41 protein-coding genes (1 of these 41 running past the window's edge) are annotated in these 43,911 nt (G+C 64.2%); 26 read left to right on the top strand and 15 right to left on the bottom strand.

All coding sequences use genetic code 11. The features are described 5' to 3' along the window. Positions 1-151 precede the first annotated feature (151 nt). The 3 genes from M4J39_RS05420 (at position 152) to M4J39_RS05410 (ending at position 2,849) form a co-directional block, all read left to right on the top strand. Positions 152-997, top strand: a complete 846-nt coding sequence (locus tag M4J39_RS05420; protein WP_251726755.1) for an ABC transporter permease — start codon at positions 152-154, stop codon at positions 995-997. Then, positions 994-1,824, top strand: a complete 831-nt coding sequence (locus tag M4J39_RS05415) for an ABC transporter permease (RefSeq protein ID WP_251726754.1) — start codon at positions 994-996, stop codon at positions 1,822-1,824. Before M4J39_RS05420 ends, M4J39_RS05415 begins: the two co-directional genes overlap by 4 nt. Before the next feature lie 116 nt (positions 1,825-1,940). Then, positions 1,941-2,849, top strand: coding sequence for a sugar phosphate isomerase/epimerase (locus M4J39_RS05410; protein ID WP_251726753.1), 909 nt, complete (start codon positions 1,941-1,943; stop codon positions 2,847-2,849). 168 nt (positions 2,850-3,017) lie between these two features. Here M4J39_RS05410 and M4J39_RS05405 read toward each other — a convergent pair whose 3' ends face one another. The 3 genes from M4J39_RS05405 to M4J39_RS05395 form a co-directional block, all read right to left on the bottom strand. Next, positions 3,018-3,413: a septal ring lytic transglycosylase RlpA family protein gene (locus M4J39_RS05405; RefSeq protein ID WP_371875387.1), complete on the bottom strand. Its 396-nt coding sequence runs from the start codon at positions 3,411-3,413 to the stop codon at positions 3,018-3,020. Between the two features lie 214 nt (positions 3,414-3,627). Then, on the bottom strand, positions 3,628-4,149 hold the full coding sequence (gene gpt / locus M4J39_RS05400) for a xanthine phosphoribosyltransferase (protein WP_251726752.1): 522 nt from the start codon (positions 4,147-4,149) through the stop codon (positions 3,628-3,630). 59 nt (positions 4,150-4,208) lie between these two features. Beyond that, entirely contained in the window at positions 4,209-4,976 is a 768-nt protein-coding gene (locus tag M4J39_RS05395; protein WP_251726751.1) for a molybdopterin-binding protein, read from the bottom strand. 179 nt (positions 4,977-5,155) lie between these two features. On the opposite strand from M4J39_RS05395, the gene mprF reads away from it, so the two are divergent. The 4 genes from mprF (at position 5,156) to map (ending at position 10,820) form a co-directional block, all read left to right on the top strand. Continuing rightward, positions 5,156-7,750, top strand: a complete 2,595-nt coding sequence (gene mprF / locus M4J39_RS05390) for a bifunctional lysylphosphatidylglycerol flippase/synthetase MprF (protein WP_251726750.1) — start codon at positions 5,156-5,158, stop codon at positions 7,748-7,750. Then, positions 7,747-9,165, top strand: a complete 1,419-nt coding sequence (locus tag M4J39_RS05385) for an AcvB/VirJ family lysyl-phosphatidylglycerol hydrolase (protein WP_251726749.1) — start codon at positions 7,747-7,749, stop codon at positions 9,163-9,165. Before mprF ends, M4J39_RS05385 begins: the two co-directional genes overlap by 4 nt. Positions 9,166-9,196: 31 nt before the next feature. Continuing rightward, a complete protein-coding gene (gene sfsA / locus M4J39_RS05380; protein ID WP_251726748.1) occupies positions 9,197-9,886 on the top strand; it encodes a DNA/RNA nuclease SfsA in 690 nt (229 codons plus the stop codon). Positions 9,887-9,989: 103 nt separating this feature from the next. Next, the gene (map, locus tag M4J39_RS05375; protein WP_251726747.1) at positions 9,990-10,820 is read left to right on the top strand and encodes a type I methionyl aminopeptidase; all 831 of its coding nucleotides are present in this window, start codon (positions 9,990-9,992) and stop codon (positions 10,818-10,820) included. A 6-nt stretch (positions 10,821-10,826) separates the two neighbouring features. Here map and M4J39_RS05370 read toward each other — a convergent pair whose 3' ends face one another. Further along, positions 10,827-11,069: a DUF1178 family protein gene (locus M4J39_RS05370; protein ID WP_251726746.1), complete on the bottom strand. Its 243-nt coding sequence runs from the start codon at positions 11,067-11,069 to the stop codon at positions 10,827-10,829. A gap of 191 nt (positions 11,070-11,260) precedes the next feature. On the opposite strand from M4J39_RS05370, the gene M4J39_RS05365 reads away from it, so the two are divergent. Beyond that, entirely contained in the window at positions 11,261-13,246 is a 1,986-nt protein-coding gene (locus tag M4J39_RS05365; protein ID WP_251726812.1) for a DUF4139 domain-containing protein, read from the top strand. Between the two features lie 57 nt (positions 13,247-13,303). Here the strand turns inward: M4J39_RS05365 and M4J39_RS05360 are convergent, their stop codons facing one another. Beyond that, positions 13,304-14,377, bottom strand: a complete 1,074-nt coding sequence (locus tag M4J39_RS05360; RefSeq protein WP_251726745.1) for a porin — start codon at positions 14,375-14,377, stop codon at positions 13,304-13,306. An 875-nt stretch (positions 14,378-15,252) separates the two neighbouring features. Between M4J39_RS05360 and radC the strand changes: the two genes are divergently transcribed. Then, positions 15,253-15,954 (top strand): DNA repair protein RadC, encoded by a 702-nt coding sequence (gene radC / locus M4J39_RS05355; RefSeq protein ID WP_251726744.1) that lies wholly within the window; start codon positions 15,253-15,255, stop codon positions 15,952-15,954. A 121-nt stretch (positions 15,955-16,075) separates the two neighbouring features. Here radC and M4J39_RS05350 read toward each other — a convergent pair whose 3' ends face one another. Next, positions 16,076-16,567 (bottom strand): PRC-barrel domain-containing protein, encoded by a 492-nt coding sequence (locus M4J39_RS05350; RefSeq protein ID WP_251726743.1) that lies wholly within the window; start codon positions 16,565-16,567, stop codon positions 16,076-16,078. A 55-nt stretch (positions 16,568-16,622) separates the two neighbouring features. On the opposite strand from M4J39_RS05350, the gene M4J39_RS05345 reads away from it, so the two are divergent. The 4 genes from M4J39_RS05345 (at position 16,623) to M4J39_RS05330 (ending at position 20,409) form a co-directional block, all read left to right on the top strand. Then, positions 16,623-16,853 carry a hypothetical protein gene (locus M4J39_RS05345; RefSeq protein WP_251726742.1) on the top strand — a complete coding sequence of 77 codons (231 nt, stop codon included), beginning with the start codon at positions 16,623-16,625 and terminating at the stop codon, positions 16,851-16,853. Positions 16,854-17,179: 326 nt separating this feature from the next. Continuing rightward, positions 17,180-18,631 (top strand): circularly permuted type 2 ATP-grasp protein, encoded by a 1,452-nt coding sequence (locus tag M4J39_RS05340; protein ID WP_251726811.1) that lies wholly within the window; start codon positions 17,180-17,182, stop codon positions 18,629-18,631. Positions 18,632-18,635: 4 nt separating this feature from the next. Further along, a complete protein-coding gene (locus tag M4J39_RS05335; RefSeq protein ID WP_251726741.1) occupies positions 18,636-19,577 on the top strand; it encodes an alpha-E domain-containing protein in 942 nt (313 codons plus the stop codon). A 4-nt stretch (positions 19,578-19,581) separates the two neighbouring features. Beyond that, positions 19,582-20,409, top strand: coding sequence for a transglutaminase family protein (locus M4J39_RS05330; RefSeq protein WP_251726740.1), 828 nt, complete (start codon positions 19,582-19,584; stop codon positions 20,407-20,409). A 31-nt stretch (positions 20,410-20,440) separates the two neighbouring features. Here the strand turns inward: M4J39_RS05330 and M4J39_RS05325 are convergent, their stop codons facing one another. Then, on the bottom strand, positions 20,441-21,472 hold the full coding sequence (locus M4J39_RS05325) for a substrate-binding domain-containing protein (protein WP_251726739.1): 1,032 nt from the start codon (positions 21,470-21,472) through the stop codon (positions 20,441-20,443). Positions 21,473-21,647: 175 nt separating this feature from the next. Between M4J39_RS05325 and M4J39_RS05320 the strand changes: the two genes are divergently transcribed. The 5 genes from M4J39_RS05320 (at position 21,648) to M4J39_RS05300 (ending at position 26,556) form a co-directional block, all read left to right on the top strand. Further along, positions 21,648-22,190: a TRAP transporter small permease gene (locus M4J39_RS05320; RefSeq protein ID WP_251726738.1), complete on the top strand. Its 543-nt coding sequence runs from the start codon at positions 21,648-21,650 to the stop codon at positions 22,188-22,190. A gap of 79 nt (positions 22,191-22,269) precedes the next feature. After that, a complete protein-coding gene (locus tag M4J39_RS05315) occupies positions 22,270-23,550 on the top strand; it encodes a TRAP transporter large permease subunit (RefSeq protein WP_251726737.1) in 1,281 nt (426 codons plus the stop codon). A 32-nt stretch (positions 23,551-23,582) separates the two neighbouring features. Further along, positions 23,583-24,596, top strand: coding sequence for a TRAP transporter substrate-binding protein (locus M4J39_RS05310; RefSeq protein ID WP_251726736.1), 1,014 nt, complete (start codon positions 23,583-23,585; stop codon positions 24,594-24,596). 114 nt (positions 24,597-24,710) lie between these two features. Beyond that, positions 24,711-25,535 (top strand): HpcH/HpaI aldolase/citrate lyase family protein, encoded by an 825-nt coding sequence (locus M4J39_RS05305; RefSeq protein ID WP_251726735.1) that lies wholly within the window; start codon positions 24,711-24,713, stop codon positions 25,533-25,535. Between the two features lie 91 nt (positions 25,536-25,626). Then, a complete protein-coding gene (locus tag M4J39_RS05300; protein ID WP_251726734.1) occupies positions 25,627-26,556 on the top strand; it encodes a ribokinase in 930 nt (309 codons plus the stop codon). 95 nt (positions 26,557-26,651) lie between these two features. Here M4J39_RS05300 and M4J39_RS05295 read toward each other — a convergent pair whose 3' ends face one another. From M4J39_RS05295 to M4J39_RS05265, 7 genes are all read right to left on the bottom strand, one after another. Next, positions 26,652-27,734, bottom strand: coding sequence for an ABC transporter ATP-binding protein (locus M4J39_RS05295; RefSeq protein ID WP_251726733.1), 1,083 nt, complete (start codon positions 27,732-27,734; stop codon positions 26,652-26,654). A 32-nt stretch (positions 27,735-27,766) separates the two neighbouring features. Beyond that, entirely contained in the window at positions 27,767-30,013 is a 2,247-nt protein-coding gene (locus M4J39_RS05290; RefSeq protein WP_251726732.1) for a glycoside hydrolase family 2 TIM barrel-domain containing protein, read from the bottom strand. Positions 30,014-30,023: 10 nt separating this feature from the next. Further along, a complete protein-coding gene (locus M4J39_RS05285) occupies positions 30,024-30,848 on the bottom strand; it encodes a carbohydrate ABC transporter permease (RefSeq protein WP_251726731.1) in 825 nt (274 codons plus the stop codon). After that, the gene (locus tag M4J39_RS05280; RefSeq protein ID WP_251726730.1) at positions 30,845-31,759 is read right to left on the bottom strand and encodes a carbohydrate ABC transporter permease; all 915 of its coding nucleotides are present in this window, start codon (positions 31,757-31,759) and stop codon (positions 30,845-30,847) included. The genes M4J39_RS05285 and M4J39_RS05280 overlap by 4 nt, the downstream gene beginning before the upstream one ends. Before the next feature lie 240 nt (positions 31,760-31,999). Continuing rightward, positions 32,000-33,253, bottom strand: coding sequence for an ABC transporter substrate-binding protein (locus M4J39_RS05275; protein ID WP_251726729.1), 1,254 nt, complete (start codon positions 33,251-33,253; stop codon positions 32,000-32,002). A 232-nt stretch (positions 33,254-33,485) separates the two neighbouring features. After that, positions 33,486-34,526: a LacI family DNA-binding transcriptional regulator gene (locus M4J39_RS05270; RefSeq protein WP_251726728.1), complete on the bottom strand. Its 1,041-nt coding sequence runs from the start codon at positions 34,524-34,526 to the stop codon at positions 33,486-33,488. A gap of 234 nt (positions 34,527-34,760) precedes the next feature. Beyond that, on the bottom strand, positions 34,761-35,195 hold the full coding sequence (locus tag M4J39_RS05265; RefSeq protein WP_251726727.1) for an EamA family transporter: 435 nt from the start codon (positions 35,193-35,195) through the stop codon (positions 34,761-34,763). A 141-nt stretch (positions 35,196-35,336) separates the two neighbouring features. Here M4J39_RS05265 and M4J39_RS05260 point away from each other — a divergent pair, with 141 nt between their 5' ends. From M4J39_RS05260 to M4J39_RS05235, 6 genes are all read left to right on the top strand, one after another. Further along, complete coding sequence (locus M4J39_RS05260; protein ID WP_251726726.1) at positions 35,337-35,990, top strand: glutathione S-transferase family protein; 654 nt, start codon at positions 35,337-35,339, stop codon at positions 35,988-35,990. 73 nt (positions 35,991-36,063) lie between these two features. Then, positions 36,064-36,888: a 3'(2'),5'-bisphosphate nucleotidase CysQ gene (gene cysQ / locus M4J39_RS05255; RefSeq protein ID WP_251726725.1), complete on the top strand. Its 825-nt coding sequence runs from the start codon at positions 36,064-36,066 to the stop codon at positions 36,886-36,888. Positions 36,889-36,909: 21 nt separating this feature from the next. Further along, on the top strand, positions 36,910-38,082 hold the full coding sequence (locus M4J39_RS05250) for an AGE family epimerase/isomerase (RefSeq protein ID WP_251726724.1): 1,173 nt from the start codon (positions 36,910-36,912) through the stop codon (positions 38,080-38,082). 224 nt (positions 38,083-38,306) lie between these two features. Continuing rightward, positions 38,307-39,896, top strand: a complete 1,590-nt coding sequence (locus tag M4J39_RS05245; protein WP_251726723.1) for an AMP-binding protein — start codon at positions 38,307-38,309, stop codon at positions 39,894-39,896. A 907-nt stretch (positions 39,897-40,803) separates the two neighbouring features. After that, positions 40,804-41,640, top strand: coding sequence for a serine O-acetyltransferase (gene cysE, locus M4J39_RS05240; protein ID WP_251726722.1), 837 nt, complete (start codon positions 40,804-40,806; stop codon positions 41,638-41,640). A 149-nt stretch (positions 41,641-41,789) separates the two neighbouring features. Then, a complete protein-coding gene (locus M4J39_RS05235) occupies positions 41,790-42,002 on the top strand; it encodes a DUF3126 family protein (protein ID WP_251726721.1) in 213 nt (70 codons plus the stop codon). A gap of 98 nt (positions 42,003-42,100) precedes the next feature. Here the strand turns inward: M4J39_RS05235 and M4J39_RS05230 are convergent, their stop codons facing one another. Beyond that, entirely contained in the window at positions 42,101-42,853 is a 753-nt protein-coding gene (locus tag M4J39_RS05230; protein ID WP_251726720.1) for a hypothetical protein, read from the bottom strand. Between the two features lie 204 nt (positions 42,854-43,057). Here M4J39_RS05230 and M4J39_RS05225 point away from each other — a divergent pair, with 204 nt between their 5' ends. Further along, on the top strand, positions 43,058-43,369 hold the full coding sequence (locus M4J39_RS05225; protein WP_251726719.1) for a hypothetical protein: 312 nt from the start codon (positions 43,058-43,060) through the stop codon (positions 43,367-43,369). A gap of 178 nt (positions 43,370-43,547) precedes the next feature. After that, positions 43,548-43,911: the 5' end (the start) of a bifunctional diguanylate cyclase/phosphodiesterase gene (locus M4J39_RS05220; protein WP_251726718.1), read on the top strand. Its footprint extends 1,688 nt past the window's final position; only the first 364 of its 2,052 coding nucleotides appear in the window; its start codon is at positions 43,548-43,550; the stop codon falls past the right edge of the window.

The raw sequence follows: 43,911 nt of genomic DNA, 5'->3' as shown, positions 1-43,911 counted from the left end.
CGCCGTCGCCAGAAAACTCATCACCATCCTCAACGCCCTCATCCGGGACAATCAACCATGGCGCGAACAAAACGCTTGACCGACAAGACAGTCGCTCTCTCCTCGCAACGGAACCGCCGGAGGCGACCGATGCGATCGTGGAGGCGCGGTGATGCGTGCCGTTCATCTCCTGCTGCTCCTGCTCCCCGGCATCGGCGTTCTGTTGGCAACCTTTGGCTTGCCGTTGTTCTGGGCCGTGTTGGGCGCCTTCGGTCTCGGCGCCGACGGAGCCGGATTCACGCTCACTCCCCTGACGGACATTTTCGCAGAGCCGAAATACCGCAAGGGGCTGATGATGTCGCTCTACTACGCCATCGCGCCAACCACGCTGACGCTGTTCGTCGCCATTCCCCTGGCGCTCATGCTGCAAAAGAGCTTCATTGGCCGCAAGCTTCTGAACGGTCTCTACAAACTGCCGCTTGCCGTGCCGGCGATCGTGGCCGCCTTCATGGTTCTGACGCTGTTCGAACAGGGCGGTTTCATCGACCGGCTTCTGATGCTGGGCGGCTGGAACATCGGCAAGATCGTCCGCGATCCCCTCGGCATCGGCGTCATCCTGGCAACGCTCTGGAAGGACGTGCCGTTCATGACGCTGATCATCGCCGGTGCCTTCGGCGCCATCCCGAGCGACACGGTGCATGCCGCGCGCAGCCTCGGAGCCACAAGGCTTCGCGCCTTCTGGGCGGTGCAGCTGCCGCTCGCCATGCCGGGCATCACGGCCGCGACCTTGCTTTGTTTCGTCAAGTCGCTGGGCAACTTCGCCGCCCCCAGCCTGCTGGGGCCTGCCTATCCGTTGCCGCTGTCGATCCTGATGTACGATTCCTATCGCGACGGTGACTGGATGGCGATCTACGCCATGGGAACCGTGCTGATCCTGGCGGCCTTCGTGGTGCTGGCCGCTTATTACATGCTGACGGCGGCGGCCTTCGGCACAGGCAAGGCGGCAAGTTCAAGATGAAACAGGTTGGCTCTTCCCGTTCGCGCGGCCTCCTCCTGTCGCTCGCGGCGCTGGTTTGCGTGCTGCTGATGCTCGGCCTGCCGTTCGGCATCATCGCGCTGTGGTCGGTGTCGGATGGCTGGTTTCCGCCGAGCCTTCTGCCGGACGGCTTTACCGCTCGCCACTGGCTCATGTTCCTGAACGACCCGTCGCTTCGGTCGGCGGTGGTCAACAGCCTGGTGATCACCTTTGTCGTCACCCTCGCCACGATGATCATCGCCATGCCGACGGCCTGGGCGTTGGCCCGCTACAGCTTCCCGCTGAAGAAGGTGGTCGAGGTGTTCGTTCTCGCGCCCCTCATCGTGCCGGGCATTGTCGTCGCGGTGGGGCTGGGGCGCGTGTTCCTCAAGCTGGATCTCGCCTACACCATGCTCGGCGTCATCATCATTCAGGTGGCCGGCGTGCTGCCGATGACCATCCGCATCCTTGCGAGCGGCTTCGAGGCTATTCCCTCCGATCTCATCGCCGCGGCGCGTACCTTGGGGGCGAACCGGATAGCGGTGGTTCGCCATATTCTTGTCCCGCTCAGCATTCCCGCCATGCTGGCCGCCGGCCTCCTGTCCTTCATCGGCAGTTTCGAGGAGTTCGAGCGCACCTTCATCGTCGGTGCTCCCATCGTCCACACGCTGACGACGCGGCTCTACATCAACCTCTCCGGCGCGGGGTTGGTGGTGCCGGTGGCCTCCGTGGTCTGCCTCATTCTGCTGCTGCCCGTCTTCCTGGTCTTCATGCTGACCAGCCGCATCATGCGCGACGACGTCATGGCGGCCGGCATGGGCAAGCTCTGAGGTCGCTCCGCCGTCCGCGACATTCATCCGGACTCTCTCTTATCAAAGAACGGCAAGGTCGGCGGGTTCCTCTCGCCGGCGCCGTTCCACGCAACCTCGCGAAATGGAACCAGACCATGCCAAATGCTTCAGCTGCCATCCGGGTGGGAGCCTCCGCCGAATCCGCCAACGGGCTGCCGTCGACGATCATTGAAAGCCTGGATCGTCTTGAAGAGGTGGGAACCGACACGGTCGAGCTGCCGCTTCTGTGGATGGAACTGGTCATCGACGGCCGCGTCATGCCGGCTCGCCTCGAGGAGCTGCGCCGGGCCATCAGCGGGCGACCGTTTGCCTACAGCGCCCATGCCGCCATCGGCATCAACTTCATGTGCGACCCGGTCTATCTCGCACTGCACCAGAACCTGGCAAGGGCGCACCTGACAATCGCGGCCGAACTCGGCTGCGAGCACATGGTGATGCACACCGGCTTCTGCGCGCCTGGTCTCGCCAAGCCGCAGATCGAACGGCTGCGCGCCCAGGAGTGCGAAACACTTCTGAAGTTGGGCGAGGAGGCTCAGGCGGCCGGCGTCATTCTATGCGTCGAGAACATCTTTGCCGAAAAGGGCAATCGCCTCACCGCTTCGGCGTCCGAGTTGGCGGCCGAGCTGCGCGAGCTCGATCACTCGCACCTGAGAGCCTGCCTCGATATCAGCCATGCCGCGCTTCACTGCGACAGCGTCGGCCTCGACCTGATGGAAGAGGTGGCGCCGCTCATCCCGCTGGCCAAGCATGTCCACGTTCACGACAGTTTCGGGCGCACCAACAACATCCCGGTCCATACCCAGCAGGAGGCGCTGGGGCTTGGCGTCGGCGACCTTCACCTGCCGGTCGGCTGGGGCAACCTGCCGTTCGACGATATCGTTACCCTCGGCGAGTTCCCCAGGGACACGATCTTCAACATCGAACTGAACAAGCACCGGTGGCACGCGCTTGACGAAACCGTCCGCGAGACCCGCCGCCTTGCTTCACGCGCGCGGGTGCGCTGAGGCCGCAGGGTTGCGATAGGCAGGGCGGCGCTCCGAGTCGCGGAAGCGCCGCCTCGGGAAGATGGAGCAGTTCCAGCAAAAGTGGGCACCGGTTTTGCACCCGGAACTGCGCTCAACGAGGGGATAGAGCTTTATCGGCGAACCGGAGTTCGCCGGAGAAGCTCTAGCTCAGCCGCACATCTTGGCGGGCGACTTGGTCTTGCCGTCGAGGACCGACAGGCGAACGTTGGCCGTACCGGAGCTCACCATGCCGAGATCGCTGGCCGCGCTGCGCGCGAGGTCGATCACCCGCCCCTTGATGAATGGACCGCGATCGTTGATGCGCACCACCACAGTGCGGCCGTTCCTGAGGTTTTCGACCTCGACGAGGGTACCGAAGGGCAGGGTGCGGTGGGCGGCGGTGCGGGCCCCCGGCTTCATGCGTTCGCCGCTCGCGGTGCGGCCATGCTCGGCGTACCAGGACGCCTTGCCGCATTGAGCCAGCGCTGGCGCTGCCTGGTGAAAAAACGCGACCGCCATGGCGGCCGTGAAAAAAGCGCATCTGGCGCTTGTTTTGAATGGCATGCAGTCAATCCTGTTTGAACCCGCGTTGGCAGCGCGGACGAGCCTCCTTAGGGACCACCGAAGGTTACCGGCGATCAGCGACGGAGGCTCAAAACAGGGAAGAATGCGGCGAGAATCAGGCCATGCCAGTTCGGACTGGACAACCGCAAATAGGCTTGTCCAGTCTAAACTTTGGCGAATCAGTTATTTACGTGGTGAATAAAAATCTAGCAGATCAGTCGTTGCCCTGACGGGAAATCGGCGGCTGGAAGGCAAAACCCAGGTCCCAGGGGAAGTAGATCCACGTATCCTGGCTGACCTCGGTGATGAAGGTGTCGACCAGCGGCCGGCCCTTGGGCTTGGCATAGACGGTGGCGAAGTGGGCCTTCGGCATCATGTCGCGAACCATGCGGGCCGTCTTCCCGGTATCGACGAGATCGTCGATGATCAGCACGCCCGCGCCTTCGCCGCCATCAAGGGCGACGATCTCGGGACTGACCTCCTTGATGATCTGCAGCTCACCTTGCGAGGTATAGTCGTGATAGGAGGCAATGCCGACCGTTTCGATGACGCGGATGTTGAGCTCGCGCGCCACGATGGCCGCTGGCACCAGGCCGCCGCGGGTGATGCAGACGATGGCTTTCCATTCGCCGAGGCCGGCGAGCCGCCAGGCGAGGGCGCGGGCATCGCGGTGGAACTGGTCCCAGGAGACCGGGAAAGCCTTGGGGGCGAGCGGCTGGGCGTCTTGCGGGGACATGTTGGCGATCCTCATGCGATCAGGCGAGGGGCTCTTCAAATGCCTGTTTTGCGTCGATTTCAATAGTCGGTGAGAGTGCTATCCCCGGCTTTGTCGCGGGTGATCGAGGCCAGCATCGCTTCCACCGCCACCGTGGCGGCCGCCAGGGCCTCCGGATCGCGCGAGCGGATCACCAGCTTGGTGGAGAAGTTGCGGGCCGCGAGGATCGGGTAGCTGCCGATGGAGACGCGCGGATTGGCCTTGGCCACCTCGCCGAGCGCCGAGCCGATCACCCCCTCGCCGAACGGACAGTCGACCGTGACCGATTGTACCGGCACGCCCCCGTTGAGTTTCTTTTCGACGTTGAGCAGCATCGCCTGCATGATCTTGGGCACGCCGGCCATGACGAAGACGTTGCCGATGTGGAAGCCCGGCGCCTTGGAAACCGGATTGTCGATCAGCGTCGCCCCCACCGGGATGCGCGCCATCCGGAGACGCGCCTCGGTGAGTTCCTCCGGCGTCACATAGTGCTGGCGCAGGATCTCTACGGCGTCGGGATGGTGCTCGATGGCGACGCCGAACGCCTTGGCCACGGCATCTGCGGTGATGTCGTCGTGGGTCGGTCCGATGCCGCCGGTGGTGAAGACGTAGGTATAGGCCGTGCGCAATGCATCAAGCGCCGCCACGATGCGGTCTTCCTCGTCGGGAACGACGCGAACCTCGCGGAGGTCGATACCGATTTCGGTGAGAAAGGCGGCGATATGGCCGGAGTTGGTGTCGCGGGTGCGGCCGGAAAGAATCTCGTCGCCGATGACGAGAACGGCGGCGGTAGGGGACTGAACTGTCATGCGTCTGCGCCTTTGGAATCGTTGTTCCGTTTGTCGGGGATTCCGGGTCCGGAGACAATCGCGAACATTACGCGGAATTAAAGTTTGGGCGCCCTAAACGCCGCCGGATTGACGCAATCGAGCAAGATAAGGCGCTGATTGCAGGGCGTCCGCCCGGCTTTGTTCCTTTCAGGTCGATCATGCCCGCCGCATTGCCCTCGGAGTCCGCCGTCGTTCCCGCCGCTCCTTCCCATCGCCTCGTCCGTCTGAAGCCTTTTCTCATCGCCGCCGTAGCGCTCCTCATCGTTGGGCTGTCGGTCCTGGCGCTGTCGCGCCTGCTGTCGAACGTCGTCTATGACGATCTCGTGGCCGCGATCGACGATACGTCGTGGACGCAGGTGGGGCTGGCCCTTCTGTTCACGGCCGGCAGCTTCCTGGCGCTGTCCATCTATGACGTGCATGCGCTGCGCTTTGCCGGCGTCCGACTTCCCTACCGGCTGGTGGCGCTGGCGAGCTTCTGCGCCTATGCCGTGGGCAACATCGCCGGCTTCGGCCCGCTGACCGGCGGCTCGGTCCGCTATCGCTTCTACTCGCCCTTCGGGCTGGAGCCGGAGGCGATCGCCAAGGTGGTGGCCTATGTCGCGGCGGCCTTCGGCTTCGGGCTCGCCTTCGTCGCCGGCCTGGGGCTTGCCATCTCCGGTCCGGATCTCGCATCGCTGATCGGCATGCCCGGCACCACGGTCCGCGGCATCGGCCTGCTGGCGTTGGCCGCCGTCGCGGCGGTGCTGCTGTTTGCCAGCCTGCGGCGCGGTTCGGTGACCGTGTTCGGCCGTGCCGTGGCACTGCCGGAAGCGCGGGATATTCTCGCCCAGCTGCTGGCCACGTCGGTGGACGTCACCTGTGCCGCCGCCGTCCTCTACGTCCTGCTTCCCGATGGCGACGTTTCGTTCCCGGTGGTGCTCGCAGTGTTCTCGGTGGCGGTCGGCGCCGGCGTGCTCAGCCACCTGCCGGGCGGCGTCGGCATTTTCGAGACCATCGTCGTCGGTGCTCTCGGCACGCGGTTGCCGATCGATGGCGTGATCTCGGCGTTGCTGATCTATCGCATCATCTACTATGTGGTGCCGCTGGTGGTGGCGGTGGCGGCGATGATCGTCAGCGAGGCGCGGCGGGCGACGATGGCCAGCCCGGCGCTCACCGCGGCGGTGTCAGGCATAGCGCCGGTCATCCTCGGCACGCTGGCGATCGTGCTCGGCGCCATGCTGGTGTTCTCCGGCGTGACGCCGCCGGCCGACACCCGGCTCGACCTGATGGCGTCCTTCGTTCCGCTGCCGCTTGTGGAGGGCGCCCATTTCGTCGGCTCGGTGATCGGCGTCTTCCTGCTGGTCTCAGGCCGCGGCCTCGTCCACCGGCTCGACGGGGCGTGGTGGCTGACGCTGACGCTGACGGCGCTATCGATTCCCCTGGCGCTTCTCAAGGCGCTGGCCATTGGCGAAGCCGTGTTGCTAGCAGTCCTGATCGTCGGGCTGGTGTCCAGCCGACATCTCTACAATCGCCCGGCATCGCTGCTGCATGACAGGCTCAGCCCGGCCTGGTGGCTCTGCATCGCCTCGATCCTGGCGCTCGCCCTGGGCATCCTATTCTTCGTCTACAAGGAAGTGCCCTACAGCCATGACCTTTGGTGGCAGTTCGAGATGTCCGCCTCCGCGCCGCGTTCATTGCGCGCCGCCGTGGGCATCGGGCTCGCCACCGCCGCCGTGGCGACCTGGCTTCTGATCCGTCCGCCGTCCGGCCGGATCGAGCCGGCCGAGCCCGGTGATCTGGCGCGTGCCGTCGCCATCCTGGCCGGCAGCGATCGTGCATCGGCCAACCTCGTCCGGATGGGCGACAAGAACCTGATGTTTTCGGACGATGGGTTCGCCTTCCTGATGTACGCCAAGCGCGGCCGCTCCTGGATATCGCTCGGCGATCCGGTCGGCGCGGAGGCGGGGCGGCGCGAACTTGCCTGGCGCTTCATTGAACTGGCCCGAGCCCACGGTGGCCGAGCCGTGTTCTACCAGGTGCCGGCGGAAAGCCTGTCGCTTTACGCGGATGCCGGTCTCTCCGCCTTCAAGCTCGGCGAGGAAGCCGTGGTCGATCTTGCCGCCTTCGACATCAAGGGTAGCCGGCGCGGCAACCTGCGCAATGCCATCAACAAAGCCGAGCGCGACGGCATCGTCTTCGAGGTTGTTCCGACGGAGGGCGTGCCGGCTATACTCGACGAACTCGCGGCGGTGTCGGCGAGTTGGCTGGAAGCGCGGAAGGCGCGCGAGAAGACCTTCTCGCTCGGCGCCTTCGAACCCGACTACGTGGCGTCGCAGCCGGTGGCGGTGCTGAAGCGGGAAGGGCGGATCTTCGCCTTCGCGACGTTGATGATCTCAGGCGATGGCCGCGAGGCGGCGATCGACCTGATGCGCTTTACGCCGAAGTCGCCCAACGGGACGATGGAGCTGCTGTTCACCCGGGTGTTGCTGCACTTCCAGGCGGCCGGCTTTGCGGATTTCAGCCTCGGCATGGCGCCGCTTGCCGGTCTGTCCGACAGCCCGATGGCGCCGCTCTGGCACAAGCTTGGCCGTGCCGCCTTCGAGCATGGCAACGCCTTCTACAACTTTCACGGCCTGCGCGCTTTCAAGACCAAGTTCGATCCGGTCTGGCAGCAGCGCTACATGGCGGTGGCCGGCGGTCTCAACCCGCTGCTGGCCCTCGCCGATGTGACCTTCATCATCTCCGGCGGCCTCAAGGGAGCCGTTTCCAAATGAAGCGACTGATATTGTTCGTCATGGTCGGCCTCCTCAGCGTTGCCGGCCTGTCGACGGGTGCCTTCCTGTATCTGTTTCCCCACCTGCCGCCCGAGCAGACGGACACGCTGGCCATCTCCGAAGTGATCGCGCCACGCGGCGAGCCGACCGGACTCGTCTACCTGTTGTCGGGCAGCGAGGGATATGGATTCTGGGATCGCGTGAAAGCGCGCCGCTATGCCGCGAGCGGCGCCGTCGTCGTCGGCATCGACACGCCGGCCACCTTCGCCAAGGCGGAAATGCTTGCCGACGACTGCGTCTACTTCGTGTCCGACGTCGAGCAGGTCAGCCAGAACATCCAGCGCGTACTGGACGTCCAGAGCTACCACTCCCCTGTTATCGCCGGTTCGGGCCTGGGCGGCACCTTTGCCTTGGCGCTGGCCGCCCAATCGCCGGACGCGACGATCGGCCGCACCATCGCCGTCGATCCGCCTGCCGCGCTGCCGCTTCGCAAGGAGCTGTGCAGCGAGGCCCGGCACGTTCGCTCCGCCCATGGCGCCGGCTGGATCTACGAGCTGCAGAAGGGACACCTTCCCGATCCGATCGACGTCTACATGACCCGCATCGCCGATCCGGCGGGCGCCGCCCATGTCGACGAAATGGTCGGCTCCGGATTTGCGATCGCCACCGCCAAGAGCATCAAGGGCGCCGGGCGGACGCTCGACGGTGCCGTACTGGAGCAACTCGACGCGACGAGCGATACCGGATCGCCGCTTGCCGGCATTCCCATCACCCTGGTGCCCGCCGTTCCCAAGCATGACACGCTGGCAATCATCTATTCCGGCGACGGTGGCTGGCGCGACATCGACGCCGAGATCGGCGGCTATCTCGCCAAGGCGGGTGTGCCGGTGGTCGGCATCGATTCGCTGCGCTATTTCTGGAACGAGGTGGACCCCGGCGACGCCGCTGGCGACCTTGCCAAGGTGATCGACACCTACGAGAAGAAGTGGGGCGTCCACAAGGTGGCGCTTATCGGCTACTCCTTCGGCGCCGATGCGCTGCCGGCGATCTATCAGGCGCTGCCGGAGGATCGGAAGGCCGGCGTCAAGCTGGTCTCCCTGCTGGCCTACACGGGCGCCCATCAGTTCGAGATTCAGGTTTCCGGCATTCTCGGCGGCAAGACCGACCCGAGCGGGCCGTCGACGCTGCCCGATCTCATGAAGGTCGAGCCGGTGAAAGTCCAATGCATCTACGGCAGTGAGGACGACGAGACCGCCTGCACGCGCCTGCCGAAGGACAAAGGCTTCAGTCTGCTGGTTCATCCCGGTGGGCATCACTTCAATGACGATTACAAGCCGGTGGCGAGGGACATCCTCAATCGCCTCGCGCCTTTGGCCTCAGCCATGACGGAAGTCGAGGCGCAGGCCACGCCTTGACGGCAGCCGTGGGAGCGGCGAACAAGGCGGAATGCTGTTTCCTGCTCCGCTGGTGCCTGCGCGCCTGGTTCGCCGCTACAAGCGCTTCCTCGCCGACTGTCGTCTCGACGACGGTGAGGAAGTGACGGCTCATGTCGCCAACTCCGGCTCGATGCTCGGGCTGGCGACGCCTGGCTCACGCGTTTATCTTTCCCGTTCGAATGATCCGAAGCGCAAGCTCGCCTGGAGCTGGCAACTGGTCGAGGTGAATGGCGTTCTCGTCGGCATCGACACCGGCCTTTCCAACCGCATCGTCGCCGAGGCGATTTCCAGCGGACGCATTCCCGCGCTGGCAGGCTACCAGACGCTGCGGCGAGAGGTGGCCTACGGTACGCGAAGCCGCGTCGACATGCTGCTCGAAGGCGAAGGGCGTCCGCGCTGCTATGTCGAGGTGAAATCGGTCACGTTGTCGCGCCGGCCGGGTATCGCCGAGTTTCCCGACGCCGTCACCGCGCGCGGCGCCAGGCATCTTGGCGAGCTCGCCGCCATGGTCGGCGCGGGCGCCCGGGCCGTTCTTCTCTATCTCACCCAGCGCGGCGACTGCGACCGTTTCGAGATCGCCGCCGATATCGACCCTGTCTATGCGGCGGCGGCCGCTATGGCGCGGGCCGCCGGCGTCGAGATGCTTGCGGTGCATGCCGACGTCACGCCTGGGGGAATCGAAATCCGGAGCGATTTCTGACAGAATGCGTGGCGAGCATGTACTTCTCGCGGCGCTTGGGTATATGACGACGAAAACGCGAAGCCGCACGGCTTCCAATGCCAGACTGAGGTTGGTTGATCCGATGATCAATTACGTCGACGCGGCGGTCGCTCCGCTGCGCAACACCGGAGACATTCGCCTTTACAACGCTGCCGACTTCGACGGCATGCGCAAGGCTTGCCAGTTGACGGCGTCCTGCCTCGACGAACTCGTCGATTTCGTCAAGCCCGGCGTCACCACCCAGGCGATCGACGACTTCGTCTATGGCTATGGTCGGGACCACGGCGCCCTGCCGGCCACTATCTACTATCGCGGCTATACCAAGTCGGTCTGCACCTCGATCAACCACGTGGTTTGTCACGGCATTCCCGACGAGAAGCCGCTGCGCGAAGGCGAGATCGTCAACATCGACGTGACCTTCATCGTCGACGGCTGGCACGGCGATTCCTCGCGCATGTATGGCGTCGGCGCCATCAAGCGCGCAGCCGAGCGGCTGATCGACGTGACGCACGAGTCGCTCATGCGCGGCATCGCGGCCGTTCGGCCGGGCAACACCACCGGTGACATCGGCGAGGCCATCCAGCGTTATGTCGAGGGCGAACGCTGCTCGGTGGTGCGCGACTTCTGCGGTCACGGCGTCGGCAAGCTGTTCCACGACACGCCGAACATCCTGCACTACGGCCGCAAGGGCGAAGGCCCCGTGCTGAAGCCGGGCATGATCTTCACCATCGAGCCGATGGTCAATCTCGGCCGGCCGCACGTGAAGGTGCTGTCCGACGGCTGGACCGCCGTCACGCGCGACCGCTCGCTGTCGGCCCAGTTCGAGCATGCCGTCGGCGTGACCGATACCGGCTGCGAGATCTTCACGCTGTCGCCGAAGGGCCTGTTCAAGCCGCCGCTGACGGTGGCCTGACCTGCCTCAGAACCCGGCGGCCATCGGGCAGCCGGGATTGGCGCAGGCCGAGGGGTTGCAGGCCGGCTCGGCCGCAAAGGTCGCCTTGGCGGCGCCGAGGCTGGGCGCCATCAGCGCCTTCTCCACCCGCGCGGTGCCGCAGGACGGGCAGGCATACTCGGCCTTCCTGGCCTCCCAGTCGGCATTGCCGCCGAACCAGTCGTCGAAGTCGTGGCCGCAGGCGGCGCAGTGCAGATTGTAGTGGATCATGGCTGGCCGTGATCTCCTCGTTGGGCAGGCGATAGGTCGCCGTGACGCGCGATCCTGTCAAGCGCAGAAGCCCGGACTCAGGCGAAAAGCCGCAAGGCCGCCACAGGTCGGTCTTCGCGCCATCGCATTCCTCGGGCAGGATCGCCGCCATCGGATGAAACCGTGTCTCGGGGGAGATCAACGTGAAATCGATGCCGCTTGCCGCAGCGCTGTTTTCCGGCGTATCGCCTTTCGTCTTCGCAACGACGGCGGTTTCCGCCGATAGGGTGGGGTCGGTGCTGTTGTCTTCGGGCGGTCTCGCCGAGATCGTTCGCACCGTTGACCTTGCGGACGGGGAAAGCCGTCTGGCCTTGGAGATCCCGGCCGATCAGGCCGATGACATCCTGAAAAGCCTTCTCGTCAGCGATCCCGGCGGCAGCATCGTTTCGGTGACTCTCGATGGCGCCAATGCCGTTACCGAGGCTTTCAAGCGTCTGCCACTGAAGCGTGAGGACCTTTCCTCCACCGCCGGCATCGCCGCTGCCATGATGGGGCAGGCCGCGACCATAGACGATGGCGCCGGCCATAAGGCGAGCGGTGTGATTCTCGGGACGAGCAAGGTGCCGCGCGCTACCGAGGGACAACCGATCGAACTGCCGGCGGTGACCTTGCGTCAGGACGATGGCAGTTTCGCGGAGGTACTGCTTGGTCCCGGCGCCAGTATTGTCTTTGCGGACAAGGATTTGCAGCAGAGGATCGACGCGGCGATCTCGGCCGTTGGCGCGGCGGCCGATGCGAACTTCCGGACGCTCTCCATTGAAACGACTGGGAAGCGTGCCCGCACGGTACGGCTTTCCTATGTGGTTGCGGCGCCGGTATGGAAGGCGGCCTATCGCATTGTCCCGGCGGAGGGGGGAAAATCACGCGTCCAGGGCTGGGCGGTGCTGGAGAACGGTAGCGGCGACGACTGGAGCGACGTGCAGTTGACGCTGTCCTCGGCCAATCCGGTGGCGCTCAGGCAACGGCTGGTCGACATGTACTGGCGCGAGCGGCGCGAAGCGCCGTTGCTGTTGCCCGGTGGGCCTGTCGATCTGCTGGTCGACGGCGCGGCGGCCGGTGGCGCTTTCGACGCCTCCATAGCGGAGGGCGAGGCGGATCTCCCCGCCGAAGCACCGCCGACTATGATGGCGATGCGGGCGCAGGCCATGCCGGCTCCGGCCGCGCCGTCGCGAGGGCCGGACATGGTGTCCGTAGAAGGCGATGTCGGCGTCTCGTTCACGCTGCCGCAGCCGGTGACGCTGAAGGCCGGGGCCACGCTGACCGTGCCGATCATCGATGCGGACCTCGACGCCGATCTGGTCTCTCTCTGGCGCGACGGCAGTGGCAGCGCGCCGCAGGCGGCCGTCTTCCTCTCCAACACCACCGGCAAGAGCGTACCGCCCGGCATCTTCACCGTCTATGGCAAGGACGGATATCTCGGCGACGCGCAGGTGGCCGGCATTCCTCCGGGCGAAAAGCGGTTCGCCGCCTTCGCTGCCGATCCGAAGGCGCGCATCACAAGCGAGCGGGATCATCGCGAGACGATCGTCGGTCTTTCCCCACGGGATGGCGTACTGAACGTGAAAAGATCGCAGGCCTGGACGACGGTCTACCATATCACCGCGCCCAAGGAGGAAGCACGCGCCGTGATGATCGACCACATGCGCATAGGCGGCACGGAGCTGACGAGCGATGGCGACGTGGTGTCCAGCGAGCCGGAGCGGCTGCGTTTGCGGACCGATGTCGTGGCCGGCGCGACGAAGGATATCCGGGTGACCGAGACTCGCGTCGATGGAGAGGCGGTCCATCTCTCCGATGCATCGTCGGATACGTTGCTGTTCTATGCCTCCACCCGTGGTACCGATCCCGAAGTCGTGGAGAAACTGAAGGCTATTGTTGCCATCAAGACGCGGGTTGCAGACGCCGAGCGCGCCATCGAACGAGCCGAGCGGACCATCCAACGTCAGTCCGATGAGCAGGAGCGCATCCGCGCCAACCTGGGCGCCCTGCCGGAGACGTCCGATAGCGCCAAGTCGTATATCGCCAAGCTCGTGCGCAGCGAGAAGGCGATTGAGGAGGCCGAGGGTGCGCGTGCCGAGGCACAGGCGAACGCCGACCGGGAAAGAGTGGCCCTCGACGCGGCGATCGCTGCCTTCTGAACAGCGAAAAGGCCCGGACGAACCGGGCCTTTCCCTCAATCCCCTAGGGGATCTGTCTTACCAGTTGCGGGTCAGCTTCAGCATGCCCGAGAAGGAGTCGTCGAAGGTGGAACCCGTGCCGTTGCCGAAGTCGGCACCGGAAACGCCGCCGTCGCTGGTGTAGTTCACTTCGGCCGTCAGGACGAGGTCCGGAGTGAAGGAGTAGTCGGCGCCGATCTGGGCCTTGTAGGCGGTGTCGGCCTTGTCCCAGAAAGCGGTGCCGATACCGGCGTAAACGGCCAGAGAGTCGGTCGCCTTGTACTTCAGAGCAGCGGCGACGCCGAAGTAGCTGTCGTCATAGCGGTCGTAGTCTTCGTAGACGCCGACCAGACGGGCACTCAGCTTGTCGACGAGCTTGAGGTCGGCGGTCGCCTTGACACCCCAGATGTCGTTGTCGGCGGTATCAATGGCCTGGTAGAAGGCCGACACGTCGACCTTGCCCCAGGACTGATCGGCGATGCCGAGGCGGCCGATGTACATCAGCTCGGCGCTGGAGCCCGTCGACCAAACGGTCGGGTTCCACTTGGTCTTGTCCGTGCCGAAGCTGCCGGTATCGGAAGCCATAACACCTGCACCAACGTAGAAACCGCCACCAAGCTTGTCGACCATGACGAGGGCGCCGGTCGAGCTCTGATCGAAGGCACCATAGATCGCGCTGGTGTCGCCGTAGAACACGTCGCCGTAGGCGTTGCCGAACTTACCGGCCGTCAGATAACCGACCTGAATGAAGGCGTCGTCGGCGGTGATGGTGCCGTCGGCGCTGTCGAGCTTGATGCGGAAGAACGAGCGGACGGTGCCGAGATCCGAAGCCGTGCGGGCGTCGAAGCCAACGCGGGCGTCCGTCTTGAAGCTGAGGCTATCGGCACCGGTCTTGGTCGCAGCCTCGGAGTAGGCGATGCGAGCACGAACGCGGCCGGACATCTGCAGGCAGGTCTCGGTGCCGGGGATGTAGAAGAAGCCGGCGCCATAGGCGTCGCAAACCTTCACGTAGTCGACGGCGGCCGGCGCGGCTTCGCCCGGCAGGTCGGCGGCGTAGGCGCCCGAGGCGACCATCAGGCCGGCGGCAGTGCCGAGCAGAGTCTTCATATTCATTTCGCGGTCTCCAAAAAGGATCGGGGAACCTTTTCCCGCCGGCGACGACAACGTGTCCGTCTTCGGCAGAGGCCGGTTCCCATGTGTTACCGCGGTGCCTCCGGCCACCCCAGCCCGATTGCATCCACGCGGCAGTGGGACCGTGTTTCGGCAAACCCACGGCGCCGTGATGGCTGACTCCGATATGACATTCAATGTCATAATTACGGACTCGTTTGGATAAAATCGGAATGAAAATCCATGTTGTAAAATTACAACTATTAAATAATAAACCGGCTAATTATTGATTTTTCTTAGCCGATTTTGAGTCTATAATATGCAAAAATACAGGAATTTGTCTAGAATGCATATATATATCATATATTGACATATATACGATTATTTATACTGTATAACTCGTATGAGTCACGGTTTTATTGATGGGTTACTCCATTAATTCGTAGAATCGTCCACGTTTGAATCTCGCCTGCGGGATGAGTTTATGCATGGATTATATTGCTGATTTTGGCGGTGTGTTCCGGCTCTTCAGACGGCGGCGGTTGCGGGGCCGAAGCGTGCATGTCACTGTCGGGTGGCCTCGGGGGACGGAGCCGCATGCCCGACTTTCGGGACATTCACCGCAGCGTGCCGCGATCCCGATTGAAAGGGATCTCCGGTCCGGCTGCGCCCGCCCACGCAGCTCTCAAGGAGCCGCGCCACCGGCGCTCGGGGTGTTTGCTGCTTGGGAACGCGGCCACCCCGTGGGTGGCGGCACACTGTCAGATCTACGTAACAGTTATGTTGCATCCGTCGACCTGGGCGATCTCACGGCGCGCTACCTGCTGCGCGCTTCGTCAAATCTGTTAGGCTGATCGCGCTTCACGACGGAATCGACCATGGGCGAGTTTCAGGACGGCAGAGTTACCCCGCCGCACTACACGGGGCACCGGGAACGGCTGCGCGAGCGCTTCCGTTCCGGCGGGGACGAAGCGGTGGCCGATTACGAGCTGTTGGAGCTCATCCTGTTCCGGTCCATCCCGCGCCAGGACGTCAAGCCGCTTGCCAAGGGGCTACTGGCCACGTTTGGTTCGTTTGCCGGCGTCATCGGGGCCTCGGAGGCTCGCCTCAAGACGGTGAAGGGCATCGGCGATGCCACCATTCTCGACTTCAAGGTGGTGCATGCCGCTTCACGCCGGATTGCCCGGTCGGGCGTGATGAATCGTCCCATCCTGTCGTCATGGTCGGCGGTGATCGACTATTGCCGCACGGCCATGGCCTATGAGGACCATGAGCAGTTTCGGGTGCTGTTTCTCGACAAGAAGAACCAGATGATCGCCGATGAGGTGCAGCAGACCGGCACCGTCGATCACACGCCGGTCTATCCGCGAGAGGTTGTGAAGAGGGCGCTTGAATTGGCCGCCACGGCGGTAATTCTCGTTCACAATCACCCGTCGGGCGACCCGACTCCCTCGCGCGCCGACGTCACCATGACCAGACAGGTGGTCGATGCTGCGACGCCGCTCGGGATCGCCGTGCACGATCACATCATCATCGGTCGCGACGGACATGCCAGCATGAAGGGGTTGCAGCTCATTTGAGCCCCGGTTCGGCGCGACCTGCCAAGGCCATCACGCCGTCCGCCTTTCGCGCGACGCTCGCGCGAAAACGGCCCCCGCGGGAGATCCCGCGAGGGCCGTCTTGTTGCGTCGTGCGTTCGCGTCAGGGCTGCGATGCCTCAACACCCTCGAACGCCGGCGCCTGCTCGAGCTGCTCGCGCGTCACGTTGAGGATGATGCGATCCGGAAGACCATCGTCGCCGATCGTCGCGCCGGTCCCGGCAGTGTTGGCGGCCATGTCGCCGGTTGCATTGGTCGTAACTCCGGGCGAATCCATGTCCGTCACGCCCTGACCGGGCATTGCGTCGCCGGATACCGCGCCGGTGGCGCCGGTCGGGTCGGGAAGGGCGCTGGACGCTGCGTTAGCCTGGGCCTGAGTGTCTCCAGGGCCGAGCTGAAGGGCGCTCATGTTGACGGCGACATCCTTCTCACCGATCCCCAGGAAACCGCCGACACCGATGATCACGGCGTTCACGCTGCCGTCCTGGCTGACGAGCACGTCGTTGATGTCACCGATGTTCGCTCCGTCCGAGCCGTAGACGGCCTTGCCTTCCAGGTCGCTGACGCGCCAGGCGCCGGTTTCGGGAACGGTCACGAAGGTCTCGTTCGAAGCCATCGAAGTATTGGTTCCCTGGCCGGGAGCGACCGCATTGCCGCTATCCATCGCGGAGGTGCCGCTATCCATGGTCGAGCTGCTGTCGTCCATGGTGGAGCTGCCGTCGCTCGGCGAACTCGGGGTTGTGGACGGCGTGGTCGCGTCCTGCTCCGTGGAAGAGGCGCCGCTGTTGTCATTGGTGCCCGTCGTGGAGTTCATCCCGTCGGCCGGCTGCGTCTGGGACGTTCCCGTGGCGCCGTCATCAGGGTTCGTGCCCGTGTCCTGAGCGACCGCAGCAAGCGGGAACGTGGCGCTGAGCAGAAGAACGGAGAGAAGACGTGTTTTCATAGTCGCATCCCTTTCTAGGCTGGTTAAGGGACCGTTCAACCTGTGGGATCGGCGAAAGTTCCAGACTTTTTCAAGACGGCCGCAGAAAGAAGCCTGCCGGGCAACCATCGCCGGAGGCGAAGGTGATGCCTAATCTATAGGCAAATGCTACCCGTCTTTGCTCCATGATGTTTCTTGCCCTTCCCGGCGGTTTGCCGCTTAATTCATCAATGGCAACGATGCCGAGGAAACGGCGGAGGAACGGGATTGCCGGCTTTCGACGAGATGAACGGGTTCGGACAAGGCGTCCGGCCCGCCTATAGGACCATCCAGGCCTGGCTCGACAGCTCCGACCCGGAAAACCTCAAACGCCTCCAGAAAGAAGCGGAGTTCCTGTTTCGCCGGATCGGCATCACCTTCGCCGTCTATGGCGACGCCGAGGCCGAGGAACGGATCATTCCCTTCGACATCGTGCCACGCGTCCTGACCGGCAGCGAGTGGACGGCGCTTTCCAAGGGGCTGACGCAGCGCGTGACTGCACTCAACCGCTTCCTTGCGGATGTCTATGGGGCAGGGGAGATCATCCGGGCCGGCGTCGTGCCGGCCGACCTCGTCTACCAGAACCCCGCCTTCCGCCCGGAGATGGTCGGTCTCAAGCTGCCGCATGATGTCTATGTGCAGATCGCCGGCATCGACGTCATCCGGACCGACGACAAGGATTTCTACGTTCTCGAGGATAATGCGCGTACGCCGTCCGGTGTCTCCTACATGCTGGAGAACCGCGACGTGCAGATGCGCCTGTTCCCGGACCTCTTTGCCGAGACCCGCATTCAACCCGTCGACAATTACCCGGACGAGTTGCTGGCGTCGCTGCGCTCGGTGGCGCCGATCTCCGCCCCCGCCGAGCCGACCGTCGTGCTGATGACGCCCGGGCCGCTCAATTCGGCCTATTACGAGCACTCCTTCCTGGCCGACAAGCTCGGCGTGGAGCTGGTGGAAGGGCGCGACCTTTTCGTGCTCGACGAGGTGGTCTACATGCGCACGACTCGCGGGCCGAAGCGCGTCGACGTCATCTACCGCCGGATCGACGACGATTTCCTCGATCCCATGGTGTTCCGGCCGGATTCAGTCCTCGGCATTCCCGGTCTCATCTCCGCCTATCGCGCCGGTAACGTGACGCTGGCCAATGCCGTCGGCACCGGTGTCGCCGACGACAAGGCCATCTACACCTACATGCCGGAGATCGTGCGCTTCTATCTCGGCGAAGAGCCGATCCTGAAGAACGTGCCGACCTGGCGGTGTCGGGAGCCAGACAGCCTTCGCTACGTGCTCGATCATCTGCCGGAACTGGTGGTCAAGGAAGTGCAGGGATCCGGTGGTTACGGCATGCTGGTCGGTCCCAAGTCGACCAGGGAGCAGATCGAAGCTTTCCGCGCCAAGCTGATGGCCGACCCTGACGGCTTCATCGCCCAGCCGACGCTGGCTCTCTCGACCTCGCCCACCTTCGTCGGCGACGGCATCGCCCCGCGCCATATCGATCTGCGCCCCTTCGTGCTGACCGGCGCCGACAAGGTTCGCATCGTGCCGGGTGGGCTGACCCGCGTGGCGCTCAAGGAGGGATCGCTGGTGGTCAACTCCAGCCAGGGCGGCGGCACCAAGGATACCTGGATCATCGAGGACCCGGCCGACCACGCATCATCCGGTATGTCGCAGTCGCAATCGCAGGCGGAGGGCTGACACCATGCTGAGCCGTCACGCCGACAGCCTTTACTGGCTCGCCCGCTACGTCGAACGCGCGGAGAACACCGCCCGGCTTCTGGAGGCCGCGACGCGCCTGTCCGCGACGCCGATTTTGGCCGAGGGCGGACGCAACGAATGGGAAATGGCCGTCGACGGGACCGGCACCCTCGACCTCTTCCACCAGCAGCATGCCGAGGCGACGCAGCGGACCGTCGTCGACTATCTCGCCTTCTCGCACGCCAATCCGTCGTCGATCCGTTGCTGTCTCGACATTGCCCGCGCCAACGCGCGCTCGGTCCGTACCGCGCTGACCATGGATATGTGGGAGACCATCAACTCCGGCTGGATGGAGACGCGCGGCGTCAACAGTCCCAACCTCACGCGGCAGGAGCTGTCGGACTTCCTGTCGCGGGTGAAGGAGCTGTCGCTGCGCTTCGACGGCTCGGCCTACCGGACGATGCTCAGGAACGACGCCTATTACTTCCTGCGCCTCGGCACCTTCATCGAACGCGCCGACTTCACCGCCCGCGTGCTGGCGCTGAAGGCCGACGTGCTCGATCCGAACCGGCCCTCAATCGGCGGCAGTTCTGATTATTTCCAGTGGTCGTGGATCCTGCGTTCGGTGTCGGCGCTGACGTCCTACCACTGGGTCTATCGCGACAATCTGAAGCCCAACCTCGTCGCCGAGTTCCTGATCCTCAAGGCCGAGATGCCGCGCTCGCTGGTGTCCTGCTACGAGAACGTCACGCTCAATCTCGACAGCCTGTCGCGCGACTACGGCCGGCAGGGCGCGAGCCAGCGCAAGGCGCGCATGCTGCTCAGCCAGTTGCAGGATACGACGCTGCCGGGCCTGTTCGCCATCGGCCTCAAGGAGTTCCTCGAGCGCTTCATTCTCGACAACGCCAACCTCGGCAACACTATCGCCGAGCAGTATCTGGGGTAAGCCGATGCGGCTGCGCATCCGTCACGACATCGTTGCCCGCTATGACGAGCCGGTCATTTTGGCCAGCCGTTCACTTCACCTCTGCCCGCGCACCTTCGACGGACAATATGTGCGGGCCTGGCATCTCGACATCACCGGCGACTGCCGGCAGGCCCGCTCTTCGGATGCCTTCGGCAACATCGTCTACGACTGCGCCGTCGAGGGGCCGCTTGACGAGATCGCCATTGCCGCCGAGGGAGAGGTGGAGGTCGACGATACCACCGGCGTCTTGCAGGGGGCGCCGCTCGACCGCATCCCGCCGGCCGTTTTCCTGCGCGAGACGCGCGTCACCATGCGTACGCCGGTCGTCCTGTCGTTTGCCGACAAGGCCAAGGGGCTGTCCGACGGCACGCCGCTCGATCTCTGCCACAAGCTGATGCACCTCATCCATGAAGAGGTGGAGGCGCTTGCCGCCGATCCGTCCGAGCTTTGCGGGGTGCGCGAGGTCTCCGCCGAGGACGTGCTGGCCGAAGCGCGCGGCACGCCCGCCGATCTCGCTCATCTGTTCATCGCCACCGCGCGCGGCCTGTCGCTGCCGGCGCGTTTCGTTTCCGGCTATCGCTGGCAGGAGGAAGAGACCGCGACCGGCGCGCTCGCCGCCTGGGCCGAAGCGCTGATCCCCGGCCTCGGCTGGGTGGGTTTCGATGCCGGGAACGATACCTGTCCCACCGACGCCTATGTGCGTGTCGCCTCGGCGCTCGACCAGTCGGGAGCGGCATGGATTCGCGCCGCAGACCGTGGCGGCGTTCCCGCCGTGGTGATGGTGACGGCCGCCGCCGACCGGCTTGGTTGAGGGCGCGGTAGGGTAAACTCTTGTCTCGCGTCTATGCTCCGGCCGGTCCCGTCGAACCGCGAACGATCAGCTCGGCGTCAAAGGCTTCTCGCGGCACGATGGGCTGCTGGCTGAGTCGGGTCAGCAGATAGTCGGCCGCCGCCCTTCCGATGGCGACATTGTCCACGCGCATTGTTGTCAGGGGAGGCGAGGTGAACTCGGCGATCGGCAGATCGTCGAACCCGGTGATGGAGAGGGTGCCGGGCACGTCGATGCCCATGGCGCGCGCTTCGATCAGCGTGCCGATGGCCAGTGTGTCGTTGCCGCAGATGATGGCGGTCGGGCGAGGGCCGGGGGTATCCAGGCACTTCCGAAGGCTTTCCCGGCCGAAATCGAACGTTGCCGGCCCCTCGAAGACATGCTGCGGGCGTAGCGCCAATCCCTCGCTTGCCAGGGCATCCCGTATGCCGGAGAGACGCGCCAGAACGCGGTCGTTATCGAGCGACGGTTGGTGGATGACGGCGAAGTTGCGATGCCCGAGATCCAGCAGATAGCGCGTCAGTTTTGAAAACGCCGCATGGTTGTCGAAGCCAACGCAGGGATGAACCGACTGTGGCGCGTGCGAGTACATCACCACATAGGGAACGCCGCGCGCCGATATCATCTCGAACAACTCGGGGCGTTGCAGTTCGCCGACCACGGCCAAGGCTTCGATGCCGCGCGCCAACATGACCCTTACCTGCTCGGCCGCCTCGTCGAGATCGTAGTTCGAGCAGCCGATCAGCACCGTGATGCCGCTGGCCGACAACCGGGCTTGCAAGGCGTTCACCTGCGCGGCAAAAACATCATGATCGAGCGTCGGTATCAGCACGCCGGCCAGCCAGGTTCTCCGGCTTGCCAGCGCGGCTCCGGCGGCGTTGGGTAGCCAGCCGAGCTCCGCCGCCACCGCGAATATCTTGTCGCGAACTTCCGGCAATACTTTCTCCGGTGCGTTGAAGGCACGAGAAACGGTCGCCGTCGAAACCCCGGCTGCTGCGGCTACATCGATGGCCCGCGGGGGGCGCGATGTTCTGGATTCTCGCATTCCACACCATGACTTGAGAGTACACGTATGCGCGTACATTCCATTCCGAAGCCAGGCAACCTAGTAAAACAGGTTAGTTGACAGCTTATGAAAGAGGTGTGATGTAAGCGCGTACATGCTGGCCTCGAACGTGCCTGGAGGGGTGTGTTTCGGAACGAGTCACCGGGAGGGCGCTATGGATACCGTTCGAAAATACCTCATTCGGCCGATCGAGATGATCATCGCCGCGATGCTGGCGGTCATGCTCGTTCTGGTCCTGCTCAACGTGGTGCTGCGCTACGCCTTCAACAGCGGCATCACGATCACCGAGGAGCTGTCTCGGCTGCTGTTCGTCTGGCTTGTGTTCCTTGGTGCGGCCGTGGCCCTGTTCGAGCGCGCCCATCTCGGCGTCGACACCCTGCTTCATATGCTGCCTCGCCCGGCCAAGATCGTCTGTTTCGTACTGTCGAACGCGTTCATGCTCTATCTCAGTTGGCTGGTCTTTTCGGGCAGCTGGACCCAGGCGGAGATCAACTACGGCTCCACCACGCCGGTGCTCGGCCTTTCGCAGTCGCTCTATTTCGTTCCAGTCCTGGTGTTCACGGCAGTGGCGATGCTCTGGTTCAGCGCCATGTTGCTGAAATCGCTGCGCGGCCGTTTGAGCGACAACGACCTCGTCGGCCGCAAGGATGAGGTCGCCGAAGCCATCGCCGAGGCGGGGGCCGTCGATCAGCGCTGACCCCATTGTCCGACCAGCTGCGTCTGGCGCCATCTTCTAGGGAATGCCGGCCTCAGGGCCGATGTCAGGACTTCAGCCCATGACCATCGTGATCTTCGTGGCAACCCTGTTTGCCGCCATGGCAATCGGCCTGCCGATCGCCTTTGCCCTCATCCTGTCGGCTGTGGCCCTGATGGTGCACCTCGACCTGTTCGATCCCCAGATCCTGGCACAGAATCTCGTGGGCGGCGCCGACAGCTTCACCTTGCTGGCCGTTCCCTTCTTCATGCTCGCCGGCGAGATCATGAACACCGGCGGCCTTTCGAAGCGCATCGTCAGCTTCGCCCTGGCGATGATGGGCCATATCCGGGGCGGCCTCGGCTACGTGACGATCATCGCAGCCTGCATCCTGGCGGCGCTGTCCGGTTCGGCCGCCGCCGATGCCGCCGCTCTCGGCGCGCTTCTCGTGCCAATGATGGTCAAGACCGGCCATGAGAAAGGGCGTTCGGTCGGCCTCGTCGCCGCCAGCTCTATCATTGGCCCGATCATTCCGCCGTCGATCGGGTTCATCCTGCTCGGCGTTGCCGCCAACCTCTCCATTTCCAAGCTGTTCCTGGCGGGCATCGCGCCCGGCCTGATGATCGGTTTCGCGCTGGCGGCCACCTGGTACTTCATTTCCGGCCGGGACAAGATCGAAGTCCGTCCGCGCGCCACCGGCGCGGAGAGGGTCAAGGCCCTGCGCGAGGGCGCCTGGGCGCTCGGTTTGCCGGTGATCATCATCTTCGGACTGAAGTTCGGCCTGTTCACGCCGACGGAAGCGGCGGTGGTCGCCGCCGCATATGCTCTCTTCGTGTCGTCGGTGATCTATCGCGAGATGACCCCGTCGCTGCTGCTGCGCGTGTTCGTCTCGTCGGCCAAGGTCACGTCGGCGGTGATCTTCATGGTGGCCTCCGCCCTTGTGGCCGCGTGGCTGATCACCATTGCCGATCTGCCCGGCCAGATGGTCGAGTTGCTCGGACCGTTCATGGAAAGCCCGCGCCTCTTGATGCTGATCATCATGCTGATCATCGTCGCCATCGGCATGGCCATGGACATGGCGCCGACCATCCTGATCCTCGGGCCGATCCTGGTGCCCGTGGTGCAGCAGGCCGGCATCGATCCGATCTACTTCGGCGTCATGCTGATCATCAACACCTCGATCGGGCTGATCACGCCGCCGGTCGGCACCGTCCTCAACGTCACGGCCGGCGTCACGCGATCGAGCATGGCGAGCGTGATCCGTGGCGTGTGGCCCTTCATAGCCGTCGAACTGCTCGTCTTGCTGGCCATGGTCGCTTTCCCGGAACTCATCACCATTCCGGCGGCCTGGCTCACCCGTTGACCCTTCGCATTGCAGACCAAAAGGAGGAGAATATGCGAAACCTTACGAAGATGCTGTTGGCCGGTGCCGTGGCGGCGCTGATGTTTCCCGCGGCCGCCCAGGCCGAGATCCACGAACAGACGCTCCGCTTTGCCAGCGCCGGGTCCGAGGGCTCGCCTCTGGTTGAGGGGCAGCGGAAGTTCGCCGAGATCGTCAAGGAGAAGAGCGGCGGCAAGATCGAGGTCAAGGTGTTCCCGGCCGGTCAGCTCGGCGGCGACATGCAGGCCGTATCGTCGTTGCAGGGCGGCGTCCTGCAGATGTCGGTGATGAACGCCGGCCTGATGGCATCGCTGGCGCCCGACTTCGCGCTGCTCGATCTGCCCTTCCTGTTCGAAAACCCGCAGGAAGCCGATGCGGTGATGGACGGCGAGGTCGGCAAGATCTTCGCCCAGCAGCTCGATGCCAAGAACCTCGTCGTGCTGTCCTATTGGGAGCTCGGCTTCCGCCAGCTGACCAACAGCCGCCGCGCGGTCGAAAAGGTCGATGATATCGCCGGGCTCAAGATCCGCGTGGTCCAGTCGCCCATCTACCTCGACATGTTCAACGCGCTTGGCGCCAACGCCGTGCCGATGCCGTTCCCCGAAGTCTACACGGCTCTCGAGACCGGCACCGTGGATGGCCAGGAAAACCCGGCTCCCAGCATCCTGACCGCCAAGCTCAACGAAGTGCAGAAGTACATGACGCTGACGCGGCATACCTACAACCCGATGGTGATGCTGTATTCGAAGCCGCTGTGGAACAAGCTCGATGCCGATGAACAGCAGCTGCTGAGCGAAGCAGCGCTGGAAGCGGCCCAGTTCCAGCGGCAGCTGTCGCGCGACTCCGACGCCAAGGCGATCGAGGAGATCGCCGCCGCCGGCACCACCGTCACCACGCTGGCGCCGGAGGAAGTGGCCCGCTTCCGCGAGAAGACCAAGGGCGTCGCCGACGCCTACGCGGCCAAGGCCGATCCGGCCATCGTCAAGCTGCTCAACGAAACCATCGCGAAGGCACGCGAAGCCAAGTGATCCTGGCGGGGTCGGTGCCGATGGTCCCTTGCAGGATCATCGGCATCGGTTCCGCTTCGATGAAAGCGCCGGTCCGGCGCGTAAAACTCTCATGTTCCTGAAGGTCATTTTCCGATGTTCAAGCCCAACCGTCTGAAGTCACATCTCTTGTCCGGCAAGACCGCGTTCGGTTGCTGGATCGGTGGCGGTTCGCCCACCAACGCCGAGATACTCGGGCATATCGGGTTCGACTATCTGCTGGTCGACCACGAACACGGCATCGGCGAGACGCGGGAAATCATGGAGACGCTGCGGGCCGTCGAAACGACGCCGACCCCGGCGCTCGTGCGCGTACCCTGGAACGACCATGTCTTCCTCAAGCGGGTTCTCGACGCGGGCGTCCAGTCGGTCATGATCCCCTCGGTCGATACGCCTGAAGCGGCCGAGGCGGCGGTTCGCGCCTGTCTCTATCCGCCGCAGGGCATTCGCGGTTATGCCGCCGGTGTGGTGCGGGCGTCGACCTTCGGCCTCGAGCCCGACTATATCGTCAAGGCCAACCGGGAAATGCTGATCGTCGTGCAGCTCGAGTCCCACGTCGCCGTCGACAATGCGGCGGCCATCGCCGCCATTCCCGGCGTCGATGTGGTGTTCATCGGCGTCAACGATCTCGCGGGATCGATCGGTCGTCTCGAGCAGACCGGCCACGCTGAAGTCCAGGCTCTGGTCCGCCGCGCCGAGAAGGCTATCCTTGACGCCGGCAAGGTGCTGGGCACCGTGCCGAATGGTGGCGCCTCGGTCGCCGACCTCATCGACCGGGGTTACCGCGTCATTGCCGGCCCGCACGATGTCGCGCTGTTGCGTGATGCCGGCAAGCTCGCCCTGGCCGAATACCAGGCCATCGCCTCGGCAAAGGCCAGCGGCGCCACGCCGGTGACGTCCGGACTGTCGCGGTCCTACTGAGTGATGCGTTCGGCGTCGATGGATGGACGATCATGAGGCCCGATCTGGCCTTGGCGACCATCGTCGACGCCGGCGAACTGAAAGAGACCTCATGATCACCGTCTTTGGTTCGGTCAACATTGATCTCGTCGCAACCGCGCACCGCTTGCCCCATCCGGGGGAGACGGTCGCGGGCAGGGGCTTTGCCACCTCGCCGGGCGGAAAAGGGGCCAACCAGGCTCTGGCTGCCCGACGCGCCGGTGCCGAGGTGCGCTTTGCCGGTGCTGTGGGAAGCGATGACTTCGCCGGTCCGGCCGTTGCCTGTCTGCGCGAAAGCGACGTCGACATGTCGCTCGTCCGCACCGTGCCCGGGCCGACGGGTACCGCCGTCATCCTGGTCGATGCCAATGGCGAGAACATGATCACCGTCATTCCCGGCGCCAACGGTGCGTTGACGTCACCGGACGCCGAGGCGGCGGTGATGGGGCTCGGGCCGCGCGACCTGCTGATGCTTCAGCTGGAGATTCCGGAGGCCAGCGTCGAGGCCGCGCTTGCGGCGGCTCGCCACGCCAGCGTTCGCACGCTGCTCAACCTGGCGCCGCTCACGGCCGAGGCAGCCCGCATCGGTCGCCTTGCCGACATCGTCGTCGCCAACGAGACCGAGTTCGACTGCCTGGTCGGGATGGATCTTGAGAGTGACGACGCCCGCGTCGACGCCTTGCGGCGTCTGCATGCGGAAAACGGGCAGATCATCGTCGTCACCCTCGGCGAAAGGGGGGCGATCGCCATTTCGGATGGAGAGATCATTCGGGTGGACAGCCCGCGGATCGTTCCGGTCGATGCCGTCGGGGCTGGCGACACGTTCTGCGGCTATCTTGCCGCCGGTCTCGACGCCGGCGACGATTTCGCCGTCTCTCTTCAGCGGGCCGCCGTTGCGGGCGCGGTTGCCTGTCTCGCCCCCGGCGCCCAGGTCGCCATTCCCCTGCGAAGCGCCGTCGACGCCAAGGCGTCCGGCTTTACGGGAGCGGCGCGTCGCGCTTGACGCGCTGCCAATCGATCCTGTTCCTCAATGACGAAAAGGCCGGGACCCTGCGAAGGGTACCCGGCCTTTCCTTGTGCCGACGGTGGAGGGAGCCGTCAGTAGATGCGTTTGCCGTCGTCGCCGAAGAGAAGTGCGCCGGATGACGGGAAGTGGGCGGTCAGCGCGTCGCCGATCTGAAGGTTAGGGCGGGTCGGGCTGGCGATGGTCACGAGGTCGGACGCCGCCGAGCGGGCGTAGATCAGCGTTTCCGCGCCGAGATGCTCCATCATGTCGACCGTGACCGGCAGCGCCGCGTCGCCGTCATCGGCAAATTGCGACGGGCGGATGCCCAGGGTGACCGGCGTGCCGGCGGCCGGCGCGTCCCCCTTCAGCGCCACAGGGACCACCGCGCCGCCGAAGTCGGGAAGGCGGACATCGGCGCGGCCGGCGCTTCCGCTTTCGACCACGCCCTTCAGGAAGTTCATCTTCGGCGAACCGATGAAGCCGGCGACGAACAGGTTGGCGGGGTTGTCGTAGAGTTCGAGCGGCGCGCCGACCTGCTCGACGATGCCCGAGCGGAGCACGACGATCTTGTCGGCCAGCGTCATCGCTTCCACCTGGTCGTGGGTCACGTAGACGATGGTGGCGCCAAGGTCGCGGTGGAGCTTGGCGATCTCGATGCGCATGTGGACGCGCAGCTCGGCGTCGAGGTTGGAAAGCGGCTCGTCGAACAGGAACACCTTCGGGTGACGCACGATGGCGCGGCCGATGGCGACGCGCTGGCGCTGGCCGCCCGAGAGTGCCTTCGGCTTGCGGTCCATGAGCGGTTCGAGTTCGAGGATGCGCGCCGCCTCGTCGACCTGCTTGCGGATCTCCTCCTTGGACAGCTTGGCGAAGCGAAGCGCGAAGCCCATGTTCTCGCGCACGGTCATGTGCGGATAGAGCGCATAGGACTGGAACACCATGGCGATGCCGCGCTGCGAGGGGTCGACCTCGTTCATCCTCTCGCCGCCGATCTCAAGCTCGCCGGCGGTGATGGTCTCCAGACCGGCGATCATGCGCAGCAGCGTCGACTTGCCGCAGCCCGACGGTCCGACGAAGACCACGAACTCGCCCGACTTGATGTCGAGGTCGACGCCCTTGATGATCTCGACCGCGCCGAAGGACTTCCTCACATCCCGCAGGGTAACGTCGCTCATGTTATTCTTCCCGCTTCGATCGGTTGCGCCGTTCAGCCGGCCTTGAGGGTGGTGGTGGTCTCGCCGAACCGATGGCAGGCGACCTTGACGACGACGTTGCCGGCACCGCCGGTGGTCTCAAGCCAGAAGCCGATGGCCCCACCCTTGAGCACGACCTCCGACGGACCGAGCAGCTTCGCCGGGCCGCTGACCTCGACGTGGATCGCCTCGTCGAGGAAGGGCAGCAGGTTGCCGAGTTGGTCAAGCGCGCGGACGATGACACGGACGGAGTCCTTGGGCTCGGCCGACAGATCGGTCCAGTCGGGCTCGACCTCCAGCGTGGTCGGAACCGGATCGCAGGCGAACTTGACGGTCTTCACCGGCTTGCCGTCGACATAGCCTGTTACTGTCGCCTCTTCCCACTTCATGCCCCAGAGGCCGAGTTCCTCGGCCGAGAAGGCGCGATGGTCGACGACGACCGGCGCATGCGGCAGGTGCGGGTAGGCCTCCCGGTCGGGCTTGACGCGCTTGACGATATCCGGGCCGTACTGGAGTTCCACCTCGTCGCAGTTGGTCAGCACGATCAGCGGCAGGATGCCGCCGATGTTGCGCTCGCCGCGCGCGTAGTAGGTGACGGGCTTGAGGACAACCTCTTCGGATGGTTCGCACTGGCTGGTGTAGACCCAGGCGGCGAACTTCGGCTCGCGCCAGGCGTCCATCACGCCGTGATGGCAGATGCGGTCGCCGGAACCGAAGTCCTTGTGGGTGTTGTAGTCGAACATGCACCAGCCGGTTGAGCCGGAGATGTTCGGGTCACCGTAGACGGCGTTGAGGATGGAGAGATAGCGGGTGACGTGCTCGGCCTGACGCTGTTCCTGATCATAGCGCTTGGTCGGGTACATGTGGCCGTTGAACTCGGTCACCATGTAGGGCACCGGCTTCTTGAGGCCGGTGATCTCGGACACGGGACGCAGGGCTGTGCGCGGCCGGTTGGCGCCGGGCAGTTCCTCGTTGCCCTGGATGAAGTCGTTCATCGTGTAGACGTCTTCCAGGAACTCGCTGTCGGTGATGTAGCGGACGCCGCCGGTCTGGCGGGTCGGGTCGAGCTCGTGGGCGAGCTTGTTGGTGGCGGTGTAGAAGTCGTGGAAATCCTGCGACTCGTTGATACGCACACCCCAGATGATGATCGAGGGATGGTTCCAGTCGCGCTCGATCATGGCGCGGACGTTGTCGATCGCCAGCGCCTGCCACTTCTCGTCGCCGACATGCTGCCAGCCGGGAATCTCTTCGAACACCAGCAGGCCGAGGCGGTCGCAGGCGTCGAGGAACCAGGGCGATTGCGGGTAGTGCGAGGTGCGGACGACGTTGACCTTGAGCTCATTCTTCAGGATCTCGGCGTCGAGCTCCTGAGCGCGACGGCCCATGGCGTAACCGACGTAAGGGTAGGCCTGATGGCGGTTGAGGCCGCGCAGCTTGAGCGGCTTGCCGTTGAGGCGGAAGCCCTCTGTCGTGAATTCGACGGAGCGGAAGCCGAACTTGACGCAGCACTGATCGTCGCCGCTCTCGTGAACGAGATCGATCACCGCCTCATAGAGGTTGGGAGTGTCGATATCCCAGAGGGCGATGCCGTCGAGTTCCTTGAACTCCAGTGTCACGCTGCCGGTGGCAAAGGAGGCGTTGGCGCTGCCGACGGTCTTGCCGGCGGCGTCCTTCAGCGTCACCGACACCCGGCCGGCGAGCTTCAGCCCGCGCGGATTGGCGATGTCGACACGCACTTTCGCCGTCTTCTTCGGCGCGAGCACGTCGGGCGTCTCGATCTTGACGTTGCCGATGGAAACCGGGGCGGTCACGCGCAGCCAGACGTCGCGGTAGATGCCGGCGTAGGTGAGGTAGTCGATCTGGCCGCCGAAGGGTGGAATGGCCGGGTTCTCGGAGCCGTCGATTTTCACCGTGACGAGGTTGTCGCCCTCGACGAGGCGGTCGGTCATACGGGCGGTGAACGGCGTGTAGCCATCCGGATGGGCCACCACCTCTTCGCCGTTGACGTAGACGACGCTGTCGGCCATGGCGCCGTCGAAGACCAGGGCCACTTCACGGCCCTCGAACTCGGGCCGCCAGGCGATGACCTTCTGGTAGGTGAATGGCCGCTGGTAGCAGGTTTCGTCGAAGTAGTTGTAGGGCAGGTCGACCGCGTTGTGCGGCAGGTTGACCGCCTCGCCCTTGCGGAAGGCGGCGGCGAGCTCGGCGGAAAAGCCCTCGTGGAAGGTCCAGCCGGTGTTGCAGTTGATGGTCTTGCGCATTTTGAACCTGTTACTTGACCGAGCCGAGCATGCCTTCAACGAACTGGCGCTGCATGGCGAAGAAGACGAAGAGGGTGGGAATGGTGGCGAGGACCGTGCCGATCATCACCGCGCCGTAGTCGGGGTAATAAGCCGAGCCGAGCGAGGAGATGACGAGCGTGATGGTCTTGGTGTCGTTGGACTGCAGCACGATCAGCGGCCACAGATAGCTGTTCCAGACCGTCATGAAGACGATGATGAAGGCTGCGGCGTAGGTCGAGCGCATGACCGGCATGTAGATCAGGAAGAAGATCTGCCACTCCTTCAGGCCGTCGACGCGGGCGGCGTCGCGCAGTTCATGCGGGAACGCCTTGGTCGACTGGCGGAAGTAGAAGATGATGAAGGCCGAGGCGACCGTGGGCAGCACAACCGCGATATGGGTGTTGATGAGGCCAAACTGCTTCATCAGCATGAACAGCGGGATCATCAGCGCCGCGAACGGGATCATCAGCGTCAAGAGCATCAGCGTGTAGAGCTTCTCGCGAAAGCGCGAGGCGAAGATCTCGAAGCCATAGCCGGCGAGCGAGGAAATCAGCAGCGTCAGCACCGTGGCGATGATGGTGATCTTGGCCGAGTTCCAGAAGACAAGCGGCGCATCGACCTGGGTCAGGAAGGTGTTGACGTTGACGAGGAGCGACGCGCCGAAGCTCATCTTGCCCTTGATGATGTCGGACGTGGTGTTGGTGGCGCCGATGACCATCCACAGGAAGGGGAAGATGGAGAGGAAGGCCATCACCCCGAGGAAGACATAGACGACGACGGTCGAGAACCGCTGCTTGAGGCCGTAGCTGGTCATGCCTTGCGCTCCCGGGCGGCAAAGAACTGCAGGAAGGAAAGGACCGCCACCAGGAAGACGATGACGTAGGAGACGGTGGCGGCGTAGCCGTAGTTCGGCGCGAACTTGAAGGTCAGGTTGTAGATGTAGAGCGACAGGGTCAGCGCCGAGTTGCCCGGACCCGCGGCGCCGCCGGCCGAGCCGCCACCGGTGATGGTCGCCACTTCGTCGAAGAGCTGCAGCGTGCCGATGGTGGACGTGACGGTGGTGAACAGGATCACCGGCTTCAGCATGGGCACGGTGAGGTGCAGGAAGCGGGCCCAGGTCGGCACGCCGTCGATGCGGGCGGCCTCGTAGACGGAGCGGTCGATGTTCTGCATGGCCGCGAGGTAGAAGATCATGTTGTAGCCGGTCCAGCGCCAGGTGATGGCGATGATGATCATGGTCCGGCACCAGAACGGATCGGTCATCCAGGGGATGCCGACGTCGACGATGCCGAGGTTGATCAGGATCGTGTTTACGAGGCCGTTGGCGACGAACATCGACTTGAACAGAACGGAGTAGGCGACCAGCGAGGTGACGCAGGGCAGGAAGATGGCCGTTCGAAGAAGCCCGCGGAACTTGATGTCGGGGTTGTTGAGCAGCGACGCCGTGATCAGCGCCAGCGTCAACATGATCGGCACCTGAACCAGGAAGAAGATGAAGGTGTTGGTCAGCGCGGTGAAGAACAGCGGATCATTGAACAGGCGATAGATGTTCTTCATGCCGCCGAAGGACAGGCGCACGCCGAGGCCGGTCTGGAACGACATCCACAGCGAATGCAGGATCGGAAAGACCATGAAGGTGGCGATCAGCGCCAGCGCGGGGCCGACGAACAGCCAGCCGTTGACGTCGAAGCGCGGCCTCATCCGCCGCTGGGAGATTGCTGACATGGGTCACCGTTCCGATAGAGCGGGGCTCTCGGGCATCCTCCCTTGGGCGGACCGGTCCGGCCCGGGAGGCGCCGATTGTTCGGGTATGTGTCTGGTGCTGCGACTGGCTGGCCCTTCGCGCGTCGTGGCGTGAGAAGGGCGGAAGGCATCGTCGCACATGGCGTTCGTCACCGGCTGTGCCGGCGATGACGCAAGTCGAAACAAGGGGGCGGGCGGCGTCGGCCACCCGCCCCTTCGTCATCACTGAACGAGGGTCTGGGCCTGCTCGTCAATCGCCTTGATCACGTCGTCAACCGACGCGCCGTTGGCGAGCTCGGGCTGATGGGCGGCAACCACGGAGTCGACCTCGTTGGTGAAGGTGCCGTAGTTGACCGACGGAACCTTGGACAGCCAGTCGGAGAAGGTCTGCCAGATCGGCTCGCCGCCGAAGAACGGATCGGTCGACTTGTAGGCTTCGCCTTCGCGAGCGGCCAGCAGCGAACCGACGGCGCCACGCTCGACAAGGATCTTCTGATAGAAGTCGATGTCCTTGGCGTAGATTTCGTTGAGGAAGTCGATAGCCTCGTCCTTGGCGGCGGAACCGGACAGGACGTACCAGCTCGAACCGCCCAGGTTCGAGTAGTGAGTGGCGCCTTCGATCTCAAGCTTGGGGATCGGGGCGATGCCCCAGTTGCCGGACTGCTCGGGCTGCGACTTGACGGTACCGGTGATCCACACGCCGGTGGTGACGGACGCCACCTCGCCGCCGGTGAAGGCGCCGACCCAGTCGGCCCAGCCGGCGGCCGGGCGGAAGATCTTGGCGGTCTGGATCTTCTGGATGACCTCAAGCGCGGCCTTCAGGGCGGTATTGCCTTCGATCGACAGGTTGCCGTCCTTGTCGAAGTACCAGCCACCGGCCGACTGCATGATGATGCGGGTGAGGCCGGCGTCGTTCGGATCGTAGGCGAGCATCTTCTTGCCGGTCTTCTCTTCGACGACCTTGGCGATCTCGATGTACTTGTCCCACGTCAGGTCCTGGAGGTCGGCGGGCTGGAAGCCGGCCTGCGACAGCAGGTCCTTGCGATAGTAGAAACCGGTCACGCCCGAGTCGAAGGGCATGGAATAGACTTTGTCGTCGAGGGTGGCGAGGGCGACCTTGTAGGGAGCGAAGCCGGAGTAATCGACCTTGTCGCTCATCGGGGCGAAGGAGTCGGGGAACGATTGCAGATACTTCTGCGCGCCGTAGTCTTCGATGAGGACGATGTCGGGCATGCCGTCGGCGACGCCGGAGGCGAGGCCGGTCTGCAACTTCTGCTCAAGGTCGGCCTTGGCGAAGTCGACGACGTTGAGTTTGAAGTCCGGATGGGACTTGGCGTAGATCTCGCCGGCTTCCTTCATGATCGCGACGTTGAAGTTCGGATCCCAGCACCAGACGGTGATCTCGGCGGCCTGGGCGGCCGTGATGGCAAACAGGCTGGCGCCCGCGAAAGCGAGCGCAACGGTTTTGCGGTTCATGCGGTTTTCCTCCACTCACGTGTCCGAGGCGTCCTCAGCCTCTCAGGGGCACTATCCGATACTCGTTCACCCGACGCAAGATATTATTTAGTAAATTTTACCAGCTTTTCGGGGGCAGCAATGTCGGGATCAGAGGTAAATAGTTTACCTTCCCCGAAGGCGAATGCCAATCGCTCGGGGATGACCAATTAGGATAGGTACGGATGAGTGAGCGCAGGCCGGTGATCCCGTCTCACGCTTCGTCGTCGGGGCGGCGGCAGCTGTCGCGCCAGATCAGTTCGGTGGCGATGGTGACGCGCTTGACGTAGTCGCGACCGTTGAGCTGCTCCATCAGCAGGTCGAAGGCATTCTCGCCGATGCGCTCGGCGGGAATGCGCACGGTGGTGAGCGGCGGCGCCAGGAACTGGGCGGCCGGAATGTCGTTGAAGCTGGCCACGGCTATGTCGGTCGGGATGCGCAAGCCGCGCTCCTGGATGGCGCGGTAGGCGCCGATCGCCACGTTGTCGTTGGACGTGACGACGATTTCGGGAAGATCGGCCTGCGCCATCAGCTCGCAGGCGAGGCGATAGCCGCTTTCGAAGCGGAGCTGCTCGGCCAGCAGATAATGGGCCGGGTTGAACAGGCCTTTCTTCTCCATCCATTCCCGGAAGGTCTTGGCGCGTTCCTCGCTGGCCGGATAGAGCACGTTGCCCGAGGGGCGGTCGTCGCCGAGAAAGCCGAAGCGCCGGTATCCGGCGGTGTAGAGGCGGTCGAGCAGGCGTGCCATGGCGAAGGACAGGTCGCAGGCGACGATGTCGAACTGGTCGATGTTCGGTGCGAAGTCGGCCAGCACCAGGTTGGCGTTTATGTGCCGAACCCAGTCGATCTCGGCATCGGTGTGCATGCCGAGCGCGATGATGCCGGCGGCGCCCTGGAGATCCTCGGCCGGCGGAAGTTCGGCGGAACGGTAGATGACCTGCACCTCGACGCGATTGGCGCGCGCTCTCGCCTCGATGCCCATGCGGACGCCGATGTAGTAGGGGTCGGCCAGTTCCTCTTCCGGGCGAAGGAAGTGCACGATACCGATGCGGGCGCCGGCGTGATCGCTGGACGCCTGTGGCCGATGCGGACGCGGCCGGTTGCGCGGCGTCAGGTAGTTGAGCGCCTCGGCGGTCTCGATGATCGCCTGTCGCTTCGCCTCGGTGATCGACAGCGTGGCGTCGTAGTTCAGGACGCGCGACACGGTGGCCGAGGAAACTCCGACCGCCTTGGCGATTTCCTTGATCGTGACCATCCGTGCACTCTCACCCAATTGCCCAAACGCCGATCAACCATTCCAGTCTACGGCCAAGCGACCATTCCCGGTAGTAAAGTTTTACTAAATCATCCGAAAGGAGGATGCCTTGCGAATGGCATCGTTCACGTCGCCGCTGGGAATCCGGCGAAGAAGTGGGTTTTCTGTTACCCGCAATTGTCAGTCAGTGTAAAGGCTTGCGGTTCCGACAGTCGCAACTAGCCGGCAAACGGTTCACTGCCAGGCGACCAGCACGGCGCCGGCGGTGATCAGTGCGACGCCGGTGGTTGCCTGCGGCGACAGGCGTTCGCCGAGAAACAGAGCGGCGAAAATGGCGATGAACACCACCGACAGCTTGTCGACGGGAGCGACGCGCGATGCCTCTCCCAGTTTCAGCGCGCGGAAGTAACAGAGCCAGGACGCGCCGGTGGCAAGGCCCGACAAGACTAGAAACAACCAGGCGCGGCCGGGAACGACGGTCACTTGCGAGAGGTCGCCGCTGACGGAGACGACGGCTGCGGCGAGCGCCAGCACAACGGCGGTGCGAATGAGCGTGGCGAGGTCGGAACTTATCGCCCCGACGCCCACTTTAGCGAGTATGGCGGTGGCCGCCGCGAAGATGGCCGACAGGATGGCCCAGGTCTGCCAGAGTTGGAGAAGGCTTTTCATGACGACGCGTTCCTTTCCCGGATCACCGGACGTTAGCATGGCCGGCACAGTTGCGAGCGGCTTTCCCCCGAGAGCGAATGGCGCCGATTGCCAAACATCGGCGAAGGTTCCACAGTGCCAGCCAAACCGGAGCGCTTTGTCATGCTGACCATCTACGGCGTCTATAAATCGCGCGCGTCGCGCCTCTACTGGCTTTGCGAGGAGCTTGGGCTCGCTTTCCGCAAGGAGCCGGTGCTTCAGGCCCGGAAGGTGCCGGACCCGCTGGCCGCCGATGCTCCGGTCAATACCTGGACGCCGTCCTTCCTTGCCATCAACCCGATGGGGCAGGTGCCGGCCATCGACGACGACGGACTCGTGCTGACCGAGTCGCTGGCCATCCTCCTCTATCTCGCCAAGAAGCAGAACGGTCCCCTGGCTCCGGTCGACATCGCCGAGGAGGGGAGGATGCTGCAGTGGTTGTTCTGGGGAGCGACGGCGTTGGAGCCAATCACCGTCGTCGTCACCCAGGGCGATGAGAGCGGCGAGTGGAAGACCGACGCGGGCAAGAAGAAGCTCGTCGGCATTGGAGAGTCGCTGAGGCGGCCGCTGTCCGCCTTCGAGAAACATCTCGCCGATGCCGACTACGTCGTCGGGGATCGCTTCACGGTGGTCGATCTGGCCCTTGCCGAGATCGTCCGTTACGTACAGGGGCATCCCGAGCTCCTCGAGGGCTATCCAAGGGTGAAGGCTTGGCTGGAGCGTTGCCAGGCTCGGGAGGGATTCAAGGCGATGTGGGCGAAACGCAACGCGGAGTGATGGCGAGGTCGATTGACACGGTCGGCCGGTGCTGCCACATGCGGCCGACAATCCACCATGGCCGGGAGCGCTCATGACCATCGCCAGCCCACGACTGCTAGATGGCCTGATCGCCGCTTCGATCGAGGCCGGCCGGATCATCCTCGACGTTTACAGTCGACCGATCGACGTCGCCTTCAAGGCCGACGCATCCCCAGTGACCGAGGCCGACGGACTGGCAGAGGCGGCGCTGCTTGCCGCGCTCGGGCGTCTCGCGCCGGAGGTGCCGGTGGTGGCCGAGGAGAGCGTCTCGGCCGGACGGGTGCCGCCCGCCGCCGATCGCTTCTTCCTGGTCGACCCACTCGACGGCACCAAGGAGTTCATCGGCCGCAATGGCGACTTCACCGTCAACGTTGCGCTGATCGAGCGGGGCGTGCCGGTGATGGGCGTCGTTTACGCGCCGGCGATTGGACGGCTGTTCGCCGGCGGCCCCGACGGGGCTTGGGAAATGGCGGTCGAAGGGCATGGTCCCGGCAAACGGCGGCTCATCCACGTGCGGGAGCTTCCGGCCGAGGGGGCGACGCTGCTGGTCTCGCGCAATCATTCCACGCCCGCCACCGATGCCTTTCGACCAGCCGTTGCCGTGGCTGGCCGACGCGTCGTCGGCTCGTCGCTGAAGTTCTGTCTGATCGCCGCCGGCGAGGCCGACCTCTACCCGCGCTTCGGTCCGACCATGGAGTGGGACACGGCGGCCGGCGATGCCGTGTTGAGGGCCGCCGGCGGCGTCGTCACGCTGCCGGACGGCGCGCCGTTTCCCTACGGCAAGCGGGGGCGTCCCGGGCTTGCCGATTTTGCCAATCCGTCGTTCATTGCCGCATCCGATCGACGCCTTGTCGCGTTTCATGGTGATCTGGTGTGATCCATACTTAAGGAGATTGTCGTGAGCCAATCCGAAGCCCGGCGCGAACTTGCCGCCGTTACCGAAGAACTCAAGTCTTGGCTGATGACCGAGGCTCTGCCGATCTGGTGGGCCTTCGGTGTCGATCATGTCAACGGCGGTTTCCACGAGGTGCTGGGGTTGCGCTGCGAGATCACGCCGGCGCCGCGCCGGGTGCGCGTCACGGCGCGCCAGATCTTCACCTTCGCCCTGGCCGGTCGGCTTGGCTGGACCGGTCCTTGGGAGCGAACGGTGGAGGAGGGGCTCGACTACTTCCTTGAGAAGTGCGTGCTGCCGAACGGCGCCGTGCGCATGGTGACCAATGCGGACGGATCGCCCAAGGACGACACCTTCTGTCTCTACGACCAGGCGTTCGCCTTGTTCGCCATGGCTGCTGCCGCGTCGGTGGTGAAGGACCGCACGGCGGTCGAGGCGGCGGCGGTGAAGCTGCGCACCCTTCTGATGACCGACTACAAGAATCCGATCGCCGGCTTCGAGGAGTCCATTCCGCGCTCGTTGCCGCTCAAGGCCAATCCGCACATGCACATGTTCGAAGCCTGTCTCGCCTGGGAAGAGGTCGGTGGCGACGAGACGTGGAGCCGGCTCGCCGACGAGATCGCCGAGTTGTGCCTTTCCAAGTTCCTTGATCCGAAGGAGGGCTGGCTCAAGGAGTTCTTCAACGCCGACTGGTCCGTCGTCGACGGGATCGAGGGACGCATCTGCGAGCCGGGCCATCAGTTCGAATGGGCCTGGCTGCTCACGCGCTGGGGCACGTCGCGCAAGCGTCCGGATGCGGTCGCCGCGGCGCGGCGCCTTTGCGATCTGGGCGAGGCGCACGGTATCAACGTGCCGCAGCAGGTGGCCATCATGGGTCTTCTCGACGATCTCACCATTCACGACGGCACCGCGCGCATGTGGTCGCAGACCGAGCGGATGAAGGGCAACGTGGCGCTGGCCGCCGTCGCGACCGACGAGGCAGTCCGCGAGGACCATCTCAAGAAGGTGGTGACGGCGGCGCGTGCCTTGCAGCGCTATTTCGATGTCGACACGCTCGGCCTCTGGCGCGATCGCATGAACCCCGACGGTTCGTTCGTGATCGAGCCGGCGCCCGCTTCAACCTTCTATCACATCATTTGTGCAATTGACGAAGTTGGGAAATACGTCTCATCCCATTGAAAAATTTGATTTATCTGATCTTTGACTGAAGTTTTGAATCATGGGGCCGTCCCGTTGCCGGTCAAGGCATCAGGGGCGGCTTCTTCATGTTGAGATTCCGATTCAAGAGGCTTTGGCTCGCGAAGAGTCCGGTGGATCGCCCAAGTGTCTGATCTCAGGAGCTTGCGCGCGAAACATTTGTGAGTTCAAGTGCGCCGGGAGGATGGGGTAACGAAGAGGTAACCATGGGAGGGGAGGCGGACCGTCGTCTGTACGGACAGCCGTTGGCGGAGTCGGGGCTCGACGCCGGTTTCATCGAGCGATCGCTGTTCGATGCGTTGATCGACATCGCCGAGGCCGATCCGGACCTCGCGGCCATCGAAGACCAGAACCGGCAACCCGTGACCCGCCGGAACCTGTTGCTTGCCGCCTGCGTGCTCGGCCGCCGTCTTGCTTCCTTCAGCCGAAAGGGCGAGCGGGTCGGGCTGTTGCTGCCCAATGTCAACGGCGTCGCCATCGCCTTCTTTGCGCTTCTCGCCTACGGACGGACGCCGGCGCTGCTCAACTTCACCGCCGGCAGCCATGGCCTTGGCGGAGCCATCAAGGTCGGCGCCATCCGTACTGTGATCACGTCGAGCGCCTTCGTGAAGACGGCCAAGCTCGAGCCAGTGATCGACGATCTCAAGGACAAGGTGCGCATCGTCTACCTTGAAGACGTGCGTGCCGGTCTGTCGCTGCTCGACAAGGCCGTTGGTGCGGCCTATGCGCGCTGGGCGAGGGTGCTGCACCGCCCCTATCGCCGGGCGCCGCGCGACATCGCCGCCGTGCTGTTCACCTCCGGCACGGAGGGGGCGCCGAAAGGGGTAGGGCTCACCGCGACCAACTTTCTGTCCAACGTCGCCCAGATCCTGGCGCTCTACGAGTTCTACCCCGAGGACACGCTGTTCAATGCCCTGCCGGTGTTCCACTCCTACGGGCTGACTGCCGGTCTGTTCCTGCCGATCTTCGGTCGCTTCAAGTCGTTTCTCTATCCGTCGCCGCTGCACTACAAGATCATTCCCGGTCTCGTGCGCGACAGCGGCTCCACTGTGTTGCTCTCCACCGACACCTTCGCCGCCGGCTGGGCGAGGGCGGCCGAGGACGGCGACTTCAACAACGTCCGCCTCACCATTCTCGGCGCCGAGCGCGTCAAGGAGCAGACGCGTGCCTTGTGGATGGATCGCTTCGGCGTGGTGCTCAACGAGGGGTATGGCGCGACCGAGTGCGCGCCGGTTCTGTCGGTCAACTATCCCGGCAGTTTCCGCGACGGCACGGTGGGGCGCTTGCTGCCGGGGATCGAGGCGCGGCTCGACCCCGTGGCGGGCCTCGAGAGCGGCGGCCGTCTCCATGTGCGGGCACCCAACATCATGGCCGGCTATTACCTTGCCGACCGCCCCGGCGAGCTCGTGCGCAACGATCCGGACGGCTGGTACGACACGGGCGACATCGTCTCGATCGACGATGACGGCTTCGTCACGTTGCTCGGGCGGGCCAAGCGCTTTGCCAAGATCGGGGGCGAGATGGTGTCGCTCGCCGCCGTCGAGGCCTTCGCCGCCTCTCTCTGGCCTCACGCCTCGCACGCTGTCGTCGCCATCTCCGATCCGCGCAAGGGCGAGGCTCTGGTGCTGGTCACCGACGCGGGCGACGCCAGCGTCGAGGCGCTCAGTGCCTATGCGCGCGAGCATGGCGTGCCGGAGCTGCAGGTGCCGCGAAAGATCGTCAAAACCTATGCCTTGCCGGTGCTCGGTACCGGCAAAATGGACCTCGCCGCCATCGAGCAAATGGCCCGATCCTGAGGCGGTCTCGTCGCTTGATCGTCGAAGTGTCTGAAGAGATTCACCTCCCGATTTTGCCGGGTTGTGCCGAAGGTGATCGATTCACCGATCGGTAACTCTTCCATGAGACTCTTCATGCGCGCCGAAGGGATCTCGCCACAACCAAGAGTCTTCATTTCAAATTGGTTGAAGTTGTTCGCAAGGCGGATGAAAAGAGCGCGATTTTTCATGATTAACAAAGGGTTGATGGCCTTTGTTAATCTTCTGTCTCAAAAAACACGGATGCTCGCGCTTCGCAGTTGCCGCGGCACTTGCGAACCGGCAAGAAAACAGATCGAAATCAAGAGGATGTGTGTCTGTCCTCTGATATCGCAGATGATTTGACGTGACTTGTTTCTGTCGGGAAAAAGGGCGGCAATTCGGCCCCGAACGTCAAAAATACCTTCTTTTCAAGCTCCCCCCACGCATGGCCGGGTCTCCTTCTGCGAGAAGATATCCGGCGATGCCAAGTTTCGATTTATGGTGACAGCCGCAACTTCCGGGAGTCCGGTGCGCCGCTGCTTGAGACAATGAATCAAAACCGGCGGGTTCGATCAAGCCCAAATGAGAGTCATTTCAGTTGGTTGGCGGGGGAGCTTTGCCCAACTTCGAGTCATGTCGGCTTGATGTGTTGAATCCGCTTATGGGAGCGGGCAGCTGAAGGGCGCTGCCGGTTTCGGGGACGCTCCACAACGGAGCGATGAACGATCGGATTAAGATGGTCGTCTCGCCTGGCGGCCACATGAGAGAACGCGTTTGCCCTTGGCTCGTCCAGGCCGGAACAAATGCATCGTCTCCGGACTTTTCCCCGGACCGCCGTCCGACTATCATGAAGCCAGATCGTGGATGCGTGGCCGCCCCGACGGGCTGGCCGACCTCTTGCCCAAGGATGTCATCGTTGCCCCTCAGCCCTCAATCCGTGAGCCGCCCGCTTGATGCCGTCGACCCGGTCTGGGCTCGCGTTCGGCGAGAGGCCGCCGCCGTGGTCGAGAATGAGCCGGCGCTCGGTGGCTTCATGCATCTGACGGTGCTCGATCACGTCAGGCTTGAGGATGCCGTCATCCAGCGCGTTGCCGACCGGCTCGGCAACACCACCGTTCTCTCGGCCATGATCGCCCAGGCCTTCCGCGAGGCGGTGGCCGACGACGGCGGCATTGCGGAAGCCTTCCGGTCGGACATCGTCGCCTTCGAGGATCGCGATCCGGCTTGCGACCGGTTCATCGAGCCTCTGCTCTACTTCAAGGGTTATCATGCCATCGAGGCGCACCGGCTTGCCCACTGGCTCTGGAACAGGGGACGGCGCGACCTTGCGCTCTATCTGCAGAGCCGGTCGTCGGAGGTGTTTCAGGTCGACATCAACCCGGGTGCTCGGCTCGGGCGCGGCCTGTTCTTCGACCATGCGACGGGTATCGTCATCGGCGAGACGGCTGTGGTGGAGGACGACGTGTCGCTCTTGCAGAACGTGACGCTCGGCGGCACGGGCAAGGAGACCGGCGACCGGCATCCCAAGATCCGTCACGGCGTGATGATCGGCGCCGGTTCCAAGATCCTCGGCAACATCGAGGTGGGCTGCTGCTCGCGTGTCGCCGCCGGTTCGGTCGTGCTGAAGCCGGTGCCCCGCGGCACGACGGTGGCCGGCGTGCCGGCGCGGGTGATCGGCGAAGCCGGCTGTAGCGATCCGTCCCATTCCATGGAACAGCGCCTGCCGGAGGGCGGTGAAGGCTGATAAGAGCGGGGGGCTATGAAACCGGGCCGTCCTTCGTGGGTTTCCTTGCCAGCCTGTCCGTGCCAGAACACGCCCATGCTGGCGACTCGTCGCCGTCCGGTTCGCCGCCTCTCGCGAGCGTTCGCCGGCAATCAGATTGGAGAACTAAGTTGACCAAAGACGAAATCGCCCGCATCGAGAAGTTTCTGCGCAAGACGCTGCAGTCGCCGGCGATCAGCGTGCGGGTGCGGCCGCGCAAGACCGACTCGGCCGAAGTCTATGTCGGCGAGGAGTTCATCGGCGTCGTCTACGAGGATGACGAGGACGACGACAAGTCGTTCAATTTCCAGATGGCCATCCTCGCCGAGGATATCGCCGACTGAGAGGCCGCTGCTTCAGGGCAGGCCTGTCAAAAAGGGCGTTCCGTGTTGAAGGACACGGGGCGCCCTTTTTGCGAGTCCGTCTTCCAGAGCGGGCAGCTTCAGGCCGTAACGCCGAAGGACAGGAGCAGGACGCGGACGCCGCTCCTGATGCCCGCCCAGTCGGCGAGCAGCCCCTTGCGGAAGCGGATCTGCACCGAAAGGTCGTTGCCGGCGTGAACTTCGGTGATGCAGGAGGCGGGGTACTCGCTGTTGTCGGGCGCGGTGCAGTGCGTGGTGAACGGATTCGTCGAGCCAGCTTCGAAGAACACTTCCTCGCCACTCAAGCCCGACTCCTCGGACATGCGGTGGCCGACGAGGCCGTCGGGCGCCGGAATGGTCCCTTGCTCGAAGAAGTGCTGGTAGACGTTGATCAGCCGCCCGACGCTGTCGGTCGGCGTGTCGCGCGTGCGGATCGTCAGGTAGACGATCGGCGCGTCGGCGCCGAGGTCGAGGAAGTCCTTGCGGAAAGCGCGGGTGTAGCCGGCCATCTCCGGGAAGTGCACGGCAAGGTCGATGCGGTCGTGCGGGCCGACATTTCGCTGATCGGGAAAGCGAAACATGTTGGCCGGGATCATCAGTCGCTGCTGGCCGATGAACAGCGCCACCGGCGCCGGATCGGTCGAGCGGCCGTCAGGGCTGTCGAAACTGGCCGACAGGCCGATCAGAAGGTTCAGCAGCATCACGCCGCCGGCCAGCAGGAAAGAGGTCAGTATGGCGCGCAGGAACCAGGCCGTTGCGCTGGTGCGACGACGGGCCGGGCGCCGGACTGGGCGGAGCAGGCTTTCGTCCTGATATGCCGCGTAGTGGGTCACGACCGCCTCCCGAATTGAAACAGGTGTCCGGATCGCCGCCAAGGGCCGTTCCGATACGCCGCCGAACTCCGCCCGTTCCGTCGCCGAACCCGGTCCGCGTCGTCGCGGCCCGCGCCTTGCCACGTCGCTGGCAGGTCTGTGCTCATTGTTTCATTTCGGATCAGGGTTAAGGCGGGGTTAACAGCAATGGATGTCGAGATTCTGGTGACCTGTTTTTCGGTCGCGTTGGGCTTTGTTCTGGCCGGTCTGCTGTCGTCGCTCTATCAACTGGTGACCTCCAAGCCGGCACGGTTCGAAATGCAGGCCGAGACCATATTGCTCGGTATTGCCCAGACTTTTCTGATCATGTTCGCCGGTCCGGCCATCCTGATGCGCAACGCCATCCGCGGCAGGCGGATCGAACACCGCAATCTCGGCTGGCTGGTGGCCTCGACGGCGATCGCCGGCGCCTGGAGCCTCTGTTCGGGCGTGATGCTGCTGCCGTTCTTCATCGTGGTCGCCCAGTCGATCGGTTGAACGCCGCGAACTTGATTACGGATAACGCCCTCCGTTGAAAGTCCTACCAAGGAAAGACTTCTGAAACGGTTCGCCCCTAGAGTTGCTCTTCATGCTTGTGGACGGGGCGTGAGGACATGTCGCGGTTCAGCTGGGAAGGGACAGCGAGGAAAGGCAAGCGCCGCCGAGAGGTGGGGGCATGAACCTTCTTGCGTTCCTGCGTATCCGCAAGGCTGACATCCTGCGACGGGCGGCGAACCTGCTGCCGATCATCTTCACCGCCGTTCTGCTTGTTTTCGCCGAGAACTCCGCTCTCGAAGCCTACCGCACCTTTCAGCGCATCGAGGCTTCGAACGCCAGCGAGGCCATTCAGGCCGGACGCGACATCGGAGATCAGGCCAAGCTCGTGGAGATGACACGCCGAAAGCTCGGCAATCGCCTGATCCTCGGCTTCTCCGCGGAAGACGCCGATGACATCCGCGAGGCGCTCGGCAGGCTGCTCGCCACCATCGAAAGCGCGCGCCCGTCTTTCATCATGCCCGGCGACACGGTGCTGATATCCC

It is taken from the genome of Pleomorphomonas sp. NRK KF1 (assembly GCF_023721755.1).
In the GTDB taxonomy this organism is placed as follows: domain Bacteria; phylum Pseudomonadota; class Alphaproteobacteria; order Rhizobiales; family Pleomorphomonadaceae; genus Pleomorphomonas.
The sequence above is the reverse complement of the archived record's forward strand: the minus strand, read 5'-3'. Positions and strand labels throughout refer to the sequence as shown.

Coding starts and splice junctions, on each gene's coding strand:
- M4J39_RS05420 (WP_251726755.1), top strand. CDS start 152: ATGCGTGCCGTTCATCTCCTGCTGCTCCTGCTCCCCGGCATCGGCGTT.
- M4J39_RS05415 (WP_251726754.1), top strand. CDS start 994: ATGAAACAGGTTGGCTCTTCCCGTTCGCGCGGCCTCCTCCTGTCGCTC.
- M4J39_RS05410 (WP_251726753.1), top strand. CDS start 1,941: ATGCCAAATGCTTCAGCTGCCATCCGGGTGGGAGCCTCCGCCGAATCC.
- M4J39_RS05405 (WP_371875387.1), bottom strand. CDS start 3,413: ATGCCATTCAAAACAAGCGCCAGATGCGCTTTTTTCACGGCCGCCATG.
- gpt (WP_251726752.1), bottom strand. CDS start 4,149: ATGTCCCCGCAAGACGCCCAGCCGCTCGCCCCCAAGGCTTTCCCGGTC.
- M4J39_RS05395 (WP_251726751.1), bottom strand. CDS start 4,976: ATGACAGTTCAGTCCCCTACCGCCGCCGTTCTCGTCATCGGCGACGAG.
- mprF (WP_251726750.1), top strand. CDS start 5,156: ATGCCCGCCGCATTGCCCTCGGAGTCCGCCGTCGTTCCCGCCGCTCCT.
- M4J39_RS05385 (WP_251726749.1), top strand. CDS start 7,747: ATGAAGCGACTGATATTGTTCGTCATGGTCGGCCTCCTCAGCGTTGCC.
- sfsA (WP_251726748.1), top strand. CDS start 9,197: ATGCTGTTTCCTGCTCCGCTGGTGCCTGCGCGCCTGGTTCGCCGCTAC.
- map (WP_251726747.1), top strand. CDS start 9,990: ATGATCAATTACGTCGACGCGGCGGTCGCTCCGCTGCGCAACACCGGA.
- M4J39_RS05370 (WP_251726746.1), bottom strand. CDS start 11,069: ATGATCCACTACAATCTGCACTGCGCCGCCTGCGGCCACGACTTCGAC.
- M4J39_RS05365 (WP_251726812.1), top strand. CDS start 11,261: ATGCCGCTTGCCGCAGCGCTGTTTTCCGGCGTATCGCCTTTCGTCTTC.
- M4J39_RS05360 (WP_251726745.1), bottom strand. CDS start 14,377: ATGAATATGAAGACTCTGCTCGGCACTGCCGCCGGCCTGATGGTCGCC.
- radC (WP_251726744.1), top strand. CDS start 15,253: ATGGGCGAGTTTCAGGACGGCAGAGTTACCCCGCCGCACTACACGGGG.
- M4J39_RS05340 (WP_251726811.1), top strand. CDS start 17,180: ATGAACGGGTTCGGACAAGGCGTCCGGCCCGCCTATAGGACCATCCAG.
- M4J39_RS05335 (WP_251726741.1), top strand. CDS start 18,636: ATGCTGAGCCGTCACGCCGACAGCCTTTACTGGCTCGCCCGCTACGTC.
- M4J39_RS05330 (WP_251726740.1), top strand. CDS start 19,582: ATGCGGCTGCGCATCCGTCACGACATCGTTGCCCGCTATGACGAGCCG.
- M4J39_RS05325 (WP_251726739.1), bottom strand. CDS start 21,472: ATGCGAGAATCCAGAACATCGCGCCCCCCGCGGGCCATCGATGTAGCC.
- M4J39_RS05320 (WP_251726738.1), top strand. CDS start 21,648: ATGGATACCGTTCGAAAATACCTCATTCGGCCGATCGAGATGATCATC.
- M4J39_RS05315 (WP_251726737.1), top strand. CDS start 22,270: ATGACCATCGTGATCTTCGTGGCAACCCTGTTTGCCGCCATGGCAATC.
- M4J39_RS05310 (WP_251726736.1), top strand. CDS start 23,583: ATGCGAAACCTTACGAAGATGCTGTTGGCCGGTGCCGTGGCGGCGCTG.
- M4J39_RS05305 (WP_251726735.1), top strand. CDS start 24,711: ATGTTCAAGCCCAACCGTCTGAAGTCACATCTCTTGTCCGGCAAGACC.
- M4J39_RS05300 (WP_251726734.1), top strand. CDS start 25,627: ATGATCACCGTCTTTGGTTCGGTCAACATTGATCTCGTCGCAACCGCG.
- M4J39_RS05295 (WP_251726733.1), bottom strand. CDS start 27,734: ATGAGCGACGTTACCCTGCGGGATGTGAGGAAGTCCTTCGGCGCGGTC.
- M4J39_RS05290 (WP_251726732.1), bottom strand. CDS start 30,013: ATGCGCAAGACCATCAACTGCAACACCGGCTGGACCTTCCACGAGGGC.
- M4J39_RS05285 (WP_251726731.1), bottom strand. CDS start 30,848: ATGACCAGCTACGGCCTCAAGCAGCGGTTCTCGACCGTCGTCGTCTAT.
- M4J39_RS05280 (WP_251726730.1), bottom strand. CDS start 31,759: ATGTCAGCAATCTCCCAGCGGCGGATGAGGCCGCGCTTCGACGTCAAC.
- M4J39_RS05275 (WP_251726729.1), bottom strand. CDS start 33,253: ATGAACCGCAAAACCGTTGCGCTCGCTTTCGCGGGCGCCAGCCTGTTT.
- M4J39_RS05270 (WP_251726728.1), bottom strand. CDS start 34,526: ATGGTCACGATCAAGGAAATCGCCAAGGCGGTCGGAGTTTCCTCGGCC.
- M4J39_RS05265 (WP_251726727.1), bottom strand. CDS start 35,195: ATGAAAAGCCTTCTCCAACTCTGGCAGACCTGGGCCATCCTGTCGGCC.
- M4J39_RS05260 (WP_251726726.1), top strand. CDS start 35,337: ATGCTGACCATCTACGGCGTCTATAAATCGCGCGCGTCGCGCCTCTAC.
- cysQ (WP_251726725.1), top strand. CDS start 36,064: ATGACCATCGCCAGCCCACGACTGCTAGATGGCCTGATCGCCGCTTCG.
- M4J39_RS05245 (WP_251726723.1), top strand. CDS start 38,307: ATGGGAGGGGAGGCGGACCGTCGTCTGTACGGACAGCCGTTGGCGGAG.
- cysE (WP_251726722.1), top strand. CDS start 40,804: ATGTCATCGTTGCCCCTCAGCCCTCAATCCGTGAGCCGCCCGCTTGAT.